This is a genomic window from Burkholderia sp. MSMB1078WGS (assembly GCF_001528895.1).
Lineage (GTDB): Bacteria > Pseudomonadota > Gammaproteobacteria > Burkholderiales > Burkholderiaceae > Burkholderia.
The window spans coordinates 1-57,671 of record NZ_LPDI01000045.1; the positions used below are offsets into that span (position 1 = coordinate 1).

General features: G+C 60.8%; 51 protein-coding genes and 7 pseudogenes (1 of these 58 running past the window's edge). 9 read left to right on the forward strand and 49 right to left on the reverse strand.

The window, feature by feature from the left end; all coding sequences use genetic code 11:
• Nucleotides 1-328 precede the first annotated feature (328 nt).
• The 30 genes and pseudogenes from WT24_RS13995 to WT24_RS14120 all read right to left on the reverse strand — a co-directional run bounded on the left by WT24_RS13995 (nucleotide 329) and on the right by WT24_RS14120 (nucleotide 27,037).
• Nucleotides 329-646 carry a hypothetical protein gene (locus WT24_RS13995; RefSeq protein ID WP_060034097.1) on the reverse strand — a complete coding sequence of 106 codons (318 nt, stop codon included), beginning with the start codon at nucleotides 644-646 and terminating at the stop codon, nucleotides 329-331.
• A 166-nt stretch (nucleotides 647-812) separates the two neighbouring features.
• A complete protein-coding gene (locus WT24_RS14000; protein WP_060034100.1) occupies nucleotides 813-2,354 on the reverse strand; it encodes an IS66 family transposase in 1,542 nt (513 codons plus the stop codon).
• Nucleotides 2,355-2,405: 51 nt separating this feature from the next.
• Nucleotides 2,406-2,753, reverse strand: a complete 348-nt coding sequence (gene tnpB / locus WT24_RS14005) for an IS66 family insertion sequence element accessory protein TnpB (protein WP_082742167.1) — start codon at nucleotides 2,751-2,753, stop codon at nucleotides 2,406-2,408.
• A complete protein-coding gene (locus tag WT24_RS34335) occupies nucleotides 2,750-3,025 on the reverse strand; it encodes a hypothetical protein (protein ID WP_156441794.1) in 276 nt (91 codons plus the stop codon). Before WT24_RS34335 ends, tnpB (WT24_RS14005) begins: the two co-directional genes overlap by 4 nt.
• Nucleotides 3,026-3,370: 345 nt before the next feature.
• Nucleotides 3,371-3,898 (reverse strand): phenolic acid decarboxylase, encoded by a 528-nt coding sequence (locus WT24_RS14010; RefSeq protein WP_060034103.1) that lies wholly within the window; start codon nucleotides 3,896-3,898, stop codon nucleotides 3,371-3,373.
• 96 nt (nucleotides 3,899-3,994) lie between these two features.
• The gene (tnpB, locus tag WT24_RS32725; RefSeq protein WP_082742168.1) at nucleotides 3,995-4,348 is read right to left on the reverse strand and encodes an IS66 family insertion sequence element accessory protein TnpB; all 354 of its coding nucleotides are present in this window, start codon (nucleotides 4,346-4,348) and stop codon (nucleotides 3,995-3,997) included.
• Complete coding sequence (locus tag WT24_RS32730; protein WP_179949345.1) at nucleotides 4,345-4,617, reverse strand: hypothetical protein; 273 nt, start codon at nucleotides 4,615-4,617, stop codon at nucleotides 4,345-4,347. The genes tnpB (WT24_RS32725) and WT24_RS32730 overlap by 4 nt, the downstream gene beginning before the upstream one ends.
• 74 nt (nucleotides 4,618-4,691) lie before the next feature.
• Complete coding sequence (locus tag WT24_RS14020; RefSeq protein ID WP_060034110.1) at nucleotides 4,692-5,816, reverse strand: porin; 1,125 nt, start codon at nucleotides 5,814-5,816, stop codon at nucleotides 4,692-4,694.
• Nucleotides 5,817-6,065: 249 nt separating this feature from the next.
• The gene (locus WT24_RS14025; protein WP_060034113.1) at nucleotides 6,066-6,950 is read right to left on the reverse strand and encodes an alpha/beta fold hydrolase; all 885 of its coding nucleotides are present in this window, start codon (nucleotides 6,948-6,950) and stop codon (nucleotides 6,066-6,068) included.
• A gap of 78 nt (nucleotides 6,951-7,028) precedes the next feature.
• Nucleotides 7,029-7,802, reverse strand: coding sequence for an SDR family NAD(P)-dependent oxidoreductase (locus tag WT24_RS14030; protein WP_060034117.1), 774 nt, complete (start codon nucleotides 7,800-7,802; stop codon nucleotides 7,029-7,031).
• 510 nt (nucleotides 7,803-8,312) lie between these two features.
• Nucleotides 8,313-9,017: a response regulator transcription factor gene (locus WT24_RS14035; RefSeq protein ID WP_060034120.1), complete on the reverse strand. Its 705-nt coding sequence runs from the start codon at nucleotides 9,015-9,017 to the stop codon at nucleotides 8,313-8,315.
• 247 nt (nucleotides 9,018-9,264) lie between these two features.
• Complete coding sequence (locus WT24_RS14040; protein ID WP_060034276.1) at nucleotides 9,265-10,197, reverse strand: LysR family transcriptional regulator; 933 nt, start codon at nucleotides 10,195-10,197, stop codon at nucleotides 9,265-9,267.
• A 586-nt stretch (nucleotides 10,198-10,783) separates the two neighbouring features.
• Nucleotides 10,784-11,956: a Gfo/Idh/MocA family protein gene (locus tag WT24_RS14045; RefSeq protein WP_306453346.1), complete on the reverse strand. Its 1,173-nt coding sequence runs from the start codon at nucleotides 11,954-11,956 to the stop codon at nucleotides 10,784-10,786.
• Nucleotides 11,877-12,842 carry a Gfo/Idh/MocA family protein gene (locus WT24_RS14050; protein WP_060034126.1) on the reverse strand — a complete coding sequence of 322 codons (966 nt, stop codon included), beginning with the start codon at nucleotides 12,840-12,842 and terminating at the stop codon, nucleotides 11,877-11,879. Before WT24_RS14050 ends, WT24_RS14045 begins: the two co-directional genes overlap by 80 nt.
• A gap of 42 nt (nucleotides 12,843-12,884) precedes the next feature.
• A complete protein-coding gene (locus WT24_RS35760) occupies nucleotides 12,885-13,184 on the reverse strand; it encodes a Gfo/Idh/MocA family oxidoreductase (RefSeq protein WP_373557231.1) in 300 nt (99 codons plus the stop codon).
• Nucleotides 13,174-13,884, reverse strand: a pseudogene (locus tag WT24_RS35765) (Gfo/Idh/MocA family oxidoreductase); the annotation flags it as partial. The pseudogene WT24_RS35765 and the gene WT24_RS35760, both read right to left, overlap by 11 nt.
• A gap of 49 nt (nucleotides 13,885-13,933) precedes the next feature.
• Nucleotides 13,934-15,097, reverse strand: a complete 1,164-nt coding sequence (locus tag WT24_RS14055; protein WP_218921569.1) for a Gfo/Idh/MocA family protein — start codon at nucleotides 15,095-15,097, stop codon at nucleotides 13,934-13,936.
• Nucleotides 15,098-15,125: 28 nt separating this feature from the next.
• Nucleotides 15,126-16,292: a Gfo/Idh/MocA family protein gene (locus tag WT24_RS14060; protein WP_048985716.1), complete on the reverse strand. Its 1,167-nt coding sequence runs from the start codon at nucleotides 16,290-16,292 to the stop codon at nucleotides 15,126-15,128.
• 166 nt (nucleotides 16,293-16,458) lie between these two features.
• On the reverse strand, nucleotides 16,459-18,171 hold the full coding sequence (locus WT24_RS14065; RefSeq protein WP_060034129.1) for a biotin carboxylase N-terminal domain-containing protein: 1,713 nt from the start codon (nucleotides 18,169-18,171) through the stop codon (nucleotides 16,459-16,461).
• Nucleotides 18,168-19,766, reverse strand: a complete 1,599-nt coding sequence (locus WT24_RS14070) for an urea amidolyase family protein (protein WP_060034131.1) — start codon at nucleotides 19,764-19,766, stop codon at nucleotides 18,168-18,170. Before WT24_RS14070 ends, WT24_RS14065 begins: the two co-directional genes overlap by 4 nt.
• Complete coding sequence (locus WT24_RS14075; RefSeq protein ID WP_060034133.1) at nucleotides 19,759-20,544, reverse strand: LamB/YcsF family protein; 786 nt, start codon at nucleotides 20,542-20,544, stop codon at nucleotides 19,759-19,761. Before WT24_RS14075 ends, WT24_RS14070 begins: the two co-directional genes overlap by 8 nt.
• A 65-nt stretch (nucleotides 20,545-20,609) precedes the next feature.
• A complete protein-coding gene (locus WT24_RS14080) occupies nucleotides 20,610-20,906 on the reverse strand; it encodes a putative quinol monooxygenase (protein WP_060034135.1) in 297 nt (98 codons plus the stop codon).
• Nucleotides 20,907-20,960: 54 nt separating this feature from the next.
• On the reverse strand, nucleotides 20,961-21,410 hold the full coding sequence (locus tag WT24_RS14085) for an OsmC family protein (RefSeq protein ID WP_060034139.1): 450 nt from the start codon (nucleotides 21,408-21,410) through the stop codon (nucleotides 20,961-20,963).
• 73 nt (nucleotides 21,411-21,483) lie between these two features.
• Complete coding sequence (locus WT24_RS14090; RefSeq protein ID WP_060034142.1) at nucleotides 21,484-21,801, reverse strand: hypothetical protein; 318 nt, start codon at nucleotides 21,799-21,801, stop codon at nucleotides 21,484-21,486.
• A 16-nt stretch (nucleotides 21,802-21,817) separates the two neighbouring features.
• A complete protein-coding gene (locus tag WT24_RS14095; protein WP_373557232.1) occupies nucleotides 21,818-22,657 on the reverse strand; it encodes a putative hydro-lyase in 840 nt (279 codons plus the stop codon).
• Nucleotides 22,638-23,051, reverse strand: a complete 414-nt coding sequence (locus WT24_RS14100; RefSeq protein ID WP_060034147.1) for a heme-binding protein — start codon at nucleotides 23,049-23,051, stop codon at nucleotides 22,638-22,640. The genes WT24_RS14095 and WT24_RS14100 overlap by 20 nt, the downstream gene beginning before the upstream one ends.
• Nucleotides 23,052-23,078: 27 nt before the next feature.
• Nucleotides 23,079-23,834 (reverse strand): SDR family NAD(P)-dependent oxidoreductase, encoded by a 756-nt coding sequence (locus WT24_RS14105; RefSeq protein WP_060034150.1) that lies wholly within the window; start codon nucleotides 23,832-23,834, stop codon nucleotides 23,079-23,081.
• A gap of 77 nt (nucleotides 23,835-23,911) precedes the next feature.
• Nucleotides 23,912-25,033 (reverse strand): acetoin dehydrogenase dihydrolipoyllysine-residue acetyltransferase subunit, encoded by a 1,122-nt coding sequence (locus WT24_RS14110; RefSeq protein ID WP_060034155.1) that lies wholly within the window; start codon nucleotides 25,031-25,033, stop codon nucleotides 23,912-23,914.
• A 6-nt stretch (nucleotides 25,034-25,039) separates the two neighbouring features.
• The gene (locus WT24_RS14115) at nucleotides 25,040-26,047 is read right to left on the reverse strand and encodes an alpha-ketoacid dehydrogenase subunit beta (RefSeq protein ID WP_060034158.1); all 1,008 of its coding nucleotides are present in this window, start codon (nucleotides 26,045-26,047) and stop codon (nucleotides 25,040-25,042) included.
• A 12-nt stretch (nucleotides 26,048-26,059) separates the two neighbouring features.
• The gene (locus tag WT24_RS14120) at nucleotides 26,060-27,037 is read right to left on the reverse strand and encodes a thiamine pyrophosphate-dependent dehydrogenase E1 component subunit alpha (RefSeq protein ID WP_060034161.1); all 978 of its coding nucleotides are present in this window, start codon (nucleotides 27,035-27,037) and stop codon (nucleotides 26,060-26,062) included.
• Nucleotides 27,038-27,584: 547 nt separating this feature from the next.
• Between WT24_RS14120 and WT24_RS14125 the strand changes: the two genes are divergently transcribed.
• Nucleotides 27,585-28,478, forward strand: coding sequence for a LysR family transcriptional regulator (locus tag WT24_RS14125; RefSeq protein WP_060034164.1), 894 nt, complete (start codon nucleotides 27,585-27,587; stop codon nucleotides 28,476-28,478).
• A 73-nt stretch (nucleotides 28,479-28,551) separates the two neighbouring features.
• Here the strand turns inward: WT24_RS14125 and WT24_RS14130 are convergent, their stop codons facing one another.
• The 11 genes and pseudogenes from WT24_RS14130 to glcC form a co-directional block, all read right to left on the reverse strand.
• The gene (locus WT24_RS14130; RefSeq protein ID WP_179949346.1) at nucleotides 28,552-30,009 is read right to left on the reverse strand and encodes an APC family permease; all 1,458 of its coding nucleotides are present in this window, start codon (nucleotides 30,007-30,009) and stop codon (nucleotides 28,552-28,554) included.
• 202 nt (nucleotides 30,010-30,211) lie between these two features.
• Complete coding sequence (gene lipA / locus WT24_RS14135; protein ID WP_060034171.1) at nucleotides 30,212-31,201, reverse strand: lipoyl synthase; 990 nt, start codon at nucleotides 31,199-31,201, stop codon at nucleotides 30,212-30,214.
• A gap of 299 nt (nucleotides 31,202-31,500) precedes the next feature.
• Nucleotides 31,501-32,394, reverse strand: a complete 894-nt coding sequence (locus tag WT24_RS14140; protein ID WP_156441795.1) for a LysR family transcriptional regulator — start codon at nucleotides 32,392-32,394, stop codon at nucleotides 31,501-31,503.
• Between the two features lie 80 nt (nucleotides 32,395-32,474).
• A pseudogene (locus WT24_RS35770) lies at nucleotides 32,475-33,790 on the reverse strand (MFS transporter).
• 71 nt (nucleotides 33,791-33,861) lie between these two features.
• Nucleotides 33,862-34,335, reverse strand: coding sequence for a RidA family protein (locus tag WT24_RS14150; protein WP_060034174.1), 474 nt, complete (start codon nucleotides 34,333-34,335; stop codon nucleotides 33,862-33,864).
• Nucleotides 34,332-35,399 carry a DUF4392 domain-containing protein gene (locus WT24_RS14155; RefSeq protein WP_156441796.1) on the reverse strand — a complete coding sequence of 356 codons (1,068 nt, stop codon included), beginning with the start codon at nucleotides 35,397-35,399 and terminating at the stop codon, nucleotides 34,332-34,334. Before WT24_RS14155 ends, WT24_RS14150 begins: the two co-directional genes overlap by 4 nt.
• A 51-nt stretch (nucleotides 35,400-35,450) precedes the next feature.
• Nucleotides 35,451-36,437, reverse strand: a pseudogene (locus WT24_RS14160) (threonine/serine dehydratase).
• Nucleotides 36,438-36,528: 91 nt separating this feature from the next.
• The gene (locus tag WT24_RS14165; protein WP_060034177.1) at nucleotides 36,529-37,749 is read right to left on the reverse strand and encodes an MFS transporter; all 1,221 of its coding nucleotides are present in this window, start codon (nucleotides 37,747-37,749) and stop codon (nucleotides 36,529-36,531) included.
• 210 nt (nucleotides 37,750-37,959) lie between these two features.
• The gene (locus WT24_RS14170) at nucleotides 37,960-39,480 is read right to left on the reverse strand and encodes an APC family permease (protein ID WP_179949347.1); all 1,521 of its coding nucleotides are present in this window, start codon (nucleotides 39,478-39,480) and stop codon (nucleotides 37,960-37,962) included.
• Nucleotides 39,481-40,175: 695 nt separating this feature from the next.
• Nucleotides 40,176-40,835: pseudogene (locus WT24_RS14175) on the reverse strand (putative PEP-binding protein).
• 105 nt (nucleotides 40,836-40,940) lie between these two features.
• Complete coding sequence (glcC, locus tag WT24_RS14180; RefSeq protein ID WP_060034186.1) at nucleotides 40,941-41,711, reverse strand: transcriptional regulator GlcC; 771 nt, start codon at nucleotides 41,709-41,711, stop codon at nucleotides 40,941-40,943.
• Between the two features lie 232 nt (nucleotides 41,712-41,943).
• Between glcC and glcD the strand changes: the two genes are divergently transcribed.
• The 3 genes from glcD to glcF are packed head-to-tail and all read left to right on the forward strand — an operon-like array spanning nucleotide 41,944 to nucleotide 45,771.
• Nucleotides 41,944-43,443: a glycolate oxidase subunit GlcD gene (gene glcD / locus WT24_RS14185; RefSeq protein ID WP_060034188.1), complete on the forward strand. Its 1,500-nt coding sequence runs from the start codon at nucleotides 41,944-41,946 to the stop codon at nucleotides 43,441-43,443.
• Nucleotides 43,443-44,525, forward strand: coding sequence for a glycolate oxidase subunit GlcE (glcE, locus tag WT24_RS14190; protein WP_060034191.1), 1,083 nt, complete (start codon nucleotides 43,443-43,445; stop codon nucleotides 44,523-44,525). Before glcD ends, glcE begins: the two co-directional genes overlap by 1 nt.
• A 25-nt stretch (nucleotides 44,526-44,550) precedes the next feature.
• Complete coding sequence (glcF, locus tag WT24_RS14195) at nucleotides 44,551-45,771, forward strand: glycolate oxidase subunit GlcF (RefSeq protein ID WP_060034193.1); 1,221 nt, start codon at nucleotides 44,551-44,553, stop codon at nucleotides 45,769-45,771.
• A 511-nt stretch (nucleotides 45,772-46,282) separates the two neighbouring features.
• Here the strand turns inward: glcF and WT24_RS32740 are convergent.
• From WT24_RS32740 to pcaB, 5 genes and pseudogenes are all read right to left on the reverse strand, one after another.
• Nucleotides 46,283-46,687: a hypothetical protein gene (locus tag WT24_RS32740; RefSeq protein ID WP_082742172.1), complete on the reverse strand. Its 405-nt coding sequence runs from the start codon at nucleotides 46,685-46,687 to the stop codon at nucleotides 46,283-46,285.
• Between the two features lie 123 nt (nucleotides 46,688-46,810).
• Nucleotides 46,811-47,233: pseudogene (locus WT24_RS14205) on the reverse strand (DUF746 domain-containing protein); the annotation flags it as partial.
• Nucleotides 47,226-47,344: pseudogene (locus tag WT24_RS34340) on the reverse strand (Tn3 family transposase); the annotation flags it as partial. The pseudogenes WT24_RS14205 and WT24_RS34340, both read right to left, overlap by 8 nt.
• 326 nt (nucleotides 47,345-47,670) lie before the next feature.
• Entirely contained in the window at nucleotides 47,671-49,086 is a 1,416-nt protein-coding gene (locus tag WT24_RS14210) for a cation:dicarboxylate symporter family transporter (protein ID WP_060034289.1), read from the reverse strand.
• A gap of 26 nt (nucleotides 49,087-49,112) precedes the next feature.
• On the reverse strand, nucleotides 49,113-50,483 hold the full coding sequence (pcaB, locus tag WT24_RS14215; RefSeq protein WP_060034199.1) for a 3-carboxy-cis,cis-muconate cycloisomerase: 1,371 nt from the start codon (nucleotides 50,481-50,483) through the stop codon (nucleotides 49,113-49,115).
• A 151-nt stretch (nucleotides 50,484-50,634) separates the two neighbouring features.
• Between pcaB and WT24_RS14220 the strand changes: the two genes are divergently transcribed.
• On the forward strand, nucleotides 50,635-51,369 hold the full coding sequence (locus WT24_RS14220; RefSeq protein ID WP_060034202.1) for a GntR family transcriptional regulator: 735 nt from the start codon (nucleotides 50,635-50,637) through the stop codon (nucleotides 51,367-51,369).
• Between the two features lie 383 nt (nucleotides 51,370-51,752).
• Here WT24_RS14220 and WT24_RS14225 read toward each other — a convergent pair whose 3' ends face one another.
• Nucleotides 51,753-51,989, reverse strand: a complete 237-nt coding sequence (locus tag WT24_RS14225) for a hypothetical protein (RefSeq protein ID WP_060034204.1) — start codon at nucleotides 51,987-51,989, stop codon at nucleotides 51,753-51,755.
• A 408-nt stretch (nucleotides 51,990-52,397) separates the two neighbouring features.
• Here WT24_RS14225 and WT24_RS14230 point away from each other — a divergent pair, with 408 nt between their 5' ends.
• The 3 genes from WT24_RS14230 (at nucleotide 52,398) to WT24_RS14240 (ending at nucleotide 53,792) form a co-directional block, all read left to right on the forward strand.
• The gene (locus WT24_RS14230) at nucleotides 52,398-52,970 is read left to right on the forward strand and encodes a DUF2975 domain-containing protein (RefSeq protein ID WP_179949348.1); all 573 of its coding nucleotides are present in this window, start codon (nucleotides 52,398-52,400) and stop codon (nucleotides 52,968-52,970) included.
• Nucleotides 52,971-52,972: 2 nt separating this feature from the next.
• Complete coding sequence (locus WT24_RS14235; RefSeq protein ID WP_060034209.1) at nucleotides 52,973-53,191, forward strand: helix-turn-helix transcriptional regulator; 219 nt, start codon at nucleotides 52,973-52,975, stop codon at nucleotides 53,189-53,191.
• Nucleotides 53,192-53,336: 145 nt separating this feature from the next.
• Complete coding sequence (locus WT24_RS14240) at nucleotides 53,337-53,792, forward strand: hypothetical protein (RefSeq protein ID WP_179949344.1); 456 nt, start codon at nucleotides 53,337-53,339, stop codon at nucleotides 53,790-53,792.
• Between the two features lie 53 nt (nucleotides 53,793-53,845).
• Here WT24_RS14240 and WT24_RS32755 read toward each other — a convergent pair whose 3' ends face one another.
• Both WT24_RS32755 and WT24_RS14245 read right to left on the reverse strand, forming a co-directional pair.
• Nucleotides 53,846-54,874 (reverse strand): adenylate cyclase, encoded by a 1,029-nt coding sequence (locus WT24_RS32755; protein WP_082742175.1) that lies wholly within the window; start codon nucleotides 54,872-54,874, stop codon nucleotides 53,846-53,848.
• An 839-nt stretch (nucleotides 54,875-55,713) separates the two neighbouring features.
• Nucleotides 55,714-56,880 (reverse strand): annotated as a pseudogene (locus tag WT24_RS14245) (IS3 family transposase); the annotation flags it as partial.
• A gap of 561 nt (nucleotides 56,881-57,441) precedes the next feature.
• Between WT24_RS14245 and WT24_RS14255 the strand changes: the two are divergent.
• On the forward strand, nucleotides 57,442-57,671 hold the 5' portion of the coding sequence (locus WT24_RS14255; RefSeq protein ID WP_218921571.1) for a lipoxygenase family protein. It continues 1,855 nt past the right edge of the window; only the first 230 of its 2,085 coding nucleotides appear in the window; it begins with the start codon at nucleotides 57,442-57,444; the stop codon falls past the right edge of the window.

Below are 57,671 nucleotides of genomic sequence, written 5' to 3' on the forward strand. Positions count from 1 at the left end.
ATCCGCGACGGTGTCGAAGTGTGGAACTGCAGTGCGCGTTACGCCGCTGCCCACTTTGACATTCAGTCGATTTAGGAAATTCCATCGGTGAGCCAGCTCGTTCAAATTGCACCAGGTGTCGTGTTCTCGTCCGACGTCCTGAGTGCCGAGTAGGCGCGCAAGCATTGCAGGGACGACGGCAATGCGGAGCGACGCGCGAATGCTCTATCCGAGATCCCAAGTGGCGCGCCGGCGGCGGAATGCGGCCACGCCGATCGCGCGAGCGCACCGGGCCAAATGTCGTTGTTGTAGAGCGCCGCGGATGGCGGCCACCAGGAACTGCACGTACTCATTGTTCGATCGGCTGCTCGATCTCGCCGCATTCGCCGAAAAGGTCCCGCTGCCCCGGCAGTGGCGTCGGCGGCCGACCCGCGGCGCGCGGCCGCATATGCCCTGCTCGCTTCAACGCGCGCGTGATAGCCTGCAACTGCTCCCACAGATGATCGGCGTCGGCGCTCGACAACGTGTCGGCCGCCACCTCTAGCGCGCTGACAAGCGTCTCGAGCTGCGCCGTAGCGCAAGCAAGTACCGGACGCGCCTGCGTGCGTTGGCTTTCCCGATAGACCGCGAGCCAGCGTGAGAGCGCTTTGCGCTCGTCGCGGGTCATCGCGTCTAGTATCGCGGAAGGAACCGGTTCATTGGCACGAAACGTTCCGATCACCTGTTCGCGTCGGCGCCCCTAGCGGACGACTCCTTTGATGGATCGCCGCGCAGCACCGTAAGCACTCGATCAACACCGTAGCGTAGGTCGACGACGACGGGGAGTCGCGATGCTATCGGATGGGCTCGACGTGAGCAGTAGACGGCAGCGACAGAGCCACGTTCCACGGCAGCAGTTCGTCGATGCGGTTGATCGGATGGTCCGCAATGCGCTCGAGCACGTAGGCGAGATACGCCTCGGGATCGAGGCCGTTCAGGCGTGCCGTGCCGAGCAGGCTATACATCGCGGCGGCACGTTCGCCACCGGAGTCGGCGCCGGCGAACAAGTAATTCCGTCTGCCGAGGGCGACGCCGCGCAGTGCTCGCTCGGCGATCAGGTTGTCGATTTCCGCACGCCCGTCGCTGCAGTAGTAGATGAGCGCCGGCCGGCGATTCAGCGCGTACTGAATCGCCTTGGTCGTGTCGGATTTTGCAGAGAGCGTGGCGAGCATTGCTTCGAACCAGCGTTTCATGTCGTCGAGCAGCGGTACCGCTCGCGCCTGGCGCCCACTGTGTCGCTCATCAGGTGGTTTGACGCGGATCTGCTCCTCGATCTTGTAGAGCGCGCCGATCCGGTGCAGCGCTTCCTCCGTTACCGCATTGGGACGGACGGCATGTAGATCATGGATCTTTCGGCGAGCGTGGGCCATGCAGGAAGCTTCCTGGATGGTGCCGCCGCGATACAGGTCGGCATAGCCGGCAAACGCATCGGCCTGCAGCACGCCGGCGAAGTCTGCAAGATGCTGCTGGGTATGCTCGCCCCGTCGATCGGGCGTGTAGGCGGACCAGACCGCCGCCGGCTCTTTGGAGGCACTCGGCCGGTCATTACGCACGTAGACCCGCAGACGTCCTGTCTTTGTGCGACCGTTGCCGGGCGCCAGCAATGGCAACGGCGTGTCGTCAGCATGAATCTTGCCGCCGGCCAGCGCGTAGCGGCGCACGGTGTCGACCAGCGGTGCGAGCAACGCTGTGATGCTTCCCATCCAATACCCCATCGTATCCGGATCAATCTCCACGCCGTCGCGCGCGTACATGACTGCCTGGCGATACAGCGGGATGTGGTACGCGAACTTCGACACGGCGATGTGCGCGAGCAGCGCTGGGCCCGGGATGCCACGATCGATCGGGCGGCTCGGTGCCGCGGCCTGCACGATGCGATCGCAGCATGCGCAGGCCAGCTTCGGACGGCGATGGCGAATCACGCGGAAGTGCGCCGGGACGTAATCGAGCTGTCCCGCGCCGTCTTCGCCCAGCGGTTTGAGTTGCCCGCCGCAATCGGGGCAGTCATCATTGGCGAGCAGATGGATGCGCTCTTCGCGCTCAAGGTGATCGGGCAACGCGACACCTTTGCGACTCGGCTGTTTAACTGCAGCAGCCGTGGCCATATCGGCCGAGCCTTCATCGGCCTGCAGGTCTTCCAGCCACAATTCAAGCTGCTCGATCTGGCGATCCAGCTGCTCCGATTTTCGGCCGAACTGCATCCGGCGCAGCTCGGCAATCGTCAGCTTCAGATGTTCGATCTCGGTCGCACGCGACGAGAGCTGCTCGCGCAAGCTGGCGACCATCACCTTCAGCGCTTCAATGTCGTCGGGGAGATCGGTGGGAGCAGCGGACATGCGGTGAGCTTACACGACGCCACCCACAAGCTCTCCACGCGTAATGAACGTTCACAATGCGCTTCGCGGGCGTACCGCATCGATCGGCTGCCGCCAATCGAAACCTTCGAGCAAGAGCGCGAGCGCGAGCTGAGCGGTCGTCAGCGCAACAACACCGGCATCGGCGCGCGGCCACGCGAAACGTCCTTTCTCGAGGCGCTTCGAGAGCAGGCACAGGCGACCGTCGCACCACCACAAGCACTTCAGCAAGTCGCCGCGCTTACCCCGGAACACGAACACGTGCACGCTGTAGGGATCCTTCTCCAGCACGGTTTGTACCTTCGCGGCCAACGAGTTGAAGCCGGAACGCATGTCCGTGACGCTCGTCGCGATCCAGATTTGCGTGTTCGGCGGGATCACTTCAGACAGTCTCGCAAATACTGTTCGGCGAACTCCTGAGACACACTGCGGATACGAATACGTCGTTTGCCGACCTCGATCTCGATTTCACAGCCCGGCGGCATCGCCGGGGGCGCCGACACGTCTGGCGTTTGCGGCAGAGCGTGATGTGAGATGTCTTTCGCAGGCAGATCGACCACATTAACCGGTGGCAGCGCGATGTTTGGTACAGACGGTGCACGTTGCGTATTGGGTAAGCTTCTTCGCCACTGCGCGACCATATTGGCGTTCAAGCCGTGCGCACGCGCTACCTCGGCAATCGAACGATTCGGGTCGTTCGCTTAGCCAGCAACCGCCTCCCGAAACTCCTTCGTGTAGTTACTCGATCCCGTTTGTCTTCCATGCACCACTGGCTTCATCAATCTGATTCCCATTACATCTGATGGGAATCAGATTGCCGGTGCCGTGCCCTCATGAACAGACGGTACGTGTCGAGCGCTTACGATCCGCGTGTGCGGCCAGGTGCGCGCATTTTCGCAATCCGTGCGTCGAAACACTGGCGCTCAAGGCTCGACGTGCCTTGATCCAAGACATAAATCGACTTCGAAGGACAGAGGCTCAACGTAGAAACCCCAACGTCAGTTTGTCCGATCGAGATAGTCGCTGGGCAGTTGCCCTGGGGCCTTGGCGATCACATCGTCATTGTCTGGCCCGCATTGCTTCATCCATGTGATGTTTGCAAACTCAGATACGATGACGTAAGGGTAGGCTGGTCCATCGTCGCGAAAGCGATGCATGTCCTCGATAAATTCGTTTTGGAAGCAGATTGTCTTTTCCGGGGACTGTCCTTCTCCGCCGATCCATTGCGGGAAAAATATGGTGCCGTGGATTAATCGCCGTTCGATGTCGAAGTAGAGGCTCACACACGTGCCGGTCGGTTCGTGCCAGTCGGCCTTGTATGTACCAGAAGCAAGTTTCGTCAGCGTCATTGGCTGATGAGTTACCCACCGCCCCCCGACGAGGCCATGATGAATCCGGTAGTCACACGTTAGTTCGTTGCGAGCGTACCACTCATACTTCCATCCGTTTGCATAAGTGTAGATGAAGTGCAGACCGACAAATGGTGAAAGATTTTGTATTTTATCGTTATCCGATGGGGATGTCATAAGCGTCCTTGCGCGTGTTCCGATGTGAAATAAATGAATTAATTGTCGTGCCGAATGCGGGAAACATGGCACTTGGAGCGACAATCTCGCAGGCAATCATCTTGCACTGTGGCGTTCTCTCGGATTTCTGACGTCATATCCGAAAGTGTGAACAGAGGCCAGTCTAGCATCTAGCTGGATTCCGGGGAAATAAGACAAATCCGAAAATACGCTCGATATCCCAGCGATCCTTTCATGTGTTCGTCCCAAGTACAGGTTCATGCCTTCGCCGCTCGGCCATAAAATTTTGATGAGGTCACCGCGACGCTCGCGAAACAGGAAGATATGCCCCGAGAAGGGATCACGACCGAGCGCTGACTGCAGCAGCGCGGCAAGTCCATCCATGCCACGGCGCATATCGGAAAGGCCCGTTGCCAGCCATACGCGGGTACAGTCTGGCGGCGCAATCATGCTGGCATCAGGCAGCGCAGCACGAGGCGCAACTGCATGAGGTCGACCTTGCCCGTGACGCGTACACGGGCACCGTTCAGTTCGATCTCGATGTCCGACTCTGCCGGTACGCTCTCACGATGTGGCTCGACAGGCTGTAGAGCGAGCGAAGTCGGTTTTGCGGTCTCGCCGGACGGTGCATCAGGTAGCGCTACGGGCAGCAACACCGCTGTGCTGTTCGCCGCCCCTTCAAACAGGCCCGCCCGCAGTTGCCGGCGCCACTTGAACACGGAGCGACGCGGCGCCGCGGAACTCACGAAGGAATCGCCCTCGTATCGGTCCGCGGCGCCTCATACAGATTGCTTCAGAACTTGTGCCGCAGGCCGACGGCTACAATTTCCTGAGTACCTTTGCCCGCCGCAATTCCGTACGACCCGATGGAAGCTTCGGCGGCGCCTTGCCCGTTCTGCCCGCCTGCATGCTGATACCCTGCGAGCGCATAGACGTCGGTGCGCTTGCTCAAGCTGTAGTCGGCCCCGATATTCACCTGGTGGTACTTGGCAGACGAATCCCCCAGTGCGCGCGTGTAGTTGTAGCCGGCGATCAGCAGGAACGCAGGCGTCACCTGATACTGGGCAAAGACTGAACCGTTGTGATACTTCTCCGACCCCGTGAACGTCGATGCCGAATCGGCCGAATACTGGGCATAGCCATACGCCGCGCCCACCGTGAACGGACCCGCAACATAATTGGCACCGATCCGGGCGATATTGATCGACCGGGCAGACGCATAAGCCGCATTTACCGGCGAATTAAACAGCGAGTCGGACGAGGAGGTGCCGCGATTGCCCAACGTTGCGTTGCCGTTGTCGATGTGGAGAACGCCGCCGCCGACGCTGAACGACGTGCTTTGATAGCCAACTGCTGCGCTCCACGTCTGCCCCGACCCCGTGGATCCAACGACGCCGCCGAGCGCATACATGACCTCGGCCGAAACACCGCCCCACGACGGACTCACCCATTTCACGGCGTTGTTGAATCGAGCACTCGAGTCGTAATTGTCGACGTCACCCGGCGTAGCGAACCAGCCGCTGTAGACATCAGCGGTCAACTGCTGTTCGAGATCGGTCAAGGGATCGTACTGACGACCGAGCGTGAGGGTGCCGTACTGGCTCGAAATTCCCACGAATGCTTGTCGGCTAAACAACTTGCCCGGTGTCGCAAGCGCGCCGTTCGTGCCATCAAAGCCGCTCTCTACTGTAAAGATGGCCGAGAGGCCGCCGCCCAGATCCTCCGTTCCCTTCAATCCCCACAGGGAAGCCGAAAGATTGCTAGGCAACATCCTCACTTGCGAACTCTGCCCGCCGCTGTTGTGTACATAGCCCACACCCGTGTCTACGATCCCGTAGAGCGTTACGGAACTTTGAGCCTTTGCTTGCGAGAACGCTACGATGCTCAGTGCGGCGACTGCAATGACTTTCTTTTTCATTCCCCCCCCAAAAATCACCAAAGTTGATTTCACTAGGAATACTTATTAAACGAACTATCGAATTGCTTTGATACCTGCCGTTTCCGTGTAAAGATCAGCAATCTCTCATCGAGCGGAGTGCAGTGCCGGCGACGCACTGACATCGCTCGGCAGCATGCGACGCGCGCTCCATACCCGTTGGAACTGGGCGACGGATTTCTCCAGACGCTGACTGGATCGTAAGAAGCGGCGCCTGCCTATCCGCTCGTACTAGCCGAAGAAACTCTCGAGTTCCTTTGCAAGCGCGTCCGGTGCCTCTTCCGGGATGTAGTGTCCGGACGCGACCATCGTGCCGCGAACGTCCGCCGCGACCTGCTGCAGCTGCGGGACCAGGTCGGGCATTGATCCCTGATCTGCACGGACCGCGAGAACCGGCATCTTGAGCTTGCCCTTCGCGCTCAATTCGCGATTCTGCTCGGCAGACACCGAGATAGCACGGTAGTAAGCGAGGCCACCTTTCAGGCCATTCGTCAGGAACACGCGATGGTATTCCTCGAAGTCCGCTTGGGAGAACACCTGCGGATTTGCTGCCTTCCGTTGCAAATACCACTCGAGATAGATGTGCTCGCGGCCGGCCAAGAGCGCTTCAGGAAGATCCGGGATGTTGTGGAATGCGACATGCCACGTGCGCCACGCAACGTCGGAAGCCCACGGCAGCGTATCCGGAAGACTGATGCCCGGGATACCCGTGTCGAGGATCGCGAGGCCGGTGACCTTGTCGCCATTCATCGCCGCATAGGGATAACCGACCCATCCACCGATGTCGTGCACGACAAGTGCATGTCGATCGACACCGAGTTTCTCGACCAAGCCACGAAGGAGCTTGGCGGCCTTGGCCGTGTCGAGCGTACCCGCGGGACGGTCTGAGTCACCTTGCCCGGGAAGATCCGGAGCAATAACACGGTACCGATGCCCAAGAAGAGGCAAAACCTTGCGCCACGCATACCAGCTTTGAGGGAACCCGCAAATCAGAACCAGCACGTCGCCGTCCGCCTTGCCGCCGCTCACATAATGCATCCGCACGCCATCAACCGTCTGAAAGCCTCGCTTGAAACCTTCGATGCCGGTCTCCGGCCATTCACGATTCGAAAACATTCAAAAGCTCCTGTTGTTCCACCGACATGTGCAGGCTCGGGCACCTGCGCCGCGTCACGCGTGTAGCCAAACGCCCGCTCAGAAGGGATCCCGGGCAGCAGCAAGCCAGCCGCCGTCCATCACGTATTCGCTGCCATGCACGAAGTCGGCATCGTCGCCGCCCAGATACGCGGCGAGCTTGGCAATTTCTTCCGGCTGACACCAGCGGCGGGCCGGGAATTTCTGAAGCGCCGCCTCCATATCAGGCGAATTCGCCGTCGTGTGCTCCGACATCGCCAGCGGGGTTGCAGTTGCGCCCGGGCAAATCGTATTGACGCGAATGCCGCGCGCGCCGTATTCGAACGTGAGTTGTCGAGTCAGACCGATCACACCGTGTTTAGACGCCGTGTAGGCAGTCCCGCCGCCAGCAGCACTGAAGCCCGAGGTGGACGACGTGTTCACGATCGCCCCTTTGCCTTGCTTCAGCATCTGCGGAATGACCGCTCGGGCCATCAGGAACGGTCCCGTGAGGTTAACGGCGATGACGCGGTCCCACTCTTCGACGCTCACCTCGTGAGCCGTCGCGTGTCCATCCAGAATGCCGGCGTTATTACACAGAAGATCGATGTGCTCCCAACGCTCGATCACCGCCTTGACAGCGGCCTCGACGCTACGCGGGTCGCTGACGTCCACGTAATGTGCGTACGCCATCGACGGATTCGCCAACGCCTCGACGGTGGCAACGGCATTCTTGAGATTGATATCGAGTGCAGCTACGTTCGCCCCTCTCGAAACGAACTCGCGAACCATTGCTCGCCCCATGCCGGAACCGGCACCGGTTACGACAACCACGCGCCCGGAATAATCATTCACTGAAACGTCTCCTTGACTTCACTTTGACCAGCACGAGCGCTGCTCATTGAGCCGGCGAATCGTGCGCTTTCTGCTTCCAGGATTCGCGTGCATGCATCGTCTTGCGCCAATTAGACGAGGTCCAATTGTGATTCTCGATGCATGCAGATCACGAATTTCTATCAATTCGGCGAGCTGGACCGAATACGGTCCACAATCAACCGGTACTCGGCAAACATCCGTCGCGTATCTGATGTTAATTCGTTATACGAATTGACAGCCGGACACCGCTCAAGCCGTGTGTAACGCGCACCGTCCTCAAGGTTGAAGATCGTAATCAAGGAAGTGAGCTGTTACGCTACGCAACAAGCGTGAACCAATGCGAGCGTTACGACCGTCTGGATGATGTTCGGCGGCCTTGAAACCATTGTATGTATGGCCAAGACGCCGTTCGTCCATCCAAAGGATGAGAAAAATTTCCATTGATGCCACCGACGGCGAGGGCGAACGCACCGCCCCGGTGCATTCAGGCTATTTCGTTGTCGGTGTGCCCAGGTCGGCGGAGAATGCCGCAAGCTGGGTTCGGTTCTCGATGCCCAGCTTGCCCAGGATTCGAATGACGTGCGACTTGACCGTGGCAAGCTCGATACCCAGCGTCTCGGCGATATCCTTGTTGGACAGGCCGGCGGTCATCAGGGATGCGACTGCGAGCTCCCGCTCCGTCAGGAAATACTCGTTTCGCAGCGCGTAGTCTGCCTGGACCTTCTTGACGGATGCAAGCATCGAGAAGCTGTGCTGCATATAGTCGTACATCTGTCCGAAGGGTTCGGGAGTCGAGAACGGGCTATCGCCTTGCTTCTTGATGACGGAGAGGCATGCTAGTGGCGTATCTCCCGCCCAGAATAGGAACCCGACTTCGTCCACGAGCCCGTACTTCCGCTGGTAATCCGACCAACTGGAGTGCTGGTCGTCGCGCTTTGCCCCTTTGAGGGTCACTACGGTCGCACGCTGCTTGATCAGACGATAGACGTTCAGCGGATCGGCCGAGGCGAATACAGTGTAATAGTCCTTGATGGTCTCTTCGGGCCATCCCATCTGGGTGTGCGGCAATAGCTGGTCGTGCGAATCGAGCCATGTGAACACGGCAGCCGAACAATTGAGCATCGACCGTGCAAAGTTAACGGTCTGAAGAGCGAACTCCTGGGATTCCCTGAATTTGCTGACTTCGACTAACATCACCAATTCTCTTTGCCAGTAGGGGTGAGCGCGAGCGCCGATCGCTCGAAATCAGGGGCACGAAACCGAAAGCCTCAAAGCGAGAGCATGAAGTCCACACCAGATTAGCATCTGATACCTAATGAGACAGGGTAACGCAACGCGCCGCCGGATCATATTAGGGAAGTCATATACCCGCCGGCGACCATATTCCGAAAGTGAATCGGTACACCCCCACTGCCCGAACGACCGCAATCGGGATGATCAGTCACGCGGCCCGGATCAGTGTCTCCGGTTTTCCTCGGCAGTATGTGGCGCACACGTCCCGGACCGCGTCGGCTGCCGCTGCGACGGCCGGCGATGCATTGACCGGCATGCACAACGACACGTCGATCGACGGCGGCTGCGGCTCCAGTGCGAGCTCAGCGATTCGCCCGTTCTCCAGTTCGTCATGCACGAACAGGTGCGGGACTGCCCCGACACCGTATCCATCACGCACCAATTGCACGATCGCAGCGACCGAAGAGGCACAGGTTATGCGTATCGCCTCGTTCGGGATGCCGGCTCCACCGGCCAGGGTTCGGACGATGCGTTCCACCGCCAGGTGCGACGTCGTGCCCCTTCCGAATGTCAGTATCGGCCGCGCCAGGGCGAGGCCAACCGGATCCACGTCCGAACCGGAAAGCAGGTCCCGGCTGACAATCCATCGAACCGGATAGCTTGCGATCCTGCTCGACGTGACCTTGTCGCTGCCAACGACCTCTGCGCAGACAACCATGTCGAGCTCGTCCTGCAGGATTTTCTTGTTCAGCGCAGGGCTCGAATCTACGGTCAGCTCGACCACCAAGCCCGGGACGCGCTCCCTCAACTGCGTCACATACAAGGAAAGCCAGCTGTGAACGATCGTGTCTATCACGCCGAAGCGAATCGGTCCGCGTAACGCGAGATCGAGACCGGCTGCCTTCTTGAGCGCACTGGTCGCGTCGACCACATTCGTCGCCAGCATCAACAAGCTCTGCCCAGACAGGGTGAGACGAAAATCCTCCGCCGTTCGATCGACGAGCTCGGTCCCCAATTCGCCTTCCAACGCCTTGATACGTGTAGATATCGTCGCGGGCGAAGTATGAAGAAGACGCGCCGTAGCCCGGAAGCTGCCTTGTTGCGCGAGCGTCACGAACGTCTCCAGGAAGCGTGTATTCATTGCCTCACCATCGAGGATGCAGGTTTCCGTCCCGCCATACGCCACTGAACACCTGCCTGCGCCCGTCGATCTTCTCGAGTCAACACGGCGAATACAGCGCATTCGCGTTGAACATCGATACGTCCGTCTCTGCTTGTCAGGAAAATGTTGACAGCCGTGTGCAGAATTTCTCGTTGGCTCAAGATCATTTCCGATCCTATTATTTATTCGCTTTCTTTACAACGTAGAGTGCGAAAGCAATTCGGCAAACCGCGAATCTCGAATCGACGGATATATCTGGACCCTCGCCCCATGACGCCACGAAAAGTTCTCGGCACCGCCCTTCACAACGCTGCCCCAATAACCCGCACGAGCCACCGAAACGTATCCGCCACGGACCAGCGAAACGTCTCTCCGTACACCGCCCTTCTGCGTGAACCGATGTCTTCCATCGCGGCGAATGTTCCCGATCGGCCCGATCTCCGGACGGTATCGATCCTCGGCTACAACTAATCTCGCGCCACGGATCTGGATCCGCGACAGGAATTCGAGACTCGCCTAGCGAGCCTCGGACAGTGTGTCGCGCAAGTTCTCCCGACCTGAACGCCTACAACAGCAGCCGCTTCTCCGTTCTCGGTACGGCGCGCACATCATCGAGCGTCAGGTTTCGGCGGCTAAAACGCGTCGGTTCGACTGATACCACCGTTCCCGTGCGAGCAGACGCCTCGATCGCCAACAAGGCCCTCAGGTCGGCCAGGCCCTCTTCGACACTCGACGCAGGTTTGCTGCGTTTCTGAATGCATTCGGAAAAATGCTGAATTAACCCGCCGAAGTGATCACAGTGCCGGAAATGCATCGTCTCCGAAGCATCCTTCGTGTTAAGTACCATTCGCGTCGGCGTTTCGAACCTGAAACCGGGCTCCATGGTCAGGTCCCCTTCGGTTCCCAGCACCCTGTACATATCGATCGACGCCGTGCCAAAACTGCAATAGAACTGCGCGATTCGATCGCGAGGGAAACGCAACGTGACAGCAATAGCGTCGTCGATGTCCGAGAAGCGCGGATCTCCGGGCCGGCGCGTCGTGATCGCCGACGCATCGACGGGTTCGTCGGAGAACACGTGCCGCGCTGCGTTGACGCAGTAAATCCCGATATCTTGAAGCGGACCGCCCCAGTTCTTGCTGTCCAGCCTGTGGTTGCGCGTCGCGGACTGAAATCCGAACATTCCGCTGAAGTATTTCGGATCGCCGATGCGACCTTCCCGGATCGCTTCCAGTGCCGCGATCGTTCCTGCCTCATGATGCAGGCGGTAACAGGTGCTCAACAACACACCGGCCTCGGCTGCCGCCCCAATCATCGCCTCGGCATCCGCGACGCTCGTCGCCATCGGCTTCTCGACCAATACGTGCTTTCCGGCTCGTGCCGCGCGAATCGCATAATCGGCGTGGAGCGGATTGGGTACGGCGATATAGACCGCATCGACTACATCGCTGTTCAACATCCGGTCGTAGTCGTCGTACCCGACGATCGTGTCGACACCGTGGAATCTCGCGAGCTTCCGCGCGCCGTCAGGATTTCCGGAGACCAACGCGCCGATCGCCGAATTTCCTGTCTGCGCAACAGCCGGCATGAACGCCTCTTGTGATATCCATCCAGCGCCTACAACAGCGTATCTGATCATGTTTGCCTCTATGCGTTGCTCAAGAACCGTAAACGACCGGGACGACGCTCCGCTCGCGCAGAGATTGACGCGCCGCATCCAGCACGATGGCTGCATCATATGCGTCGTCGAGCGTCGACAACGGGGTCGTACCTTTCGCAACGCACTCGTTCACGAAGTAGCTTTCGACCTGAAGAAAGCTGTCCCAGTAGGTCGCGTCATCCCAGAACGGAAGTCTCGCGTCGCCAAATTTCGTGACATCCCACGGGATCACGCCGCTTCCGTCGGTTCCGATGATCTTGAAATAGACGGACCAGGGATCTCGGCTGCGATCATCGGCCGAAAAACTTCCCCACAGATTCGCGATCGTTCCGTTCGGATACTCCGCGGTGATCATCAGTTGATCGTCGGCATTCGGATCGTCGAAGTGCACATTGGAACCAGTCGCGAACACCGACGACGGGCGACCGGTGAAATACAGCATGCAGTACGCGTGATGCACCATCAGCTCTCGCATCGTCAGATCCGGCGCGCCGATCGATGCGTCATGTCGCTTGTTGTAGATCGCCCAGAAATTGACGATCCTTCCCAGTTTCCCGGAAGCAACATGCGCACGCAGTCGCCGCATGCTCTCTGCATAGACATAATTGTGGGAAGGCATGCAGATTCTCGATTGCGAACGTGCAATCTCCGCAAGCTCGCGAATCTGCGTCGCTTGCTCGCTCAACGGCTTCTCGAGCAATACGTGTTTGCCTGCCAGTAGCGCACGCTTGGCCATGTCGAAGTGCGACGCGGTATTCGTGCACACGACAACCGCATCGACCGCGTTGTCGCCCAGCAGTTCGTCAACGGTTTCGTATGCGCGTCCACCGAGCCTGTCGACGAATTCCCGCGCCTTCCTGTAAGTGCGACTCCAGCCGCCGCAAAACAACTGCGGATCCATTTCCGCGAGAGCCGTCACGTGCAACTCTGCCACGTTGCCGAGGCCGACGATGCCGATCTTCATGGGAGCACCCGATATGTGTGAAATGGTGACCGGCCGGTTTTCTCATGCCGGTCGCGTCGAGCAACCGGCGATGTCTACGGGCTGCCTGCGATGCCACGAAAGCGTGGCCGCATCTGCGATCAACTGGGCCTTCAAGCCATCGCCGGCATCCGTTCGCGGCAGTTTTCCTGCCGACACGGTGTCGACGAAGTAACGCATTTCGGCGAGATAGGCAGCGCCGAAGCGCTCGAGAAAGAACGGTTGCCCGACTGGCGACTTCCGTGGCACGTTGCACCTGAGACTCGTGAATGTTCTTGACGCGCAGTATGCCGCGCGATCCGTGGACCTCGATTCGCTGGTCATAGCCGTAGGTCGAGCGGCGCGAATTCGAGATCTGGCAGATGCGCCTCGACTTCGTCGTCAGGATCACTGCGGCCGTATCCACGTCGCCAACCTCCGCAATGGACGGCTCGACCAGCATCCATCCGGTTGCAAACACCCGCACCGGATCTTCGCGCAACAGGAATCGCGCGAGGTCGAAATCGTGAATCATCATGTCGCGAAAGAGGCCACCGGATGTCTTCAGATACGACAGCGTCGGCGGTGCCAGATCGCGAGATGTGATTGCGACCGTCTCGACATCGCCGATCTCGCCCTCGTGTACGCGGCGCGCCAACTCGCCGAAGTGCGGATCGAACCGCTGGTTGAACGCCGTCATGAAGGGCACACCGACATTCTCGACGGCTTCCATGCATGCCCTTACCCTGGCCGACGACAGGTCGATGGGCTTCTCGCAAAAAATGGCCTTTCGTGCAGCCACTGCCGCGTGAATCAGATCGAAATGGGTCGATGACGGTGTCGCGATCACAACCGAATCGATATCCTTCCCTTCGAGAATTTCCGACGCGTTACGTACTTCAACCCCGATCCGGTCGGCACAAAAGCTGGCAGCGCGCTCGTCGACGTCTGCAACCGCGACAAGCGTTGCCGACGGAATCTGCTTGATACCGAGGGAATGAACCTGACCAATGCGCCCACATCGGAGAATGCCGATCCTGATCATCTTTTCTCCCGAGTCGCACACACCTCTGCACTTCCGTGGATCGGCGTGACTACGCGTACATCGTCGGACAGTAGCGTTCGCCCGAAAACGTCACCGACGTTCCGCGCTCCATCGCAGCGACGATCTGCTCTGCGACGGACGTCGTTACATATCCATCCCAAGCATTTGCGCCACCGCTTGACGTGCCTGCTCTGATCGATCGGACCCACTCGTTGAGCTGCTTTACATAGGCAGGTCTGAATCGATCGATCCAGTTACCTGCGTAGGCCGTCATGCCGTAGCCGCCGGCATTCCTGCCAACGACTCCGGTTGACGCGGTCTCGACCGTCCCGGTTCGCCCGACAACCTGTACGTGTACGTGGTAGCCATACCTGCAATTCATGAACACCTCGGACGACACGATAACGTCACCGGCCATCTCCATCACGACGGTCAGGGGGTCACCGTTTCCGGCGCTGTAGACGCGTGCAGAAACAGGTTCGGAATCTAGCAGCCAGCGGCTTGCATCGATTTCGTGAACGAACGCATTGGTGATGGACATCGGACCGTTGAACCAGTCCGGCGCGACCGGATTGCGGTGGACGTTGTGCACGACAACCGGCGCACCGATCTCGCCGTCTCCGATCGCGCGCTTCATCTCGATGTACGGTCGGTCGAAACGACGCATGTAGCCCACCTGGACCAGCCTGCGGCCCTTCGCGAGTTCCGCGTCGACGACCGCGAGCGCCCCGGCTGCCGTACCGGCCAGCGGCTTTTCGCACAGCACCGGCTTGTCGGCCTCGATGCACTGCAGTACCAGGTCACCGTGCAGCGGGTCAGGTGCGGCAACGAGCACGGCGTTGACATGCTCGGCGCGAATCAGCGCTCGCGGGTCCGTATAGACTTTCGCGCCTCCGGCTACGGTACGTGCGCGCCCTTCGTCCACATCGCAGACCGCGACCAGCTCCGCACCCGACGTCTCTTCACTCAGAATGCGCACATGCTCCGATCCCATTACGCCGACACCGATCACTCCGATTGCCAAAGTCATCTTCTGCCTCCGATCTATTGACATGCTGTCGTTCGGATACGGCCGGGCGGCCGCATCCGGATCCTTCTCCGCTTGCCGCCGACGACGGTGATGCTTGAACGTCGGCGGCAAACGAGGAGGCGCTCGTCGAATCCGTTGCCGACGAGCCGCACCACCGATTTGCCACTCATCGAGGAAGCTCATCGTCTCCTCACGACTTCAGGCGGCCGTGTTATCCGCGAGCCGGCTGCTGGATGTGTTCCCACACGCCGCTTTGCCCCGACACGAGGATCGCATCCGCGATGCGCTCGATCTGGACACCGTCCTCGAAGTTCGGCGCGGCAGGCTGGTTCCCGGCGATGGCCTGCAGGAAGTTGTACCACTCGATCGACTTGATATCGATGTAGCCCTGCCCCATCCCGGCAACCGGCCACAGCTTGTCGCCGAACGGTTGATGCGGGCCCGAGTAGATCGTGCGGAAGCCGAACGCGTCCGACGGATCGTCCGCGAACGCCACACGCAGTTCGTTCAGGCGCTGATAGTCGAACGCAATCGAGCCACGGGTACCGTGGATTTCGAAGCCGAGCTGGTTGTGATGGCCCCACGCATTGCGCGTCACTTCGATCGTTCCGCACACGCCGTTGCTGAACTTGATCATCGTCATGGCCATGTCGTCGACGTCAACCTTGCCCTTTTCCGACGACGCCTGACCCGCCGGGCCGAAGAAACGGCCAGCCGGCAGCGGCCGCTCGGCGATGAAGGTCTTGACGATTGAGTTCACCGATTCGAACTCGCCGACGAGCAAGCGCGCCGCATCGATGACGTGCGTGCCGATATCGCCGAGAGTGCCCGAGCCGGCCTTCTCCTTGTTGAAGCGCCACGACAGCGGCGTGCTCGGATCCGCGCCCCAATCCTGCAGGTAGTAGCCGCGGAACGTCAGGATCTCGCCGATACGCCCTTCGTCGATCAACCGCTTGGCCATCTGCAGCGCCGGCGTGTGGCGATAGTTGTACGAGATCATCGTGACCACACCCGTTTCCTTCGCGGCCGCATGCATGGCTTCCGCGTCGGCTACCGTCATGGCCATCGGCTTCTCGCACATCACGTGCTTGCCCGCCTTCGCGGCGGCGATCGCGATCGCCGCGTGCGTGTCGTTCGGCGTGCAGATGTCGACGATGTCGATATCCGGGCGCGACACGACTTCGCGCCAGTCCGTCGCATGTTCGGCGAACCCGTATTGCGCAGCCGCATTGCGTGCGAGTTCGTCGTCGATGTCGACCACGACCTTGCGTTCGATTTCCACCGGCGAGCCGAACAGGATCGGCACCACGGCAGTAGCGATGGAGTGGGCCTTGCCCATGAAGCCAGTGCCCACCAGAGCGACATTCAGTTTTTTCACGGTTTTCCTCCAATATGGCTGTCGTACTCGTGACGCACTCAGCCGATTCCTTGACGCTTCCGGCATCAATTTGGTTTCTCTCCATTCACTCAGGATTCCGAATGACATGGAATGAATCTTCTATATCTTGATAATTCACGCTCGATTCAATGTCTCTTTTCGCTCCTTACTCGATAACCGCGATCTTTTCGCCCGCCGTCACCGGAAGTCCGGCTGCACCCTGGATCCGGATTCGCCCGCACTTCGGTGCGACAACACGCATCTCCATCTTCATCGCTTCCATGATGGCGACGGCATCGCCCTCCGCTACAGTCGCCCCTTCTTCCACCAGCCATTTCTGCAGCGTACCGGGAACCGGTGCGGTCACGATGTCGGCACCCGTTTCCGCCTTCACCGCGTCGTCGAATGCGCGCGGGGCACCGACGTTTGCAAACAGAGACGCGGGCAAGCCGATCGTGTGACGCTTTCCGTCGATTTCGATGAAGCTCTGCAGCAAGCCTCCGTCAGCCGGCACGACGCGTCCGGAAGGCTCGACCCCGCCGAACTCCGTTTCGATCCAGTTGGTATGAACCTTGAAGCCATCGTCGCCGGCGAAGCGCTTGTCCTCGAGCATCGCCCGATGGAAAGGCAACACCGATGCCACGCCTCCGATATCGAATTCGGCGAGCGCGCGACGGGCGCGCGCGAGAGCTTGTTGGCGCGTATCGCCGGTAATGATCAGCTTGGCCATCAGCGAATCGTACAGCCCAGGAATCTGCGAGCCGGATTCGACACCGGAGTCGAGCCGCACCCCGGGCCCCGCGGGCGGGCGAAAGCGCGTGATCGCGCCCGGTGTCGGCAGGAAGCCTCGGCCCGGATCCTCCGCGTTGATACGGAATTCGATCGCATGACCGCGGGGCTCCGGCGTCGCCGTAATCGACACAGGAAAACCATCCGCGATGCGCAGTTGTTCGATCACGATGTCGACACCGGTGGTTTCCTCCGTCACCGGATGCTCGACCTGCAACCGCGTGTTCACCTCGAGAAACGAGATGACCCCGTCTTGAGAAAGCAGAAACTCAACCGTGCCCGCGCCCGTATAGCCGGCCTCGGCACATATCCTTCGCGCCGCGTCGTGAATGCGCGCGCGCTGCTCGTCCGTGATGAAAGGCGCGGGCGCCTCTTCCACGAGCTTCTGGTTTCGGCGCTGCAGCGAACAGTCTCGCGTGCCGAGCACGACGGTGTTGCCGTGATGGTCAGCCATGATCTGCGCCTCGATATGGCGCGGACGGTCGAGAAACTGCTCGGCGTAGCAGTCGCCTCGGCCGAACGCCTCCGTCGCCTCACGGACGGCCGAATCGAACATTTCCGCGACGTCTTCGATGCGTCGGACGATCTTCATGCCGCGGCCGCCGCCTCCGAACGCGGCCTTGATTGCCAGCGGCAAGCCCACTTCTCGCGCGAAGGCCACCGCGTCCGACGCACTGTTCAACGGCCCGTCGGATCCCCTGACCAACGGCGCGCCGACCTTCGATGCGATACGCCGGGCCTGCACCTTGTCGCCGAGCGCGTTGATGACCTTCGGCGACGGGCCGACCCAGATCAGCCCGGCATCGATGACCGCCTGGGCGAACTCCGCACGCTCGGACAGGAAGCCGTAACCCGGGTGGACCGCATCGGCACCGGCGCGACGTGCGATCGCCAGAATCTTCGAGATGTCGAGATAGGTCTCCGCCGGGCGACCCGCACCCAGCCCGTACGCTTCGTCGGCCAGTTCGGCATGCAGCGAACCGGCGTCCGCGTCCGAGTAGATTGCGACCGATGTCACGTTGTAGTCGCGCGCGGCGCGAATGACGCGAATGGCGATTTCGCCGCGATTGGCGATGAGCAGCTTTTTCATCGAACGAGTTCCTTCACTTGCGGATCGAATGCGAATATCGGGTTGAATCGGATGCGGGCGCCGATCGGAATCTGCCCGAGCATGCCGAGATGATGGGCCGCGACGACGGCAATAACCGGGTACCCGCCGGTGACGGGGTGATCGGTCAGGAACACCACCGGCTGGCCACTGTGCGGCACCTGAATCGATCCGAACAACGTGCCTTCCGACGGTAGCTCCGCGTCGTCGCGCCGCGCCAGCGCCAGCTCGCCCGACAATCGCATGCCGACGCGACTCGACTCGGGCGTGACGCGCCATTCCTGCGACAGAAACCGTGCAACGCCTTCGTCGGTGAACCAGTCGGTGCGCGGCCCCGGGACGACGTCGATATCGACTACGTCGCCTTCGCGCGGAAGCGGCCGCGCGGCCGGCAGTTCCGGCTCGACGAACGTAGCGGCCTCGTCGGCCGGGACCAGGACATCACCGCGAATGACCGGCGCCGGGCCGATCCTCGAAAGCGTATCGGTCGACGCAGACCCCAACGTGCGCTCGACGATGAACCCGCCACGCAGTGCAACGTAGCTCCGCATGCCGCGGGCGGGAATATCGAGCGTGACTTCCTCGCCCGCATCGACGGCAAAAGGACGCGAGTGAGGAATCACCGTCACGCGGCCATTCGCATCGCGAACCGAAATCGGGCACAGCGCCCCCGTCACTGCGAGGGTCACCGGGCGATCGGGCACCAGCGAAAGGCCGCCGAACATCACTTCGAGCGCGGCGCGACTGCCGGGATTGCCGACACAGGCGTTCGCGAGCCGCAGCGCGGCGCTGTCTACGGCGCCGCACACGGAGACACCCTGGTCGGCCTGTCTGGGCCGCCCGAGGTCCTGATACAGCACGGGGCGATCCGCACGCGTCACCAGAATGCCGGTGCCCGAAACCTGGCGCGCCGCCGTCTGCGCCGGCCGCCCCGATACCGGAACGGCCGAACCTTTCCTCGCATCGCGGAAACGAACCCGATCGCCGGGTGCAAGCAAAGCCGCGCGTGGACGCGTCGCGTCCCACATGGGCACCTGCGTCGTGCCGAGAAGCTGCCATCCTCCGGGACAATCCGACGGATAGATCCCGCTAAATTTACCCGCGATCGCGACCGAGCCCGCCGGGATGCGCACGCGAGGCGTCCTGCGTCGGGGAACGTCGAATCCCGGATCGTCGGTGGTCATGTACGCGAACCCCGGTGCAAATCCGGTAAACGCGACCGAGTGGACCGCATCCAGATGTCGCTGGACGAGCTCGACCACGGACCATCCCAGCAGTTCGGCAACCTCGCCCAGATCCTCTCCGTCGTAGGAAACCGGGATATCGAACATGCTCCCGCCGCGCTCCCGGCGAACGGAAACGTCCAGCTGCCCGAGTCGCTCGATCAGTGCCGTGCGATCGATGACAGCCGGGTCGAAGCGAACCAGCACGGTGCGCGCGCCCGGAACGACTTCGTCGACGCCGTCCACTTCGCTCGCGAGCAGCCGGTCGAGAAGCGCCATCGTCGTTTCGAGACTCTCGAGTTCGACCAGCATGCCGGCAGTGCCGGCCGAAAGGATGCGCATCTGCTCAGACACGGTTCTCTCCCCTGCACGCGCCGGCAAATGGACGAAGCGTGACGCCACGCGCGGCGAGTTGCGTTTGCAGCACGCGAGCAGTTGCAACGGCCGACGGGTTGTCTCCGTGGATGCAGATCGACTGTGCGTCGATCGTGATGTCCGTGCCGTCGATCGCCGTCACGACACCTTCCTGCACGAACCGCAGCATGCGACGCGCAACGACGTCCGGATCGTGAATGACCGCCCCTTCCGCGCGGCGATTCACGAGGCTGCCATCCACGTTGTACGCGCGGTCGGCAAATGCCTCGCCGACGACGGCAAGGCCGGCTTCACGCGCTTGATCCGCAACAGGTGCGCCAGCGAGCACCATCAGCACGAGCGTCGGATCGAGCGCCAGAATCGCGTCGATGACAGCCGCCGCCTGATAGGTATCGTGCGCGATCGTGTTGTACAGCGCGCCGTGAGGCTTCACGTAGCGAATCGACGTGCCCGCGGCTTTTGCAAGCCCCTGGAGCGCACCGATCTGATAGATCACGTCGCCCTTCAGTTCTGCATGGGATGGCTGCATGTTGCGACGCCCGAAGCCCACCAGATCGCGATAACCGACGTGCGCGCCGACGGCGACGCCGCGCCGTGCCGCTTCATGCAGCACGGTATAGATCCCCGCCGGATCGCCGGCATGAAAACCGCAGGCAACATTCGCGCTCGTCACGATGTCGAGCATCGCCGCATCGTCGCCCATCCGCCAGGCGCCGAAGCTCTCACCGAGATCGCAGTTCAAATCAATACTTACCATGACGCTGCCCACAGGATTTCTTCAGTGCACGAACACGCGATACCGCTCGGGCGTTCGTGCTCGATTCACGCGATTTTCCGGAACTTGCTGAGCGAGACGGATTCGATCCATTGCCCCGCCCGTGCGCCGAACGCCTTCGCGAACTCGGTATTCGAATGGGTGTCGAGGGCGGCTTCGTCTTCCCAGATTTCATAAAAGACGAACTGCCCCGGCGTGTCGGCCGATTCGTGAAGATCGTATTGAATGAACCCCGGCTCCGTCCTTGCGTACGGCACCAGCTCCTTCAACGCTTCGCGCAACACGTCTTCGCTACCGGATCGGGCAACGACGGTTGCGACCACGACCAGACCTTCCTTCTTCATCTCACATTCCTCATTACGTTTGTTGATCGGCTGGCAATCGATCCCGGTCCAAACTCAGCCGAGATCGATTTCTACTTTCGACTTGATCGAATTGGCGATGAAGCACCCTTTGTGGGCTCGGTGATGCAGCCGCTCGAGTTGCGCTTGGTTCGGCTGCTTTTCGGAGGCGAAGGTCACGCGGGGCCTCAGCACGATCTCTGATACCCAGTGAAACCCGTCCGCGCTTTTCTCGACTTTCCCCACTGCATCGTCGGAGTACGAGGCGACCGCATACCCGCTTCCTTCGCAGAGCGCGAGGAAGTACAGCATGTGGCAACTCGCGAGCGCGTTGACGAGCAACTGCTCCGGGTCGGCCAGACGTTCGCTCCCGAGATAGTCGGGAGCCGCGGATACAGGGATCGTCACCGTCGGGCTGATGATCGCCCGGTGGTCCCTGCTATAGGTCCCTTCCCGCTCGTGGTGCTGCTCGATAGTCCATTCCAGTCGGACGCCATGCTCGGACATCGGTGTCTCCCGGCGAGCTTCCCCGCCAATCGGTCAATTTCCATTGCGGGCAGGCTGCGACAGCCTCGCCGCATCATTGCGCCGCAATATATTTGTTCACTCTGTTTTTCGATTGGACGCCGCCGGGTTTCACAATCGAAACCCATTCGCTCCAGCCCGTTTGCGCATCGTCGGTACGAATGCGCAACGCGCGGGAGCCGTCGCCGAATGTCAGCCATTCGATTTCGCGAGGAACCTCGGAACCGGCGCCCTCTACGGCCAGACGCTCGATCCGGTGAAAAAAATCGAGCTGTCCCTCGCGCAACACGTCAAGGTATTGCCTGCCACATTCGTCCGACGCCTGCGATGTGCCGCGATTGAGCAGGTTCGCGGCGATGTCTGCATCGAACATTGCAACGACTCCTGGCTCACACGGCCGACGCGTTCGCCGGCAAATCCGTGACGAGCATGTACCCCGGTTCATGCGTGATCGCAAAATCCGGCTTCGCCGCCTGAAGTGCCATCTGCGGCGTGACCCCGCAGGCCCAGAAACCGAGGATGTCACCGGCCTCGATCACCGGCGGATCGCCGAACTCCGGTCGGGTGACGTCGCGAATCCCGATGGTCGCCGGGTCGCCGATATGAACCGGTGCGCCGTGCGCGAGCGGAAACTGTTCCGACAGAACGATCGCCTGGATCGCATCGGCGGGCTTGAACGCACGCATCGACACGACCATCGGGCCGCGAAACGGCCCCGCGGCCGTCGTCTGGATACTCGTCACGTACATCGGCACGTTCCGGTTCGCACTGATGTGGCGAATGTCGATCCCCGCCTGCAGAATCGCGCTCTCGAAGGAGAACGAGCAACCGAGCGCGAACGTCACGAGATCGTCACGCCACAGATCGACCAGATCGTCGACCGTATCGGTGTGAATCCCGTTTCGGTACACGCGGTAGCGGGGCACGTCGGTCCGAATATCGATCGCGCCCAGCCCATCCAGCCCCGGGTTGCCGGGCTGCCCGACTCCCACCAGCGGACAGCTCTTCGGATTGATTCGGCAAAACTCGCGAAAATCATCTGCGTACGTCTTCGGCAGAATTGCCAGATTTGCCTGCATGAAGCCGTCGGCGTATCCCGTCGTCGGCGCACGCAGCTTGCCGTCGCGAATCAGCAGCCGAACCTGGTCGGCCGACATCGTCCGCGTACCTGCAGTCGATTCCATTGAAAGTACCCTTGCAGGAAGATGTTCAGTTCTCGCCGAGCGCAGCAACCATCGCACGCGCAATCGCCACATCCGCTTCCTCCGGACCACCCGACACGCCCACGCCGCCAATGACTTCGTCGACGTGCTTCACCGGCAGGCCGCCGCCGAACACGACCAGCGGGCGGGACGCTGCGCGCTCGAGCCCGTAGAGCACGGCTCCGGGCTGGACGAGTTTCATCCAGTAATCGGTAGGGAACCGCAGTGCTGCGGCGGTATACGCCTTGTTGTGCGCAATTTCGATCGTGCCGAACGCCGCGTCGTTCACGCGTGTAAACGCAACAAGGTGGCCGCCCGCATCCACGATCGATAACGACGAGCGCTGCGCCAGTTCGTTCGCCTTCGCGACGCCCGCTTCGATCGCCCGCCGTGCGGCTTCATATGTGATCTGCTTGCTCATTGGTTTCTTCCCGATTCTGTCCGGCAGTCAGTTGTACACACCACCATCGACATTGATTGCCTGCGCGGTGACGTAAGACGACTCGTCCGATGCGAGGTAGACAAACAGCGGCGCGACCTCGTCCGGCGTCGCCTGTCGGCCGAGGGGGATAGCCGTCCGAACCACCGACTCCTGCTTGTCGCGGCCACCCATGAAATCGATCACCGGTTGATTGAACGGCGTATCGATCCAGCCGGGACACACGGCATTGACACGCACGCCGTCCGGCGCGAGCTCGATTGCAAGCGTGGTCGTCAGACCGATGATGGCCGCCTTGGACGCCGAGTAGCATGCGAGGCCGGTGCCGCCGCGCTTGCCCGCGAGCGACGACATCATCACGATCGACGACTGCTTCGCGGCTCTCAGATGACGGAGCGACTCGCGCGCGAAAATGAAGTTGGCGCGCACGTTGATCGCGAAGACCTTGTCCCAGCTCTCGGTGCTGAACTGCTCGACCCGCCCGGAGAGCTGGACGCCAGCATTCAGACACAACGTGTCGATGCCGCGCATCCAATCCGACGACTTCTCGATAACGACCTTGATCTCTTCTTCGTTCGAGATGTCGGTTCGGAAAAAGCGCACCTTGTCGCCGAACCGGGATTCGAGCGCGCGCCCCTTGACCTCATCGATATCGACGACCGACACGGTCGCACCTTCGGCAACGAACGACTCCAGAATGGCGAGGCCGATATTGGCAACGCCACCGGTCAGAAGTACCCGCTTGCCTGTCAAACGTCCTGACATGACTGTTTCCTCAAGATCAGTGCGCCGATAACCGCTCCACATCGCCGAATCGGCGTCCCGCCGCCCGGCACGAGCGGTTATCGGGCGCGAAGGATGTTCTCCAGCAGCGCATCGTTTACGACCGACGCTGCCTCCATTTGCGGCATGTGGCCGACGTCCGGAATCACGCGCAGCTGCACCGTGGAAGGCAGACCATCGGCCTGCGGGACCGGAATGATGGCGTCACGCTCGCCCCAGAGCAGCATCACGGGGCAGGCGAGTCCCGCCAGCGTCGCACCGATCGTCTGAACCTGGCCGTTTTCGTCGGCGATGGTGTCGGCGATGGCGGACAACGCCTCCGGGACTCCTTCCAGCCGCTTGAACTGGAGCGTGCCCTCGACCATTTCGCTCGTGATTTTCGACGGATCGGCAAACAGCTTCCCCAGCGCGGCCTGAAGCGGACGGCGGCGCTCCGCGGCGACGAATTCGGTCACGAATGAGCGGTTGATCTCCTTGCCCAAGCCGATCGGCGCGATGAGCGTCACCGATGCGACACGCGACGGGTTGGCGGCCGCAAAGGCCGCGGCGATCGCGCCGCCGAACGAGTGACCGACCAGGTGCAGTTTCCCGGACGTGATCGCGCTCGCCGCTTCCTCGACCGCCACAGTGATCTTTCTGATCACGCCGCCACCGGAAATCGGCGTCGACGCGCCGTGCCCGGGAAGGTCCACCGCGATCGTCCGGAAGTGCTCGGCGAGCGTGCCCTGGTTGAACAGCCAGGTCGACAGGTCGCCGCCGAAGCCGTGGATGAACAGCACGGCTTCGTTGCTTTCGGGGCCGAGCTCCAGCACGTTCACGCTGCCGCCGGACACGGCGACGGCCTTCGGTGCGACCACACCGCCTGCCTCACCGTCGTCCGCATTCAGGCGATGCGCGTAGCTTGCGACGAGCGCGTCGATTTCCTCGTCGGTCGCCGCCTCATCGGCAATGACGCCGATCAGCGCGCCGACCGGCGCGATTTCACCCTCGTTGATGACGATGCGCCGCAGGATCCCGGACACGGTCGCCTCCACCACGTTGTTGACCTTCGTGGATTCGACCTCAAGGAGTTCCTGGCCGCGTTCGACCTTGTCTCCCTCCTTCGCGTGCCATTCGAGCACGGTGCCTTCTGTCATCGTCATCCCCCACTTGGGGATGGTGACGGCTTCAATAAACGACATGATTGATTACCCCTTCATAATCGACTTGACGGCATTCACGACGGCTTCCGGCGACGGCACGTACGCGTCTTCCAGGTTCGGTGCATACGGCACCGGCGTGTGCGGCGCCGTCACGAGCCGGATCGGCCCCTTCAGCGAGTCGAAGCACTTGTCGGCCAGCAGCGCGGAGATGTCCGTCGCGACGCTGCAGCGCGGATTCGCCTCGTCGACGATCACGACCCGTCCGATGTCCTCGGTGTATTCGAGCAGCGTGTCCTCGTCGAGCGGTGACGTCGTTCGCGGATCGATGATGCATGCCGACACACCGTCTGCGGCGAGGAGGCGAGCGGCCGTCTCCGCCACGCCGACCATGCGGCCGAGCGCAACGATCAGCACGTCTTTGCCGTCCCGCACCACCCGCGCCTCGCCGAACGGGATCGTGTACGCACCGTCGGGCACTTCGCCCACGGTGTCGTACAGCATCTTGTTTTCGAGGAAGATCACCGGATCGTCGTCGCGGATGGCCTGGAGCAGCAGGCCTTTCGCGTCGTACGGATTCGACGGGATCACGACCTTGAGGCCGGGAATGTGCGTGAAGATCGGATAGAACGCCTGAGTGTGCTGCGCGGCCGAGCGCGTGCCGGCCCCGTACGTCGCGCGAATCACGAGCGGCGTCTTGGCGCGGCCGCCGAACATGTACCGGAACTTCGCGATCTGATTCATGATCTGGTCGAGACACACGCCGGCGAAGTCGACGAACATCAGTTCGGCGATCGGACGCAAACCCGTGAGGGCCGCGCCGGCGGCCGCGCCGACGAATGCAGCCTCGCTGATCGGCGTATCGCGGATGCGCTCGGGGCCGTAGGCGTCGAGCAGCCCGCGCGTCACGCCGAAAGCACCGCCCCACGCATCCTTGACGCCGTTGGCGCCCGCGCCGCCGGTCAAATCCTCACCCATCATGATCACGCGCGGGTCACGCGCCATCTCCGAGTGCAGCGCGTCATTCAGCGCTTGACGGAACGATTTCTTTGCCATTGCTGTGGGTCCTTACAGATACTTCACGTAAACATCGGCAGTCAATGCCGAAAGCGGCGGGAACGGGGCTGCGCGCGCAGCACTCACGGCGGCGTCGATCTCGGTCTCGATCTGCGCATCGACCGCGTCCAGCTCGCCGCTGGCCACTTGCGACCCTTCCTGCACCTGCCTGCGGAAATTGGCGACGCAATCGCGCTCCTGGCGCATGGCCTTCTTTTCTTCCGGAGTGCGATAGTTGTCGGGGTCTCCGCTGTAGTGACCGTAGTAGCGCGGCACGTGAATTTGCAGAAGGCTCGGGCCGCCGCCATTGCGGGCACGATTGATTGCCTGGCCGGCGGCCTCGTAGACCGCGAATAAGTCGGTTCCGTCAACTTCGGCAGCGGGAATGTCGTAGCTCTGCGCCCGCCGCGTGAAGCTGCCGGCCGAGACGAACGAATTTGCCGTCGCTTCACCGAAGCCGTTGTCCTCGATTACGAAGACGATCGGAAGCATCCAGATCTTCGCGAGGTTGAAGCTCTCCGACATCACGCCTTCGTTCATCGCACCGTCACCCGCGAAGGCAACCGCCACGCCACCGGTGCCGAGCAACTTCGCCGTGAGCGCGGCGCCGCACGTGATCGGCGCACCGCCGGCCACGATGCCGTTCGCGCCCAGCATCCCCTTGCGCAGATCGGCGATGTGCTGGGAGCCGCCTTTGCCGCCGCACGTTCCCGTCGCACGCCCGAACAGCTCGGCCATCATTGCTCCGATATCGCATCCCTTGGCAATGCTGTGACCATGCCCGCGATGGGTCGACGAAATGTAGTCCTTGTCTGTCAGGTGTAGGCACACGCCGACGGCGCTCGCCTCCTGCCCGGCACAGAGATGGGTATTGCCCGGAATGTCGCCGGTCGCCATCTCGTCCATCACGCGCTCCTCGAAGCGGCGAATCGTTCGCATGGCGCGATAAGCGTCCACGAGCCGCTCACTGGGAAACTTCAAGGCGGACATTCCAATCTCCTTAATTTAAATAGTGTGCGTGGCTGTGCGCTTCGACGCGACGCACTCAACCGTGTTGCAAATCCGGCTCGCCCCACGAATATCGCGACAGCAGTGCCGGCATGTCATTTCAATCGTCACCGTTCAATTTCGTCCGGTCCAATTGTGATTGGCGATTTCGCGCGATCACCGGTTCTTATCAGTGCGTGAGCGCCAGTCCGCGTCCCGATCCTGGATTCACGTCGACACCAGAACCGTGCGATCGCGATCTATCGTCGGCTGCTCGCTTCAACCACCGCGAACGCACCGGTCGTTTCAGCGTTGTTGAAATTCTAGTGACGCGCCTGATGAGGTTCGTCCACCTAAAGGTGGAGAAAGAAATCGCAGCGCGTCCGCTTTTCCCGGAATAAGGCGTTCTGTGTTGAGCACCCCAGCCTTCGTCGCTATGATCGATCGAACCTTCCCCGCACCGGGGATATGCATCGTCTCGTCCGATCGCCGTTCGACATTCAGATACACGCGATCGAATCGTTTTCCCCACGCGGGTGGAGTTCGTCACATGATCGATCTTCGAAACCTGGAGACCTTTTACGCCGTCGCCCAGCTTGGGGGATTTCATCGTGCCGCGGAAAGGTTGCACACGACTCAGCCGGCTGTATCTGCACGCATCGCCCAACTCGAACAGCAACTGAGAGGACGCCTGTTCGAGCGAGACAAACGGGGTTGCTTCCTGACCATCAAGGGCCGGCAGTTACTCGTCTACGCCGAACAAATGATCTCGTTGAGCGCGGAGATGGTAGAGGCCGTAGCAGGCCGCACAGCCCTGAGCGGGACGGTTCAGCTCGGCGCGTCGGACACGATCGTGCACACATGGCTGTCCACGCTGCTCAAGCGACTCAGCGTCGAGTACCCGGAGATCACGCTCGAGGTCAATGTCGATGCCACGCCGAACCTCACCGCGGGCCTCGCCGACGGTACGATCGACGTCGCGCTGCTGATGGGCCCTGTAAACGCGAGCAACGCAGAAAATTTCCCGTTGTGCAGCTATCCGATCAGTTGGATCGTCTCGTCGGATTTCGAATGCAACTCGGGAACCCTCACGCTGAACGATCTCGCGCGGCATCCGGTCATCACGTTCTCCCGATCGACGCGTCCGTACATGCAGTTGAAGGAGATGTTCGATCGATCACATCTGCATCACGTGAGGATCTTCGGCAATTCGTCGTTGTCGTCGATAGTCCGGATGACGCTCGACGGTATCGGCATTGCGGCGATCCCGCATCACGTCGTGGCAGAGCATCTGGCAACCGGCCGGCTGCGCCGCATCGATACCGGCCACGAGATGCCGGTGATGCCGTTCACCGCCAGTTTCGTTCGCCGCGTCGACATGCCCCTGAGTTCGATCGTGGCCGCGCTCGCCCAAAACGTCGCCGCTCGTTACGAAGGGCGGTAGGCAACGCGCCTCGCTTGCTTTTCACAAGCGCAAAAAAAGCCAGGACTCGTTGAGTCCTGGCGTGTCGTGATCGTCAACCGTTCTGGCTGCGTCCCAAGCATTCGAAGACTTCGGGGCGCCGGTGCTTGAAGTATTGGGCAAGTGCCATGCCCGCAACCTGCACACCGATCAGGCAGTAGAACATCCACACGTACTGCCCGGGGTCTCCACCCGCCAGCACGTCGAAGTGTGCCGCCACGAGATAAACCAGCGCGATGAAGAATACCGATGAAATCGCCGGCGCAAGAAACGACTTGGCAAAACTCACGCCCTGTTGCCGGCCCCGACGAACGTACCAGACCAGCGACGAAATGTTGACGATGGTCATCAGGATGATGATGCCCGACGTCCCGACGCCGGAGAGTTGACCGTACAGCAGATCGGGTTTGGCGCCCATCAGGATGAACGGCATCAGCACGCATAGCACCATGACTGAGACAGTCATCGAAGCAAGATACGGAGACTCGTGCTTCACATGCACCTTGCCTAGGAAGCGAGGAAGCGCGCCGTCCGTGCCAAGATTGTGCATATAGCGCGAAAGCACGTTCTGCGTGGACAGGCTCGCCGCAAATGCGGAGGTCATCACCAGCACCGAAACGATCAGATGCAGGCTAGGGCTCACGAATTTCGCGAAGGCGTCAGGGAACATCGCCGCGGGCGTCTTGGCTGCGATCGACTGAACCTGCGGCCCGTAAGCCATGATCATCGCGTAGGCGCACAGCGTGTAGATCGCGCCGATAAAGATGACTGCACCATATGTCGCACGCGGAATCGTCTGGTCCGGCATCTTCACTTCGTCGCGAAACAACGCGGTGGCCTCGAATCCCATGAAGAACGACACGGTGAACAGCATGCAGAACGGCACGTTGGTACTGTTCGCCAGTTGGCTCGGCATGAACGGAGCGGACGCGGAAACACCTGGCATGCCACCTTTCGCCAGCACACCGAATGAAAACGCCAGACAAACGACGATCTCGAGAATCATGACCCACGTCAGCACCTTCGCGGACAGCTCCACATGAAGGTATCCCAGCATCGAAACCACCAACCAGCACGCGAGCGTCGGCCAGTACCACGGAATCGACGCGCCGGTCATGTCGTGCACGAGATCGGAGCACGACACGCCGAAGAATGATGTGACGCCGGCGAGGAGCAGGAAGTACGAGACCGCCGCGAGGATGCCGGAACCAAGGCCCGTCGACTTTCCGATGCCATAGCTGATGAACGCATAGAAGTCGCCGGGGCGCTTCACGATATTGTTGAGCGTCACATAGCCGACGGAAAACAGCAGCAGTACTAGCGTCGTCAGTACAAAGATCACGGGACTACCGACTCCGCCGAACATCAGCGCGAACGGGATGTAACCCGATACGGTCGTCAACGGGGCCGAGAATGCCAGCACGGTAAGCGCCAGACCGACGGCCCCCATGCTGCCCGACAGCTTCTTCTGCGGAGACGCCTCTATTTGAACGTCGTCCATATTCAGTTTCATCTCCATCTCCACCTCCATCTCCTTACCCCTTCAACATTTCACCAGCATTGTCGAACTTGCGCTGCATCGTGCCTCGATCGTTCGTGTGTCCGGTTCGATTCGTCGTGCGGGTCATCGTCCGCCGCCAAATTGATCAGGTCCAATTGCCATTGGCGATATTTTTCGATAAGCGCTCTTTATCAGGCGCACCAACCGCGTCCGTTCATGCAACGCCAGCCTCATGCGCCTGCAGATCAGCGTAATAGCTCGAGCGCACCATCGCGCCGACGGCCGCGTGCGTGAAGCCCATCTTGTACGCCTCTTCCTCGTACATCTTGAACGTATCCGGATGCACGTACGCGCGCACCGGCAGGTGGTGCTCGGACGGCTGCAGGTACTGGCCGATCGTCAGCATGTCGACGTCGTGCGCGCGCAGGTCGCGCATCACCTGCAGGATTTCCTCTTCCGTCTCGCCGAGGCCGACCATCAGCCCCGACTTCGTCGCGACGTCCGGATGCAGCGCCTTGAAGTCCTTCAGCAGCTTCAGCGAATGCGCGTAGTCCGAACCCGGGCGCGCTTCCTTGTACAGGCGCGGCACCGTTTCGAGGTTGTGGTTCATCACGTCGGGCGGCGCCGCGTTCAGGATCGAGATCGCGCGGTCGAGACGGCCGCGGAAGTCCGGCGTCAGGATCTCGATGCGCGTTTCCGGCGACTGCTCGCGCACTTCGCGGATGCACTCGACGAAGTGGCCCGCACCGCCGTCACGCAGGTCGTCGCGGTCGACGCTCGTGATCACCACGTACTTGAGCTTGAGTGCTGCGATCGTGCGTGCGAGATTCTTCGGTTCATCCGCGTCGAGCGGATCGGGACGGCCGTGGCCGACGTCGCAGAACGGGCAGCGGCGCGTGCACTTGTCGCCCATGATCATGAACGTCGCGGTGCCCTTGCCGAAGCATTCGCCGATGTTCGGGCAGCTCGCTTCCTCGCACACGGTATGCAGGTTGTGCTCGCGCAGGATCGTCTTGATTTCGAAAAAGCGCGTGTTCGGCGTCGCGACTTTGGCACGGATCCACCGCGGTTTGCGAAGCGGCTCGCTCGGGACGATCTTGATCGGGATGCGCGCCGTTTTAGCCTGTGACTTCTGCTTTTTCGAAGCGTCGTAGCGCCCGGATGCGCTCGTCACGGCCACCCTCTTCTCGCTCGCATCGGTCATTTTCGCCCTCCTGTCCGGCTTTCTTCCGAATGCCGGTGGTCAACAGCCGATTTGTCGGTCGAATGATCGCCACGCGGCTCTTCACTAAAACCTCATCGAAGAGCTCGCAACGTACGAATCACGTCAAGCCGGACGGTCATATCGCATGTGCCGGCAATTGATTTCATTCTAGAAATGACGCGCGCGTCCCTCGTCCACCCAAAGGATGATAAAAATCTCCGAACTTCGTCAGGCGACGGGACTGGCGATGATACGACCCCATTAATCTCGGCGTACTGTTCGAACGTCGGAACACACGTCTACCCGTGCGTCGATGCAGCCGCTTCGAGAGCCAACGCCGTCAGGATTTCGTGGATGCGTACGTCGAGCCCGCGGGCGTATGCCGCGCTGAATACGAAGTCATCCAGCGTGAGTGTTGATTTCTTGACGACGAGTGCGCCTGCCTGGATTTCGTGCCGCGCGACTGCGCCTGGCATCACAGCGATGCCGATTCTGTCGACCGCCATCTTCACGATCGTCGACAGGGACCAGTTCGCGAAGATGCGCGGGGAAGGCTTGTCCCGGGTCGCAATGGCGTCCCTCAGCGTGATGTACGGATGAGTCCGCTTCGGCAGCGTAATAATCGGGAAACGCGCCAGGGTCTCCGGCGTCAATGGTTCGTCGCTGACATCGAGGTCAAGGGACACAAGGAAGTCGACCGGATATCTGCACAGCGGCACTTCGACGAAATCGGGATCCACCACCGGCCCAGCCAGCAGAAACGCCATGTCGATCTCACCGGATTTGAGCGCATCGCGAAGCGCCGGCGTGATGTCAACCACGATATCGATGACGATTCCCGGATGTTCGCGATGCACTCGCTCGATGAACTCGGTGAGCCACATATGAACGATCGTCTCCGCGACACCCAGACGAACCACACCGGACAGTGTCTCAGGGCTCGCAATCGCGGAAATCAGTTCGGACTCGAGCGCCAGGAACCGCTCCGCGTATTCCAGCAGCGTTCGGCCACGGGGTGTCAACCGGATGGTGCGAGCCGCGCGCTCGAACAGCAGCACGTCCAGATCGTCCTCCAGGCCGGAAATCCGGTGCGACACCGCGGATTGCGTCGTATGCAGCTTGGTCGCCGCCTTATGAAAGCTATTGAGCGTTGCGACCCAGTAGAAGGTTTCCAGGCTTTTCAGATTGATCATCTGCTCTGTTCACGTCGAACATGAAGAAAATTGCTGGCCCGTATTCGGTCAGACGCAACAGGTGTTAGCGGCCATCGACCTCAGCGATTGACGAGCTGCTTCGGAAGACAAAGAGTCAGCACCACGCCGATCGCAGCCATCACCGAAATAAAGAAAACGCCGTAATCGGTGCTTCCGGTCATGTCCTTGACAACGCCTACGACATAGGGACTGACGAACCCGCCCAACCCGCCGACACAGTTTATGAAGGCGACACCGGCAGCCATGCCGATCCCGGTCAGGAACAGTCCCGGAATTGAGAACAACATCGACGTCGTGCTGTACGCACCCAAGGCTGCGACACACAACGCCACCAATGCAACGGCCGGCACACCCCGCGTGAATACACTGGTGACGAGCCCCGCGATCACGCACGAAAACGGCACGACGAGATGCCAGCGGCGTTCGCGAATTTTATCGGAGCTTCGACCGATCAGATACATTCCGAGGAACGCCGCACTGAACGGCAACGATGTGTAGAGCCCGACGCGCAAGACGTCGCCTGGCGCCAGCTGCGCGATCAGGGTCGGCAACCAGAACGAAACGCCGTACGAACAGATCGCCGAGCAGAAGCAGATGAGCGTCATTTGCCAGACCCTGCGGTTCGTCATCGTCTGCCCCAGGTTCATCCCGGCACCCTGTCCGTCGATCGCTCGACGATCCGCTTCCAGTTCGCGCTCAATCAAACGTCTGTCTCGATCCGGCAACCAGCGCGCGGATGCCGGCCTGTCATCGAGGAATACGAGCGTCAGTAACCCGAGCACAAATGACGGTATCGCCTCGATAAAGAAGAGCCATTGCCATCCCGCGAACCCATGCGCACCTTCCAGCGCCGACATGATCGCACCCGATACCGGCGCCCCGATCATGCCGGACAAGGGCACCGCCCCGACAAGAGCGCTACCATCTTCGCGCGGCGCGCGGACGGAAACCAGTATGTGAGGTACAGAATGATGCCGGGATAAAAGCCGGCTTCGGCCACCCCTAGCAGGAAGCGAAGCACATAGAACTGGGCTGGCGTCGAAACAAACGCAAAGGCCGCCGAAATCAGTGCCCAGAGAATCATGATTCGCGAGATGGTCCTTTTCGCACCGATTTTCGCCATCAGCACGTTGCTCGGCACCTCGAACAGGAAATAGCCGATGAAGAACAGGCCGGCCCCCAGCCCGTACGCCGCATCCGTGAGCCCGAGATCCGACAGTATCCGCAGCTTCGCGAAGCCGATGTTGATGCGATCGAGATATGCCATGACGTAGCACAACATCAGGAACGGCATGATCCGAAAGGCGACAGTCCGGTACGTACCCTCAGAATGCGCGCCGTCACGGACCGGGCTGGCTGCTGAATCGTATTGCATGTTCGCCTCTCTCCCTTCACATTTCGTACCGTCTTGAACGACGTACACCCGGCAATCCGCACGTGCGGGCGTCAGGATATTTCTATGGTCGCCTCTACTTCCACGGCCACGCCGGACGGCAAGGAATTGGCACCTGTCGCGATACGGGCATGCTGCCCCGCTTCGCCGAGAACGGAATAGAACAGGTCGGAAGCCCCATTCAGCACCTTCGCGTGTTCGATAAAATCGACGTTGCACTGCACAACGCCGGCCACACGAACGATGCGGACGACTCGCGAGAAATCGCCGTCCAGCATTCGCCCCCCGTGGCTCAGGATATTCAGTGCACAGAGCTGAGCTGCGCGCTGCCCGTCTTCCACGCTGAGATCAGTACCAACCTTGCCCGCATATAAAAGTTCACCGGCCAGACGTGGCCCCTGGCCCGCTATCTGAAGGTAGTTTCCCGACCGCACCGCAGGCAGATAACTGCCGCGCGGCACGCTCGCCGGCGGCAGTTCGAGACCCAGTTCGGCGAAACGCGCTTCGATCGTGGTCTGTTCCGTCATTTCAACTGCCTCCAGTCGCCGCGCTCCCCCTGCCAGTTGATCGAGTCGCCCAGCGTGCGTCTAACACTCGCGCGCAGCGTACGAAGCAACCCCTCCCATTCGACCGCGCTGATACCGTCTACAGCGGGCTCGGGTGCCATGAACATGCCGTCCACACCGCCCGAATTGACACAACATTCGATGCAGCGAATCTCGAGTTCGGGATCGTGAAACACGAAAGGGTTCTCCAGCAGCGCGGAAAGCGCAGCAATGATGCCCGTCGCGCCCCAGTTGGATACGTTCGCGACGACGAGGTGATCGGCCGCATTGACCGCCGCAACGCCGCCCCGCCCCGCGACGCCGGTCGACGCGGCCTTCGGCGAGAAGGCCGGCAGATCTGCCGCAATCACGCCCATGCCGAGCTCGTTGCCGCCATCGCCCACGCCGATATGCAGAATCCCTCGCTCCTTTCCCTGGTAGAACAAGTAATCAAGGTCGGCGACGAGCCCGTCGAGCGGGCGGCCGCCCAAGCCGTGGTAGAGCCCCAGCGCATTACAACCCGGGCGCTCGATGGAAATCATCACGGTCGGCCGAGTGCGCTCGAGCAGGTCGTCCGAAACGCGATGACTGCCTTCCTTGTCCTTAGGGACGGTCCTGATGTAGACAGGCCGCAGATACTCGATCCCCTTCACTACGCCGTCGTCCGGGAAAGGCATCGGCGCGAGCCCTGCACCGCGGCATGTCTGCACCATCATCTCCTCCCAGTCCTCGTCGATCACGATGACGGTCGGCACCCCAACGCCTAGAAAGAATGCGCGCGCCATCAGCGCGGCGCCAACCGGGCCATCGGTTTCGGGCGCACCGCCACCCTCCGGGAATCCCGTGGCGATAAGCACCGGACCGCCCTGTCGCCTTACCGTCTCGACGATTCGTTCGGCCGCGCCCATGCATGTGTAGCCCGGCTGCCGCTTCTGCAGCGCCTCGTAGATGTTGCCGATGAGCCCGACGCCCGTGTAGTCGAGCGTCATGAATTCGTCGATCGTGCGTGCGACACGTTGATACTGTTTGCTGTCTGGTTGCAGCATGGCAATTGCCTCCTGGCGGGAATGCGCTTTGGGTAAATAAATGCCGGATGGTCAGGCCAGTGCACTGACGAAGACGTCGTGGTCCACGTTACCGCCGCTCAGCACCAGCACGATGGTCTTTCCAGCTACTTCGAGCTTCCCGGCAAGGACCGCGGCAAGCGGCACCGCGCCGCCGGGCTCCACGACGAGCTTCAGTGTCTCGAACGCCGCGCGCATCGCCCGACGCACCTCGTCATCATCGACGACGAGACTCCCGGCCAGCAGCCGCTTGTTGACCGGAAACGTCAGCTTGCCGGGCGAGGCGACCTGCAGCGAATCACAGATCGATCTGGCGCCCGGGGCATTGCCAACCTGCTCACCCTTCGCCAGCGACCGTGCGTGATCGTCGAACCCCTGCGGCTCGACAGCGTAGATGCGGGCTTGCCGACAGTACGCGTTGATCGCCGTCGCGACCCCGGCGACCAGACCGCCGCCGCTGGCAGCGGCAAGAACCATATCCGGGACCGCCGAGATCGCCTGCGTTTACTGCACGATCTCGAGACCGACGGTGCCCTGCCCGGCCATCACCTGGCGATCGTCGTAAGGGGGAACGGTCACGGCGCCTGTGCGCTCCGCAATGTCCCGGCCGATTGCTTCCCGGTCGTCGGTTTGTCGGTCATAAAGACGCACGGTTGCGCCATAGGCCCGCGCACCCTCGATTTTTGCCTTGGGTGCATCCGATGGCATGATGATGGTGGCCGGCATGCCTAATCGCGCGCAAACCGCCGAGATCGCCAGCGCGTGATTTCCCGACGAAAACGCGACGACACCTCGCGGCCGCATGGCAGCCGGAATCTGCAGCACGCGATTGCACGCGCCGCGGAACTTGAAGGAGCCCGTCTTCTGAAGGCTTTCCGCCTTTACGAGCACACGGGCGCCTGCCGCACGGTTGAGCGCCTCGCTTTCGAGCAGAGGCGTTCGCACGACGAACGGGAGGATGCGCACATAGGCGGCTTCGATGTCGGCGACCGAGAAATCGCCGGATGAGGGATCGGTCATGGCATTCGTTCACGGTGAAGGACGTGAACGCATTACATCAACCACGATCGATTCGATCCAATGAAGAACAAAAATTCTCACTGATCGAAATTCATAATTGGTTCGCGGCGCACGGCAAACATTCGACGATGCGCCACGACTCATCAGCAATGCGCAGCGAACACGTTACGGCCCGATCTTCCGGCCGCCAAACGCAGCGAGCAAAAGCAAACCGGCGAGCAACGCAAATGCAAGATGCAAGATGCAAGCCAATCGCATGTGCAAAGAAGCCGACAATTGCCGGCCCGACCAGATTGCCGCCATAGCCCAATGTCGTGATCGACGAAATTGCAGCGGAAGGATCCATGGCCGTTTGCCGCCCGGCGGCAGCGAATAGGATGGGTACGATATTCGCGCACCCGGCACCGCAGACGGCAAACCCGATAATCGCGGCCGCGCCCGACGGCGAAGCGATCGCGATGGACATCCCGCCCGCGCCGACGATCCCGCCCGATACGATCACCATGCGTGAACCGAATCGGGTAATCAATGCGTCACCGAAGAGTCGACCGATCGCCATCGTCATCGCGAACGCGGTATAGCCGAAGCCTGCGCGATCCTGCGCATAAGACTTCACTGATGTCAGGAACAGCGCGCTCCAGTCGAGCATCGCGCCTTCGACGAGAAAGCATCCGATCGCAATGGCGCCCATCAGGACCACGATTCCCTGCGGCAGGATCAACGCCGACGCCGTGCGCTCGCCGGGCCCTGCCGACTCCAGGTATCGCGCGTAGCGAAACATGAGCACGGCGATGACGGCGACCATCGCACCCGCTACCCCAACCGGATTCGCGCCGGCCGACAGCATCGATCCGCCGACCAGCGAGCCCGCGATTCCGCCGACGCTGAACAAGCCGTGGAAGCCGGACATGAGTTGCTCGCCGCTTTGCCGCTCGATGAGCGTGGCCTGGATGTTCATCGCGACATCGACGAATCCCAGGCCAGCGCCGAAGATCAACAGCGTGATCGCCATCGCAGGCATGCCGGACAGCGTAGCCAGGAGCGGAAGCGATGCGCAGATCATCGCGGCGCCCGCGCCGATGACCTTGCGGCAACCGAATCGCTCGACCGCGCGCTGACAGAGCGGCATGCACCCGACAGCGCCGATTCCCAGGAACAGCAGCAGGAAGCCGAATTTCGCTTCGTCGACGTCAAGCCGCGCCTTCGCATACGGCACCAGCGGCGCCCACGTCGCGACGCTGATCCCGGCGAGAAAGAATGATGCGCGTGTTGCAACCCGTTTGTTGTTTCTGCTTGCAGTCTCGACGACCATGGTTTGGAATGTGTCCGATAAATCGGACATCTTCTGGATGAACGAATGATGAGAAGCCAGTCGTGACGTTTCCGCACCGGCCGTGACTGACAGCCGGACGCATCTAATGCAACGAGCCGGAAAATAAAAAAAGATCCCGAAATTGCTCGGGATCAAAGGAGAAACGACCCAGGATGAGGCGGAACGTGTCCGCCCCGGTCGCTCAACTATTCAGTCCTTGTGGCTGCGGCCGAGTCTTTCGAAAATTTCCGGGCGCAGGTACTTGAAGTATTGCGCCAGTGCGACGCCGACGAGCAGCACACCGATCAGGCAGTAGAACATCCACACGTACTGCCCCGGATCGCCACCCGCCAGAACATCGAAGTGCTGCGCGATCAGTACGACGAGCGCGATGAAGAACATCGACGAAATGGCGGGTGCGACCGCCGACTTGAAGAAGCTGACGCCTTGGTGCCTGCCGCTCCGGCCGTACCACACCAGCGACGAGATGCTGACGATGGCCATCAGAACGACGATCCCCGACGTACCGACGCCGGAGAGTTGCCCGTAGAGCAGATCGGGCTTGGCTCCCATCGCGATGAAGGGAATGAGCACGCAGAGCACCATCACCGACACAGTGATCGACGCGAGATAGGGCGACTCGTGCTTCGGATGAACCTTGCCGAGGAATCGTGGCAGCGCGCCGTCGGTGCCGAGGTTGTGCATGTAGCGGGCCAGCACGTTCTGCGTGGACAGCGCCGATGCGAACGCCGACGTTAGCACCAGCAGCGAGATCACGACATGGAGACGGCCGTTGACGAACTTCGAAAATGCGTCGGGAAACATTGCGGCAGGTGTCTTGGTAGCGATGTCCTGGACATGCGACCCATAGGCCATGATCAGCGCATACGCACAAATGGTATAGACGACGCCGATGAAGATGACCGCACCATACGTGGCTACCGGAATCGTCCGGTCGGGCATCCGGACTTCATCCCGGAACAGCGCGGTCGCCTCGAATCCCATGAAGAAACCGACGATGAACAGCACCGAGAACGGCACGCTCGCGCTCTTCGACAACTGGCTCGGCGCAAACGGCGCGGTTGCCGAGATGTCCGCCGCGCCGCCCTTCGCCAGCACGAAGAACGAGAAGATGAGACATACTGCGATCTCGAGCAGCATGATCCACGTCAGCACCTTCGCCGACAGCTCGACATGCAGGTAGCTGAGGATCCCGCACGCCATCCAGCATGCGATCGTCGGGATGTACCACGGGAGCACGGCGCCGGTCGTTTCATGAAGGAGATCGGAACATGACACGCCGAAGAACGACGTCACTCCGGCGAGCAGCAGAAAATACGACACCGCCGCGAGGATGCCCGAACCGAGGCCTGTCGACTTCCCGATGCCGAAACTGACGAACGCATAGAAGTCGCCCGGGCGCTTGACGATGTTGTTGAGCGTCACGTAGCCGACGGAAAAGAATAGCAGAACGATCGTGACAACGACGAACAGGATTGGACTGCTGACGCCTCCGAACATCAGCGCGAACGGGATGTAACCGGACACCGTTGTCAAAGGTGCAGAGAACGCGAGCACCATCAGCGCCAGACCGATCGGCCCCATGTTTCCGGACAACTTTTTGGGCGCAGATTTGCTTATGCGAATCTCTTGCATGTTCATCTCCATCTCCGTCCCACCTCCGTCATTATCTGAATCTTCGCCATACGAAAGCACCGGAAAATGTAGCAACGACTGGCATTTGTCGGTCTATTTCGCTACATTTGTCTCACGATTTCGCTTCAAGAGGCCTCTTTGTTCACGACAAGTGAAACGATCGTCCACCTCCAAATTGAAGCGGTCCAATTGCGATTCGCGATTTGCGCTGATCGCCAAAATTTATCAATGCGACAGTAGGCCTGCCCTGCGTCCTAAACTTAGCAACGCCGTTCGTCGCAATCGCCGCGAATCTGTTGCGCATGCCGTCACCCGCTGTCAGACAGGGCTGTGTAGCGATGGCAACCATCCGGCAGGTAATACAAGGCAAAATAACGATCAGGGATCACGCGGACATCGCCCGGTATGCCTGGGTGAAACGCAGCTGGGGTGAGACCGCACGCGCCGGACGCTGGAGAACCGATTCAGCGCGACGAGCAGCCTCGCGGCTCATCACTCGTTCTTGATGCAGACGCCCGACTGGACGAGCCGTGGAAGGAAACCAGGCAATTTTGCAGAAAGCTCGAACGGCTTTCGGGTGTGAAGGCTGCGCGTGTTCGAGAAGACCGGACGACAGTTCCATCCGGCAAAATAGCCCGACAAGACCGGATACCTGCGCGGCGAGACAGATCGCCCGCCCCTCCGTGTATCAAGCCGGGCCCGCGAAGCAGTTGCAAATACGAATCTTGTGGATCGTCAATGCCACACCCCTGGCGTTTCCCGATCGGAAATCAGATTTCCGTCACGAGTTTCTTTGCGCGCAGTACCGAGTTGGGACTCATACTGAGTTCCTCGACCCCGAGGTTCACGAACACCGGAATCATGTTTGGCCGAGACGCGGCTTCCCCGCACACGCCGACACTGATGTGCGCCCCCTTCGCCGCGTCGCATACCATCTTGATCGCCTGAATGACAGCCGGGTGCTCCGTCCTATAGAGCGAGGCAAGGCTGGGATTCATGCGATCGACGGCCATGATGTATTGCGTAAGGTCGTTGGTGCCAATCGAGAAGAACTCGACTTCCTGCGCCAGCAGATCGGCAGTGAGAACCGCAGCCGGAGTCTCGATCATGATGCCGAGCTTCGGAACCGCAAACGGCACCCCCGCTTCGGTCAGTTCCGCAGCGATCCGCTCGATGATCGCCTTCGTGCAGCGAACCTAGTCGACATCGTCCACCTTTGGTAGCATCATGCAGATGTTTTCGTGGACAGCGGCACGCAGTAGTGCTCGCAGTTGCGGCTCAAACACTTCGGGGCAGTCGAGACACATCGGGATGCCTCGCCACCCCGTCGCCACGCGTTGGAATCCGACGTGGACGTCCTCCTTGCTGGATCGATGGCGCAGCGCGCCGCTCGGCGGCGACCGCACTGCGCGCACGGTGCAACGTGTCACACATAACGCACGAATTGATCAGGCTGTGACATATCTGTCCACGAACCCGTTGCTCTGATGCGATTCGCTTGATTCACGTGATCGGCGCCGCTCGTTCCAGGCCGATCACGTCCATCCTTCGATCCGGAGCGTCGAACGCACGAGCCGCTGCTCCTCCGCTTCGATCTCGCGAAGATAGTCGACGCACTGCCGGATATGCTCGCTCGCAGCATTGCGCGCCTGGTCAGGCAGCAGCCCGGTCACCGCGTTGTAGAGCCGCGCGTGCTGACGGTCGATCTGCTTCTTCAGCGGTTCGCGATGATAGAGGTTGTTCACCGACGCGAACACCGAACTGAGCAGCAGATCGGTCAGCGACTGCAGCGTGTTGACAAGCACCGGATTGTGCGACGCCTCGCAGATCGCAAGATGGAATGCATGGTCGAGCTTCGCGCGCGCGGCCGGATCGAGATCCTGCGCATCGGCTGCGGTCATTTCCTCGTAGCGACGCCTGATCAGGATGAAGTCGGCGGGCGTGCCGCGCAGCGCGGCGAGCCGCGCGGCTTCGGTCTCGAGCATCCCGCGCACTTCGAACAGGTCGTATAGCGTGCGCGGCTGCGAGCCGAGCAGATGCATCATCGGCGAGATTTCGCGCTGCGGGGTCAAGCTCGCGACGAACGAGCCCTTGCCGTGCGTCGTGTCGATGATCCCGCGCGCGCGCAGCAGCTTCATTCCTTCGCGCACGGCCGTGCGTGACACGCCGAGCTTCTCGGTGAGCCGCCGCTCGGACGGCAGCGCCTGCCCGGCCTTGAGCACGCCGTCGACAATCAACTGCTCGATCCGCTCGGCGACGACGTCGGCGACATTGCGCGCCGGGGCTTGCCGATCCTGCTTTTCCATACTGGTATGACCACTTCGGAAGAATATCATCGATTTTCGCACAAACCCTTGTGTTGATTGGCTTTCATATCTCCGCTCGCGCCCTCCTCTAAGCCCGTCTCGAAAAACTGGTATGACCACGTCTGCGGCATCTGGACACGTCTCCTTCGCCCGCCAAGAATGCGGTCCATCCGGCGCGCCGCGCATCCCGCGGCCGCCTGCATGGTGGAGTTGGTGGAGACGGAGACACACGATGAGTTTCGCCTACGACGAACGAATCGACGGCCCGCTGGCGACCGTCGATCGCGACACACTTGTCGCCGCACTGCATGCGGCGGCACCCGGCCTCGACGTACTGCACGAGCGCGAGGCGCTCAAACCGTTCGAATGCGACGGCCTTGCCGCGTACCGCACGGTGCCGATCGCGGTCGTGCTGCCCGACACGGCCGAGCAGGTACGCGCGGTGCTGCGCGTCGCGGCCGCGCACGGCGTGCCGGTGGTCGCGCGCGGCGCGGGCACGGGCCTGTCGGGCGGCGCGATGCCGCTCGAAAAGGGCATCCTGCTCGTGATGTCGAAGTTCAACCGGATTCTCGGGATCGACGCCGATGCCGGCATCGCGCGCGTGCAGCCCGGCGTGCGCAACCTCGCGATCTCGCAGGCCGCGACGCCGCACGGCCTCTACTACGCGCCCGATCCGTCGTCGCAAATCGCATGCTCGATCGGTGGTAACGTCGCCGAAAACGCGGGCGGCGTGCACTGCCTCAAATACGGGCTGACGGTGCACAACATCCTAAAGGTCGAGATCCTGACGATCGACGGCGACACGCTGACGCTCGGCGCCGACGCGCTCGACGCCCCTGGCTTCGACCTGCTCGCCTTGTTCACCGGCTCGGAAGGGATGCTCGGCATCGTCACGGAAGTGACCGTGAAGCTGCTGCCGAAACCGCCGAGCGTGAAAGTGCTGATGGCGAGCTTCGACGACGTCGCCGAAGCCGGTGCCGCCGTCGCGCGGATCATCGGCGCGGGCGTGATCCCCGGCGGCCTCGAGATGATGGACAACCTCGCGATCCGCGCGGCCGAGGATTTCATCCACGCGGGCTATCCGGTCGACGCGCAGGCGATCCTGCTGTGCGAACTCGACGGCTCGCCCACCGACGTCGACGAGGACGCCGAACGCGTCGCCACGCTGCTGCGCGATGCCGGCGCGTCGGAGATCCGCGTCGCGCGCGACGAGGCGGAGCGGCAGCGCTTCTGGGCCGGCCGCAAGAACGCGTTCCCCGCGGTCGGCCGCATGTCGCCCGACTACTACTGCATGGACGGCACGATTCCGCGCCGCGAGTTGCCGCGCGTACTCGAAGGAATCGCCGCGCTGTCCGCCGAATACGCGCTGCCGGTCGCGAACGTGTTCCACGCGGGCGACGGCAACATGCACCCGCTGATCCTGTTCGACGCGAACCGCCCCGGCGAACTCGACCGCGCGGAAACGCTGGGCGGAAAGATCCTCGAGCTGTGCGTCGCGGCGGGCGGCAGCATCACCGGCGAGCACGGCGTCGGGCGCGAGAAGATCAACCAGATGTGCGTGCAGTTCAACGCCGACGAGATCACGTTCTTCCACGCGGTGAAGGCCGCGTTCGATCCGCAGGGCCTGCTCAATCCCGGCAAGAACATCCCGACGCTGCATCGCTGCGCCGAATTCGGCGCGATGCACGTGCATCACGGCAAGCTGCCGTTTCCCGAACTGGAGCGCTTCTGATGCGACGCGAACGCGAACCCGAATCGATCGACGACAGCGCGGCGCTCGTCGCGCAGGTCGACGCCGCGATCCATGATCGCCAGCCGCTGCATATCCGCGGCGCGGGCACGAAGGCGTTCGTCGGCCGCGCCGTCGAAGGCCGCACGCTCGACGTACGCACGCACCGCGGCATCGTCGCGTACGACCCGACCGAGCTCGTCATCACCGCGCGCGCGGGCACGCCGCTCGCGGAACTCGAGGCGATGCTCGACGCGGCCGGCCAGATGCTGCCGTGCGAGCCGCCGACGTTCGGCGGCTCGGCCACCGTCGGCGGGATGTTCGCGGCCGCGCTGTCGGGGCCGCGCCGCCCGTGGGCCGGCGCGGTGCGCGACTTCGTGCTCGGCTGCCGCGTGATCACCGGCCACGCGAAACATCTGCGCTTCGGCGGCGAGGTGATGAAGAACGTCGCGGGCTACGACGTGTCGCGGCTGCTCGCGGGCAGCTTCGGCTGCCTCGGCGTCGTGACGGAGGTGTCGCTGAAGGTGCTGCCGAAGCCGCGCGCGACCGCCGATCTGGCGCTGTCGCTCGCTGCCGCCGAAGCCGTGCAGCGGGTCGCCGGATGGCGTCGCGCGGGGCTGCCGCTCGCGGGCGCCTGCCACGCGGACGGCGTGCTGCGCGTGCGACTCGAAGGCGGCGACGGCTCGGTGAAGGCCGCGCGCGACGCGATCGGCGGCGAGCGCATGGATGATCGCGACGACGGGTTCTGGCCGCGGCTGCGCGACTTGTCGTTGCCGTTCTTCGACGATCCGCGCCCGCTGTGGCGCGTGTCGGTGCCGGCCGCCGCGCCGCTCGATTCGCTCGCCGGCGCGCTGCTCGTCGACTGGGGCGGTGCGCAGCGCTGGCTGAAAACCAACGCCGCACCGGCCGACGTGCAGCGGTTCGCCGCGCGGTGGGGCGGCCACGCGACCTGCTTCACGCCAGGCACGACGTCCGAGCCGTTCCAGCCGCTGCCGCCCGCGCTGCTGCGCGTGCATCGCCAGTTGAAGGCGCAACTGGATCGGCATGCGATTTTCAACCCCGGCCGCCTGTACGCAGACGTCTGAACGCCAACCCGACTTCGAACCGCCGATGCAAACTAATCTCAGCGAATCCAGCAAGGCCCTCGACCGGGCCGACGAAGCGGAAGCGATCCTGCGCGCGTGCGTGCACTGTGGCTTCTGCAATGCGACCTGCCCGACCTACCAGGTGCTCGGCAACGAGCTCGACGGGCCGCGCGGACGCATCTACCTGATCAAGCAAATGCTCGAAGGCGAACCGTGCGGCGAACGCACGCAGCAGCATCTCGACCGCTGCCTGACCTGCCGCAACTGCGAGACGACCTGTCCGTCCGGCGTGCGATATCACACGCTGCTCGACATCGGCCGCGCGGAAGCCGAGAAGCGCGCGCGGCGTCCGGCGCGCGAGCGCCTGCTGCGTGCCGGCCTGCGTCACGTCGTGCCGCGGCCGGCGACCTTCGCCGCGCTGCTGAAGGCCGGCCGCGCGCTGCGCCCGCTGCTGCCCGGTACGCTGCAGGAGAAGATCCCGGCCGCGGCGCCGGCCGCCACGCCGCGCCCGCCCGTGCGTCATGCCCGGCGCGTACTGATGCTCGAAGGCTGCGTGCAGCCCTCGCTGTCGCCGAACACGAACGCGGCCGCCGCGCGCGTGCTCGACCGGCTCGGCATCAGCGTGACGCCCGCGCGCGAGGCCGGCTGCTGCGGCGCGACCGAATATCACCTGAACGCGCAGGATGCCGGGCTTGCACGCGCTCGCCGCAACATCGATGCGTGGTGGCCCGCGATCGAGGCCAGCGCGGAAGCGATCGCGCTGACGGCGAGCGGATGCGGCGCGTTCGTGAAGGAATACGGCGATCTGTTGCGCTCCGACCCCGCCTATGCGGACAAGGCGCGGCGTGTCAGCGCGCTCGCGCGCGACCTCGCGGAAGTGATCGCGGCCGAACCGCTCGACGCGCTGGCCGATGCGACGCCGCGCCGCGTCGCGGTCCACTGCCCGTGCACATTGCAGCATGCGCAGCGGCTCGGTGGCGCGGTGGAGAGCATCCTGACGCGGCTCGGCTTCGATCTGACGAATGTCGCCGACGACCATCTGTGCTGCGGCTCCGCCGGCACCTATTCGCTGACGCAGCCCGAACTCGCCACCCGGCTGCGCGACAACAAGCTCGACGCGCTCGAAACCGCGCGGCCTGACCTGATTGTCACGGCCAACGTCGGCTGCCAGACTCACCTGAACGGCGCGGGCCGCACGCGCGTGCGCCACTGGATCGAGCTCGTCGACAACCGACTCGTCAACTGACCGCTGATTCCGGAGGAACACCATGAAAACGAAGCCCGAACTCGAACTCGCCGACGTCGAACGCATGCTCGGCGCCGCCCGCGCGGAGGCCCACTTTGAAGTTTGTAGATACTGCTAAAGGTGTCCGTTCGAGCGCTCGCCGTCTCCGTTTATTCTACTAACGTTACCGCCGATAGCTCCTGAACATGCTTGTCGCTCGAAAGCGGCTAATCACACGCAGCCGTAGACAAAAATAATGTTGTCACCGTTTGCGAAGTAAAAATGTCAGTTCGCCAGCCTTTGATGTCTGAGAGGTGCGAAACGCTCAAGAATTCATGAGGTTACGGGCCGCGCATTAAATTTGTCACCGGCCGGCGCATTGCGAAGTGGATTGTCAACTCCGCAAGGTCTCGAAGAGCTCCATGCGTTCGCCGAATCGGGAGTTTGAAGCAGTGATCATGCTATTGTGACGATGGCTTATCTCATCATCATCGATCGAAACCCGACTCCGCCTCCCCGTCGTTCGACCACGCTATCCTGCCGCAGGCGTTGGAATCGGCGAATGCTTGGCGCTGGCCACGAAGCGCTGCAGTTGCTCCCACGCCTCCAGATAGCGGAACTTGGGCACGGCCGCCAGTTGTTCGTCGTGCAGCACCAGCACGCGTTCAACCGCGACTTGCTCCCGCTCGAGCAGCAGGCACGGTTCATCGTGCTCGATGCGCTTGATGCACGCGTTGAGCGCAGCCTCGGCATGACGATAGAGTTCGAGATCCGCGCCGGACGCGGTCGCGCCTCGCATGAAGTACGCGAGGTAGACGATGCGTATCAGGCAGCAGAGTTGGTCGAAGTCACCGTGGCCGGCGCGGGCGGTCGCAAGAGCGAGATGGTTTTCTAGCGAAAGCGCGCGCACCTTGGCACATGACAGTGGCAACAACATCTCTTTCGTGCGTGTCAGCCGCCTGGGCCGGGATAGAGCTCGCTTTTTCATCGATAGAAACGGTTCGTTCTTGCAACGCACTCCGCGTATGCATGGGGCGAATACACCCTACTCGGTACCGGCCACAATGTGCAACTGCCCGTTGTGGTCAACGACCTTGCGCCGCATGGAAAACGACCGACCATATCCGCCACACGACCAGCCGCGCTGTCCGTATGCTGTGCGTCCCACGCGACCGCAGAACGGGCATGGTGTCGTCTCGGTAGGTTCGACACCCACCTGAATTCGTGCGGACAAGCTGCTGTCGGGCTCCAGTTGATCCGCGAATTCCGAGAACATCTTGCACCATTTCCGGATCATGCCGTGACGGGTGCCAACGAGCTCTGCCACCTGCATGACCAACAGCGGCAGAGACAGGTGGCGAATAAAAAGACGCATGCGGTCGAGCGAGTTCATTTTCGTATTGAGGAACGGCATGCCCCGTCGCCTGGTGAAGCGCTGCCGGCAGTGCGTGCACATGAATCGCGGGAACCCGCCGTTCGGGCAGACCAACGGCGAGGCTATTTTTTGCCGCGGATACGCGCCGAACTTGCGCAAGACCAGGGAGGCCGTCACGGTCCCTTGTTTGATCGACGCGGCCAGGCGGAGTGCCTCATCAGATTCGCGTTCGATGATCTTCTCGCTGATCGAAGATCGAACTGCCGATCAGCGCGGCCAGAGCCGGCTAGCTAGTCGGACGCCCTCCCAGGCACGTACAGATTCTTGTTAGCAAGATCGGCGCGACCGCGTTTCCGACGAACGGACATAATCCGAACACGTGCACGTTGCGTCTGCGTTCCCCAGTATCGATCCGATGGAATCTCGATGGCACCGAATGCATCATGTTCGGTTCGCGATGGTGTGGTCATAGCGCGTAATCAGTTTCATGATTGAGTTGAGCACAGCGTTATATCGCCGCGCGCCGCAGAGCAGGGGCATTCAAATCAAGGTGTGTTTCGGGCGCCGTTCAGCGGAATTCCGTGAGGATCCGGATATGCGTCGCTCATGTCTCCAGGCAGCAGATTGCCGTCGGCAAGGCCCTCGTCTGCCCGTGCGGTTTCAGGGTAGCGTTCAGGGTGCAGATGCCGCTCCGCGATGGTCTCGTCGAATGTCCGCGACCACTTGGCGATCACGACCGTCGCGAGGCTGTTGCCGATGGTATTGCAGGTGGCGATGGCCATCGACATGAAGCGATACACGCCGAAGATCAACGCCAGGCCCTCCACGGGCAGAATGCCAGTCGACGTGACAGTTGCCGCAAATACGACGAATGAGCCGCCCGACACCGTGGCCGCGCCCTTCGACGTTAGCAGCATCAGCAGCAGAATGCCAATCTGATGGTCCAGCGTGATCGGCACGCCGTAGGCATGAGCGATGAACATCACACCCATCGACATGAAGATCGACGTACCGTCGAGATTGAACGCATAGCCCGTCGGCAACACCAGCCCGACGGTTTGCTTCGCGCAACCTAACCGTTCGAGTTTAATTAGCAGGCGCGGCAAAGCGCTTTCCGATGAGGCAGTGCCGAGCACGATGAAGATCTCATCCTTAATATAACGCAGAAAGCGCCACAGCCTGAATCCCGCGAGCTTCGCGATCACGCCCATCACCACGACGATGAACAGCACGATCACGGCATAGAAGCTCAACACGAGCTGCGCGAGCGCGATTAGCACCGCCGTGCCGTTGCTTCCCACCGAGAAGGCGATCGCGCCGAGCGTACCGAGCGGCGCGAGCTTCATCACGAGATTGATGAACGAGAAGAGCACTTCGGAGATGAGATCGAGCCCTTCGTTGATGCGCACGCGGCGGCGCTCCGGAATGGCTAGAATGCCGATACCGACCATCACCGCAAGCACGACGACTTGCAACAGCTCGCCTTTCGCGAACGCCCCGATGAAATTGTCCGGAACGATATGCATGACGAACTCGGTGAAACCCTGCGGTGCGGCTTTGGCCGCGACCGCGGGCACGGCGCCGACGGTGACGGACGTCATCGCCTTGCCCGTCTGCAGCAGATTGCCAGCGAGCAATCCGAACGCGAGCGCGATCGACGAGACGACTTCGAAGTAGACAATTGAGCGCCAGCCCACACGACCCGCGCTCTTTACGTCCCCCGCCGAAGCAATACCATGCACGATCGTCAAGAACACGAGCGGCGCGACGCCCGCCTTGATGAGTGCGAGAAAGATATCGCCGAGCACCTTGAGTTGGGCGCCGAACTTCGGGAACAACAATCCGACCACAATGCCGATGACGAGTGCCAACAGCACCTGCATGCCGAGCTTGCGGTACCACGGCAGCTTCTTCTTCGCTGCGACGTTTGCGTCGTGGTGTGATGCGTGTTCGTTATGCATCGCGTGCTCCTCCATGTCCTTTACGTTCAGACTTCGCTCGACAGCGCGATGGCCCGGTCCACCATCTGCCGTGCGAGACCGAGATAGTTCGCAGGGTCGGTCATGCGGTCGATTGCTGCGCGGTCGAAGTGCTTCGTGACTTCCGGCAGGGCAGCGAGCGCTTCCGCGAGCGTACCGCCATGCTCGTTCACCGTGCGGCATGCGTCGTACACGATGTCATGCGCCTGCTGACGTCCGGTATAGGGCGCCATGCTCATCATGACGGCTTCCGCGACGATCAAACCCTTGCTGATGCCGAGGTTGTGCTTCATGCGCGCTTCATCGACGATAAGGCCACCGAGCGCGAACTTCGCCTGATGCAACGCGCCCGCGGTGAGGATGAAGCCTTCGGGAATCGCAATCCACTCGGCATGCCACGGGCCGGTCGCACGCTCGAAGTCCTGGACCATCGCGTCGATCATCAGGCCGGCGTGCTGGCGCACGGCCTTCGCCGCCGCGAGCATGAGTTCGCTGGAAATGGGATTGCGCTTCTGCGGCATAGTGCTGCTTGCGCCGCGTCCCTTCACGAACGGTTCGTACACTTCCGCGAACTCGGTGGACGCCATGATCATGATGTCGAGCGCGATCTTGCCCAGCGAACCCGTGACCAGCGCGAGCAGGTTCACGGCCTCGGCGAAGCCGTCGCGCGCGACGTGCCATGTCGTTGCGGGCACGCCGAGTTTCAGTTCCTCGGCGAGCGCCTTCTGCACCTCGAAGCCCTTGTCGCCAAGCGATGCCAGCGTGCCGGCCGCGCCCGCGAATTCGACGACGGCCACGCGTTCGCGCATCTGCGCAACCCGCTCCTGATGACGATCGAACATTGCGAGCCAGATCGCGACCTTGTAGCCGAACGTAACCGGCAAAGCTTGCTGCAAGTGCGTGCGGCCGGCCATCGGCGTGTCGCGATGCTTCTTCGCCAGATCCGCGAGAATCGTGCGCAGCTCGCGGATATCGCCATCGATCGAATCGAGTGCGTCGCGCACTTGCAGCGCGACCGCCGTGTCCATGATGTCCTGCGTCGTCGCACCCCAATGCACGTAGCGGCCCGCTTCCCCGCACATCTCGACCAGTTGATGCACAAGCGGCAGGATCGGATAGCCGACGATATCGGTCTCTTCGCGCAAGTGATCGAAATCGATGCGCTCGATTGTCGACTCACGCGCGATCACGTCGGCTGCATCGGCGGGAATCACGCCGACGCGTGCTTCTGCTTTCGCCAACGCGACCTCGACGTCGATATAGCGTTGAATCAGCGCGCGATCGGAAAACAGCGCGCGCATCTTGGCGGTGCCAAAGGCGTCACGAAACAGGATGGAGTCGACCACGGTGCTGGCCATCGGAACGGCGACTTTTGTCATTACGACCTCAGGAATTTCGAACGAAAGGGGCGGACGGCGCGAAGACTAGCTGGCAATAAGTCCGGACATATTTAGGTTAATATGTGCGGACATATCGAGACAAGCTATGATTTACCCGTAGCGAACAGAACAAGACATTTGCCGAGACAAGATGAGCATCAGACCCCACTTTTCGGAAATCGCGCGCGACCTTACTGAAGCTATCGCTTCGGGGCGCTATCCCGTCGGCAGCGTCCTTCCGACCGAGCTGGAATTGCGGGATCACTACCGCACGAGCCGTCATACGGTGCGCGCCGCGCTGCATGAACTCCAACAGTTGGGTCTGGTGTCACGCCGCAAAAACGCGGGAACGCGCGTCGAGTCATCGCGCCCCAGGAATCAGTTCCGGCCGACGCTTGCTTCTGTGGACGATCTGGCCCAGTTCGGCTCCGAACATCTGCGGCTCGTACAATCGGCAGAGGTGGTCGTCGCGGACCGCGACCTCGCCAAGACGCTGCAATGTGCTGAAGGGGCGCGGTTTCTGCGCATATCGAGCCTGCGTATCGATGGAGGAAAGAGCCGTGCGCCGGTCGGATGGACGGACGTATATATCGCGCCCGACTATGCCGACGTGGCGGATATCGCACGCGAACAGCCCGGCAGGTTGATCAGCACCTTGATTGAGGAGCGCTACGAGCACAGCATTACAGAGATCCAGCAGGGGATCCAGGCGGTGTTGGTTTCGGAAGAGATGGCAAAGCGGCTGAGCGTAGAGGCGGGAACGGCGGCCCTCGAGATCGTTCGGCGCTATCTGGACTCTGCGGGCAAGAGTTTCGAAGTGTCTGTCAGCATCCACCCCGCCGAAAGATTTTCAGTCGCGATGCGGCTCAAGCGGTCGAATACATGACGGATTTCATAGCCCACACGAACATGCCGCCGTTCGAGCACTGCCCGGTGCGGGGATTGGTGAACTGCGCCGGAGATCGACGGCTGGCATCGATGGTGTCCCCGGATGCACGCTGCATCTCGCGGATCGCGTGAGCCGGTAAACCCCGGGCAATTGCTGTCGCCCCGGCTGTCCCATACAGCCGCCGTTCGAAGACTGGTCCACATCCGATACCGGCCATTCAATCTCTGCAGTGTGACCGGCGGGAGAGCCGCGCGCAGAGACACTCGAATCGCCCGTTGCGAGCGCTGAGCGTACGAAAAAATCCGTTTCTTGAGCCCCCCCTGAAGCGCGTATTTTGTCACCCCCTGTAACCCGCCGGCTTCTCTTTGACTTTGAAATGTCTACAGCAACTGCAGCACGTAATCACCATTGCCAGTTACCGCCAATTCCAATGCAGTTTTGTTCTCGAAGGCCGCCAAGGGAGCTTGGCTGATCCACCTGAACACCGCATTGTGGTCAGATACAATCTCGTACGCGGAGGTTGCAATTTCCCGGACAATGCCGGTCGAGATAGTACCAACCGCCTCGGCAGATTCGGTCGAGGAGGCGGCGATGCTATCGGCAAGCGGTTGGCACATATCGCTAAGTCCTAACGATTAGTAATGGCGCTCGTGACCCGATGTGGCAACTCCCACAGTGGCACCCGCGGCCGCGCCTAGCGCCGCCCCTTGCGCCAGATTACCGCCCGTCAGAGCGCTGATGGCCGCCCCCCCCCCAGCCGCACCGATAAGCGCCCCTCTTGCACCCGAGCGAGCTGTGTGAGAGTCAACTACGCACCCTGCCAGCAGTGTGGCGATAGTGAGTGCGCTGAGCAGTTTCTTCATTTGTTCCCCAATGAGTTGAGCGACGTGGACGGTCGCAGTTGTTTAACGATAAACGATAATATAATATTGATTATCATTAATTTTCAAGGTAGAATTGTGTGACAGTTGGTTACAACATGGGCTTCCATGTGATGATTGCATCTTTAAATGGGGGACGGACAGGTGGATAACAAGACGGAAGAGGAGATCGCCAACGGTGGCAACTGGCACGACTCAAATCTCAGACCGATCACGTGGATGTTTGGCGCATGGGCGGTCTACTCGATAACTTTTCAGCCAGTACAGGCAGCGCTCGGTCTTGTCAATTCGACATGGAAGATAGGCGGTGGCCCAGGGATCCCCTACCTCCACTTTCCTGCATTGACGTTGGCGATCCTGATTGGCTCATGCCTGGCCAAGCTGACTGTCATCGTCGTGGTCTATAAGTCACTGCGACTGACTTTCGGCAACGCTGAGCAGAACAACAAGTTGTTGTCGCTTCGGAACGCCCGTGCCCTCCGGCGGGTTGGACGTTTATTGCTCACATTTTCGGCACTTGATCTATTCACCTTCCCGGCAGCCTACCTGTCTTTGGCACTACTGGATCCCAGAGTACATTTCGAAGTATCGGTTTTTTTCTTTTTGGCACTTGTGACACCGCCTGACAAATTAGTTCTTGCGGGCTTGGCACTTGGTAGCGCGGAGGTATTGAAAAGAGGTGCGGCCTTGGACGAAGAAGCCAACCTGACGATTTGACCATGGCCATAATTGTCAACCTTGATGTCATGCTGGCGCGGCGTAAGCTGAGCTTGACTGAGCTTTCGGAGATTGTCGAGATAAGCCTTCCGAACCTGTCAGTGCTTAAGACTGGTAAGGCTCGCGCGATTCGCTTCTCTACAATGGAAGCACTTTGCGAAGCGCTTTCTTGTCAGCCGGGGGATTTGCTCGAATATGTACCCGACGGTACACCTGATTGAATGTCTAGCGTATGGCTACGCCCATTCGCAACGCGCTGCCCACTAGACATCATGTATGGACCTGCCACACCCCAAGGTATGACGCCGCCTCGAATCCACGTACAGCAAGAAGTTTGATAACTTTTTTGTCGGTATGGAGAAGAGCATGGCAGAGAACGCGATACCGAGACGGCAGTACACGATGGAATTCAAGGTTGAGGCGGTGCGGCTCACGACTAAAGATGTCCACGACCGTCAGGGCTCGCAGGCGGGTATGCTTCCTGATCGCTTGCGCCACAGCCGCTCGACGAGCACGATGTTCCGCCAGCTTCCCTTACTGCCCATCGACGGCCGGATGCCGTATAGGGTGAGCGTACTGTTGCTGGAGTCGCCCTATCGATGCGTATTTTGCGGCGCAAGTTACGGCGGGGATAGTCGGTCGCCCGTTCGAGCCGGCTCGATGTGGCCGAAGCATTGCATTGGGCTTTACGCGGTGGTATTGCGAGCGGGACCCGGGATAGCAAAAGAGCGGGGCTCGTTTGGCGGACGAGGGTATTACTTGATAATTCAAAAAGACTACCCGAAGACATCGTTGCGTCATATCTGGATCCGGTTGAAATGATGTCCATAAACACCATTTCAACCGTTTTTTCGGGTGATTTCCCGTTTCTGGTATTAATTCACCAATGCTTTGGCGAGGGTATTTCTTGAAACGCCAAGGCCGACTGCAGCGCCCAGCCCACCTTGGATAAATTGAGGGTCTTGTGAGAGCTTAAAATTATCCCCAACAAAATACTTCTTGGCTTCTGAGTCGCCCTTCCCGGCGTAAAGAATCCATGCAGTTGAAATTCCGGCAAATTCATCCTGATAAATTGGGTGAACCGGACTAAAATGAGTCGCTGTTGTTGCCGTTGCTCCCCACGCGGGAACCTGTTGTATTGTTGGGAGCTCCCAAATATTTGGCCATGTGATTGCAGGAACCACAGTATCTGCTGCTCCTGTAAGCATAAGTGTTTTGGTCGTAACTAGCGATCCAAGCGCAAGCGGCCCGGGCTCGATCGGAAGTGCGCCCACAATATTGATACTGTTACTAATAATTTTAAGGGATCCTATTGGTAGGCTTGCGGTCTGCAGTGTTGCTTGTGCTCCTGCCGAGTGTCCGGCAATGACAGTATGCGACAAATCAATTTTCCCGAACAGGGGGGATGTAGGATCATTATTCAGCTTAGATAGTTCATACAAGCCAAGAAGGTGCATGGCAGGGGTCGAGTTGATAAAATCACCAACCGTGAACACTACAAAGCCATAGCTCGCCCAAAGTCTCAGGAGATCATTATATTGGCCGGTATTTGACAATATTCCCCCAACAAACACTACTGCCGGCACATTACTTAAATTAGCGATGTCCGTGGGGTAATATACTGCCGTACTGACTGGGCTCGAGAATCCATACGGAAAAGCTGTCCCGCAAGTCAAATTTGGGGCGGAGGCAACAATTTTTGCAATTATTCCGAGAAAGCCACGGCAATCGCTAACGACTGCATTTGTGGCAATGTCAAACGGTCCTTGCTGCTTTGCATATTGTTCGTTTGCCAAGCCGACCGCTTGGAAAAGCTCTGAAGCACCACTATATGCTGGAGAGATTAGGGAGAAAATAATTAATATTTCAAGAATTAGCCTTTTGTAGTATTTTGCGCGTAGCATAATTGACCTCGCGTGATGTCAAATGGTGATTTGTGGAATCGATGTGCGAATGGTGCTGAATTGATTGAGTCCCTCCCATGTTTGGTGGAAGCCGTTGGTTTAATTCTTAATTTTTCACTCAATGACGATTGGCAATTTTAAATATTATGTTTATCTATAACTTAAGTTACACATGTGTAACTTGCAAGTGGTTTGCTTAGAGCCGAGGCTCTATTCATAAAGTCTTCAGCAAACCTTATTGTCACGATAGCTCGATCAGGTTTCTACATCTGCAATACGCCAAGAATCCCCTCGGAGGAGCGCTCACGCTAGGAAATGCTCGAAGAAATTGTGAATCGTGAACTCATTAAACCCCGTGAGCGCGAGGTCAGGAGCCGCGCCTTACCAACGAAATCACTCATTCTGGCGAGCGCGATCTGCGCCCGGGCGGAGCTCGGTCGCAGATTCAAGTCCTGTATGCCTTCTTCAATAAGTATCGCGGCCCCTTCCTGAGGAGTCGATCGGAGATGCCTTCGGGATTGCCCAGCCCGGTTACCGACGTTATGCGCGCAGCCTCGCGATCCTTCTATCCGCGGCGTCCCCGCCAACGCGATTGGATTCTGCAACCGCAACTCAAGATTTTCTGGCTGACCAACATGCAGGTCTATGGTGTGCCAAAAGGTCTAGGAGCAGATCAGCTCGGAATGTGTCATGGTCGTACGCCGTTCGTTCGGTGCGTGATGAAGCTGCAGGGTCGTGAGACGCAATTCTCGGCAAACGAGTTCGCACGTTAACTCCCGATACGAGCGCGCCGCACCAGCTACGACATCGGGCGCACGTTTCCGCCTGGAGCAGACCATGGCCTCGTAGACGACGGGGGTAAGGTAGTCGATCGAGGTATGCAGGCGTTGGCGATTGTAATCGGGTCGACGATATCCAGGCGGGCGTGGGCACGCGTTTCGTAGTGGTTCTAATAGACTCTCTCGACCTTCAATATCTTGAAGAACCTCTCCATCGGTGCGTTGTCCCAAGCGTTAGCACGGCGGCTCATTGAGACGTTTATCTTGAACGCAGCGGTCGGCTCCGGGACGCGCGACTGGCATATTGACTGCCGCAATCGGAGCGCAGCAGCTATCCCGGCGGCGGTTTGCGTTACCAGCAAGCGCTGCGCAACGCCTGACAGACCAGATCTGCGTTGATCCGCTCTGACATCGACCAGCCAACGATGCGCCGGCTCGCCAGATCCAGGATCGCTGCCAGATACAACCAGCCCTCGCCGGTCCTGACGAACGTGATGTCGCTGCCCATGTCTGATTGGGCCGCCAGCCGTCGAAACGCAGATCCAACAGATTCGGCGCCACCGGCAGGCGATGCGTCAAATCCATCGTCACCCGATACTGACGCTTGTAGACCGGACGCCGCCCATGGCGCTGCAAGCTGCGACGCACGCGTTCGGCGCTCGCCGTCTGGCCCTGAGCACGCAACTGCCGCGCGATACGAGGACGGCCATAGCTGCCGCGACTGGCGCGATGAATGGCGGCGACCTCAGCGTCCAGCGCGGCATTGGCTTGGGCTCGCCCATTTGGCCCCGACAACGCCACTGGCAATAGCCGCTGCATGACACACCCGGAACCCGGCAAAGCCGGCTGACGCTGTAGCGGTCGCGATGCTGATCGATCCACGCATACTTCATCGCGACCCCTTCGCGAAGTATGCCGTTGCCTTTCGAAGGATATCGATATCTAGCTTCGCGCTGGCCAGTTCCTTGCGCAGCCTTCTTACGTCCGCTTCCAGATCGTTGACCGGACGACGGCTGGACACCGGCGCGCTGGCAGCGGCCCTGTCGCCGTCTCCGTGTTGCCACTATGCTGATCACGGCACCAGTTTCCCAACGTGGCCACCGGCACGCTCAGCCTGCGAGCGGCTTCATGCTTGCCGATGCTCTCAGCGAGCCGCACCGCCTCAACCTTGAATTCCTTCGTGTACTGCCGTCTCGGTACCACGTTCTCTGCCATGCTCTTCTCCATACAGACAAAAAAGTTATCAAACTTCTTGCTGTACGTGGATTCGAGGCAGGGTCATGGGCAGGATGGCCTGCTCTGTCGACTCACTCTCTAGAGACCGCCCTCTAGTTTCACTGTTGTAAGTTACAGGATAGTAACTTAGCCTTTTGCCTACGTCCTGTTGCGAGATGTGCGAATACAAACGGCGGGCAAAGAACCATTCCTTGATCTTGTCGAAGACTTCACGACTCAGAACAATCGCAGGAATCATGCTGGAGCCACAATGAATAGGATACCAAAGTTTGTAAGTTGTTGGCGGCGGGGCTATTAGCTCTTCCGAATGGATCCAGAGGCCGTGTGTTCATTTTGGCCAGAAATTTTGAAGAAGTAAGCGAGACTGATCGTGATGCGATGACAGAACAAGATGCAAGGCAGCTTGCCGACTTCGGACGGGCACATCAACTTCATTGACACTCAACTTTACCCGCCATACTTGATTCATATCAACCTAAATATTAAGTAATACTTACTATCGGCCGGGTTAATTCATGTTGGATAGTGCGTCCTGTTACGAGGAATCTTAAAATGAAACGCAGAGATATGATCAAGACGTCAGCGATCCTGACTGGCGTCGCTGGCGTGCCGCTGGCCGCCAAGGCGGGTTTGCTGACCGGCCTTGGTGACTGGCTCAACTCGGTCATCACCGGCGTAGCCACTACATCGAGCGAGACTGCCAGCCAGACCGGCGTCGTTGTGACGACAGGCGTGCCGGTGCCTGTCCTGCCACAAAAGGACACGTTAGCCGGACAACTCAC

Coding starts and splice junctions, on each gene's coding strand:
- WT24_RS13995 (WP_060034097.1), bottom strand. CDS start 646: ATGACCCGCGACGAGCGCAAAGCGCTCTCACGCTGGCTCGCGGTCTAT.
- WT24_RS14000 (WP_060034100.1), bottom strand. CDS start 2,354: ATGTCCGCTGCTCCCACCGATCTCCCCGACGACATTGAAGCGCTGAAG.
- WT24_RS14010 (WP_060034103.1), bottom strand. CDS start 3,898: ATGACATCCCCATCGGATAACGATAAAATACAAAATCTTTCACCATTT.
- tnpB (WP_082742168.1), bottom strand. CDS start 4,348: ATGATTGCGCCGCCAGACTGTACCCGCGTATGGCTGGCAACGGGCCTT.
- WT24_RS14020 (WP_060034110.1), bottom strand. CDS start 5,816: ATGAAAAAGAAAGTCATTGCAGTCGCCGCACTGAGCATCGTAGCGTTC.
- WT24_RS14025 (WP_060034113.1), bottom strand. CDS start 6,950: ATGTTTTCGAATCGTGAATGGCCGGAGACCGGCATCGAAGGTTTCAAG.
- WT24_RS14035 (WP_060034120.1), bottom strand. CDS start 9,017: ATGTTAGTCGAAGTCAGCAAATTCAGGGAATCCCAGGAGTTCGCTCTT.
- WT24_RS14040 (WP_060034276.1), bottom strand. CDS start 10,197: ATGAATACACGCTTCCTGGAGACGTTCGTGACGCTCGCGCAACAAGGC.
- WT24_RS14045 (WP_306453346.1), bottom strand. CDS start 11,956: ATGATGCAGCCATCGTGCTGGATGCGGCGCGTCAATCTCTGCGCGAGC.
- WT24_RS14050 (WP_060034126.1), bottom strand. CDS start 12,842: ATGAAGATCGGCATCGTCGGCCTCGGCAACGTGGCAGAGTTGCACGTG.
- WT24_RS35760 (WP_373557231.1), bottom strand. CDS start 13,184: ATGACCAGCGAATCGAGGTCCACGGATCGCGCGGCATACTGCGCGTCA.
- WT24_RS14055 (WP_218921569.1), bottom strand. CDS start 15,097: ATGAGCTTCCTCGATGAGTGGCAAATCGGTGGTGCGGCTCGTCGGCAA.
- WT24_RS14065 (WP_060034129.1), bottom strand. CDS start 18,171: ATGAAAAAGCTGCTCATCGCCAATCGCGGCGAAATCGCCATTCGCGTC.
- WT24_RS14075 (WP_060034133.1), bottom strand. CDS start 20,544: ATGGTAAGTATTGATTTGAACTGCGATCTCGGTGAGAGCTTCGGCGCC.
- WT24_RS14080 (WP_060034135.1), bottom strand. CDS start 20,906: ATGAAGAAGGAAGGTCTGGTCGTGGTCGCAACCGTCGTTGCCCGATCC.
- WT24_RS14085 (WP_060034139.1), bottom strand. CDS start 21,410: ATGTCCGAGCATGGCGTCCGACTGGAATGGACTATCGAGCAGCACCAC.
- WT24_RS14090 (WP_060034142.1), bottom strand. CDS start 21,801: ATGTTCGATGCAGACATCGCCGCGAACCTGCTCAATCGCGGCACATCG.
- WT24_RS14100 (WP_060034147.1), bottom strand. CDS start 23,051: ATGAGCAAGCAGATCACATATGAAGCCGCACGGCGGGCGATCGAAGCG.
- WT24_RS14105 (WP_060034150.1), bottom strand. CDS start 23,834: ATGTCAGGACGTTTGACAGGCAAGCGGGTACTTCTGACCGGTGGCGTT.
- WT24_RS14110 (WP_060034155.1), bottom strand. CDS start 25,033: ATGTCGTTTATTGAAGCCGTCACCATCCCCAAGTGGGGGATGACGATG.
- WT24_RS14115 (WP_060034158.1), bottom strand. CDS start 26,047: ATGGCAAAGAAATCGTTCCGTCAAGCGCTGAATGACGCGCTGCACTCG.
- WT24_RS14120 (WP_060034161.1), bottom strand. CDS start 27,037: ATGTCCGCCTTGAAGTTTCCCAGTGAGCGGCTCGTGGACGCTTATCGC.
- WT24_RS14125 (WP_060034164.1), top strand. CDS start 27,585: ATGATCGATCTTCGAAACCTGGAGACCTTTTACGCCGTCGCCCAGCTT.
- WT24_RS14130 (WP_179949346.1), bottom strand. CDS start 30,009: ATGAAACTGAATATGGACGACGTTCAAATAGAGGCGTCTCCGCAGAAG.
- lipA (WP_060034171.1), bottom strand. CDS start 31,201: ATGACCGATGCGAGCGAGAAGAGGGTGGCCGTGACGAGCGCATCCGGG.
- WT24_RS14140 (WP_156441795.1), bottom strand. CDS start 32,394: ATGATCAATCTGAAAAGCCTGGAAACCTTCTACTGGGTCGCAACGCTC.
- WT24_RS14150 (WP_060034174.1), bottom strand. CDS start 34,335: ATGACGGAACAGACCACGATCGAAGCGCGTTTCGCCGAACTGGGTCTC.
- WT24_RS14155 (WP_156441796.1), bottom strand. CDS start 35,399: ATGCTGCAACCAGACAGCAAACAGTATCAACGTGTCGCACGCACGATC.
- WT24_RS14165 (WP_060034177.1), bottom strand. CDS start 37,749: ATGGTCGTCGAGACTGCAAGCAGAAACAACAAACGGGTTGCAACACGC.
- glcC (WP_060034186.1), bottom strand. CDS start 41,711: ATGGAAAAGCAGGATCGGCAAGCCCCGGCGCGCAATGTCGCCGACGTC.
- glcD (WP_060034188.1), top strand. CDS start 41,944: ATGAGTTTCGCCTACGACGAACGAATCGACGGCCCGCTGGCGACCGTC.
- glcE (WP_060034191.1), top strand. CDS start 43,443: ATGCGACGCGAACGCGAACCCGAATCGATCGACGACAGCGCGGCGCTC.
- glcF (WP_060034193.1), top strand. CDS start 44,551: ATGCAAACTAATCTCAGCGAATCCAGCAAGGCCCTCGACCGGGCCGAC.
- WT24_RS32740 (WP_082742172.1), bottom strand. CDS start 46,687: ATGTTGTTGCCACTGTCATGTGCCAAGGTGCGCGCGCTTTCGCTAGAA.
- WT24_RS14210 (WP_060034289.1), bottom strand. CDS start 49,086: ATGCATAACGAACACGCATCACACCACGACGCAAACGTCGCAGCGAAG.
- pcaB (WP_060034199.1), bottom strand. CDS start 50,483: ATGACAAAAGTCGCCGTTCCGATGGCCAGCACCGTGGTCGACTCCATC.
- WT24_RS14220 (WP_060034202.1), top strand. CDS start 50,635: ATGAGCATCAGACCCCACTTTTCGGAAATCGCGCGCGACCTTACTGAA.
- WT24_RS14225 (WP_060034204.1), bottom strand. CDS start 51,989: ATGTGCCAACCGCTTGCCGATAGCATCGCCGCCTCCTCGACCGAATCT.
- WT24_RS14235 (WP_060034209.1), top strand. CDS start 52,973: ATGGCCATAATTGTCAACCTTGATGTCATGCTGGCGCGGCGTAAGCTG.
- WT24_RS14240 (WP_179949344.1), top strand. CDS start 53,337: ATGGCAGAGAACGCGATACCGAGACGGCAGTACACGATGGAATTCAAG.
- WT24_RS32755 (WP_082742175.1), bottom strand. CDS start 54,874: ATGCTACGCGCAAAATACTACAAAAGGCTAATTCTTGAAATATTAATT.